The sequence below is a fragment of the Lacticaseibacillus sp. 30 genome, assembly GCF_053819265.1.
Genome location: NZ_JBSOQX010000012.1, coordinates 1 through 57671, shown reverse-complemented (window position 1 = coordinate 57671; position 57671 = coordinate 1). Strand labels below are relative to the sequence as shown.

General features: G+C 46.9%; 54 protein-coding genes and 1 pseudogene (1 of these 55 running past the window's edge). 42 read left to right on the top strand and 13 right to left on the bottom strand.

Going from position 1 to position 57671, the window contains the following annotated elements; genetic code table 11:
- The 24 genes from queA to dltD all read left to right on the top strand — a co-directional run.
- A protein-coding gene (queA, locus tag ACWPAB_RS09155) for a tRNA preQ1(34) S-adenosylmethionine ribosyltransferase-isomerase QueA (protein ID WP_003563971.1) crosses the window boundary here: on the top strand, nt 1-910 show its 3' portion. Its footprint begins 164 nt before the window's first position; 910 of the gene's 1074 nt are visible here — the last part of the coding sequence; its start codon lies beyond the left edge, outside the window; its stop codon occupies nt 908-910.
- 520 nt (nt 911-1430) lie between these two features.
- Nucleotides 1431-2573 carry a tRNA guanosine(34) transglycosylase Tgt gene (tgt, locus tag ACWPAB_RS09150; protein ID WP_003569308.1) on the top strand — a complete coding sequence of 381 codons (1143 nt, stop codon included), beginning with the start codon at nt 1431-1433 and terminating at the stop codon, nt 2571-2573.
- A gap of 70 nt (nt 2574-2643) precedes the next feature.
- Nucleotides 2644-3063 carry a preprotein translocase subunit YajC gene (gene yajC / locus ACWPAB_RS09145; protein WP_003569309.1) on the top strand — a complete coding sequence of 140 codons (420 nt, stop codon included), beginning with the start codon at nt 2644-2646 and terminating at the stop codon, nt 3061-3063.
- A gap of 365 nt (nt 3064-3428) precedes the next feature.
- Nucleotides 3429-6035: a bifunctional acetaldehyde-CoA/alcohol dehydrogenase gene (gene adhE / locus ACWPAB_RS09140; RefSeq protein ID WP_003569311.1), complete on the top strand. Its 2607-nt coding sequence runs from the start codon at nt 3429-3431 to the stop codon at nt 6033-6035.
- A gap of 162 nt (nt 6036-6197) precedes the next feature.
- Nucleotides 6198-6842, top strand: a complete 645-nt coding sequence (locus ACWPAB_RS09135) for a metal-dependent transcriptional regulator (protein WP_003563980.1) — start codon at nt 6198-6200, stop codon at nt 6840-6842.
- 29 nt (nt 6843-6871) lie between these two features.
- Nucleotides 6872-8359, top strand: coding sequence for a glucose-6-phosphate dehydrogenase (gene zwf / locus ACWPAB_RS09130; protein WP_003569313.1), 1488 nt, complete (start codon nt 6872-6874; stop codon nt 8357-8359).
- 204 nt (nt 8360-8563) lie between these two features.
- Nucleotides 8564-9667, top strand: a complete 1104-nt coding sequence (gene dinB, locus ACWPAB_RS09125) for a DNA polymerase IV (RefSeq protein ID WP_016381763.1) — start codon at nt 8564-8566, stop codon at nt 9665-9667.
- Between the two features lie 274 nt (nt 9668-9941).
- A complete protein-coding gene (locus ACWPAB_RS09120) occupies nt 9942-11255 on the top strand; it encodes a DRTGG domain-containing protein (RefSeq protein ID WP_003563989.1) in 1314 nt (437 codons plus the stop codon).
- Between the two features lie 6 nt (nt 11256-11261).
- Nucleotides 11262-12218 (top strand): DHH family phosphoesterase, encoded by a 957-nt coding sequence (locus ACWPAB_RS09115; protein ID WP_003563990.1) that lies wholly within the window; start codon nt 11262-11264, stop codon nt 12216-12218.
- 5 nt (nt 12219-12223) lie between these two features.
- On the top strand, nt 12224-13570 hold the full coding sequence (locus tag ACWPAB_RS09110; RefSeq protein ID WP_003569318.1) for a DEAD/DEAH box helicase: 1347 nt from the start codon (nt 12224-12226) through the stop codon (nt 13568-13570).
- Nucleotides 13571-13574: 4 nt separating this feature from the next.
- Nucleotides 13575-14510, top strand: coding sequence for a hypothetical protein (locus ACWPAB_RS09105; RefSeq protein WP_003569320.1), 936 nt, complete (start codon nt 13575-13577; stop codon nt 14508-14510).
- Between the two features lie 583 nt (nt 14511-15093).
- Nucleotides 15094-17739, top strand: a complete 2646-nt coding sequence (alaS, locus tag ACWPAB_RS09100; protein WP_003587396.1) for an alanine--tRNA ligase — start codon at nt 15094-15096, stop codon at nt 17737-17739.
- 463 nt (nt 17740-18202) lie between these two features.
- Nucleotides 18203-18463 carry an IreB family regulatory phosphoprotein gene (locus ACWPAB_RS09095; RefSeq protein WP_003564007.1) on the top strand — a complete coding sequence of 87 codons (261 nt, stop codon included), beginning with the start codon at nt 18203-18205 and terminating at the stop codon, nt 18461-18463.
- Nucleotides 18463-18897 carry a Holliday junction resolvase RuvX gene (gene ruvX, locus ACWPAB_RS09090; protein WP_003564009.1) on the top strand — a complete coding sequence of 145 codons (435 nt, stop codon included), beginning with the start codon at nt 18463-18465 and terminating at the stop codon, nt 18895-18897. The genes ACWPAB_RS09095 and ruvX overlap by 1 nt, the downstream gene beginning before the upstream one ends.
- A 49-nt stretch (nt 18898-18946) precedes the next feature.
- Complete coding sequence (locus ACWPAB_RS09085) at nt 18947-19267, top strand: DUF1292 domain-containing protein (RefSeq protein ID WP_003564011.1); 321 nt, start codon at nt 18947-18949, stop codon at nt 19265-19267.
- A 361-nt stretch (nt 19268-19628) separates the two neighbouring features.
- Complete coding sequence (locus ACWPAB_RS09080; RefSeq protein ID WP_003569330.1) at nt 19629-19874, top strand: cell division protein ZapA; 246 nt, start codon at nt 19629-19631, stop codon at nt 19872-19874.
- Between the two features lie 12 nt (nt 19875-19886).
- On the top strand, nt 19887-20420 hold the full coding sequence (locus tag ACWPAB_RS09075; protein ID WP_003564014.1) for a CvpA family protein: 534 nt from the start codon (nt 19887-19889) through the stop codon (nt 20418-20420).
- A gap of 68 nt (nt 20421-20488) precedes the next feature.
- Nucleotides 20489-22849, top strand: a complete 2361-nt coding sequence (locus ACWPAB_RS09070; protein ID WP_003569334.1) for an endonuclease MutS2 — start codon at nt 20489-20491, stop codon at nt 22847-22849.
- A 66-nt stretch (nt 22850-22915) separates the two neighbouring features.
- Complete coding sequence (gene trxA / locus ACWPAB_RS09065) at nt 22916-23227, top strand: thioredoxin (RefSeq protein ID WP_003564019.1); 312 nt, start codon at nt 22916-22918, stop codon at nt 23225-23227.
- A 497-nt stretch (nt 23228-23724) separates the two neighbouring features.
- Complete coding sequence (locus tag ACWPAB_RS09060; RefSeq protein WP_003564021.1) at nt 23725-23874, top strand: teichoic acid D-Ala incorporation-associated protein DltX; 150 nt, start codon at nt 23725-23727, stop codon at nt 23872-23874.
- A gap of 67 nt (nt 23875-23941) precedes the next feature.
- The gene (gene dltA, locus ACWPAB_RS09055; RefSeq protein WP_003574134.1) at nt 23942-25462 is read left to right on the top strand and encodes a D-alanine--poly(phosphoribitol) ligase subunit DltA; all 1521 of its coding nucleotides are present in this window, start codon (nt 23942-23944) and stop codon (nt 25460-25462) included.
- A complete protein-coding gene (gene dltB, locus ACWPAB_RS09050; protein ID WP_003564026.1) occupies nt 25462-26679 on the top strand; it encodes a D-alanyl-lipoteichoic acid biosynthesis protein DltB in 1218 nt (405 codons plus the stop codon). Before dltA ends, dltB begins: the two co-directional genes overlap by 1 nt.
- 68 nt (nt 26680-26747) lie before the next feature.
- A complete protein-coding gene (gene dltC / locus ACWPAB_RS09045) occupies nt 26748-26993 on the top strand; it encodes a D-alanine--poly(phosphoribitol) ligase subunit 2 (RefSeq protein WP_003564027.1) in 246 nt (81 codons plus the stop codon).
- A complete protein-coding gene (gene dltD / locus ACWPAB_RS09040; RefSeq protein WP_003569340.1) occupies nt 26990-28261 on the top strand; it encodes a D-alanyl-lipoteichoic acid biosynthesis protein DltD in 1272 nt (423 codons plus the stop codon). Before dltC ends, dltD begins: the two co-directional genes overlap by 4 nt.
- Nucleotides 28262-28402: 141 nt before the next feature.
- On the opposite strand, the gene ACWPAB_RS09035 is transcribed toward dltD, so the two are convergent.
- Nucleotides 28403-28897 (bottom strand): DUF2507 domain-containing protein, encoded by a 495-nt coding sequence (locus ACWPAB_RS09035; RefSeq protein WP_003564031.1) that lies wholly within the window; start codon nt 28895-28897, stop codon nt 28403-28405.
- 443 nt (nt 28898-29340) lie between these two features.
- Between ACWPAB_RS09035 and racE the strand changes: the two genes are divergently transcribed.
- Both racE and ACWPAB_RS09025 read left to right on the top strand, forming a co-directional pair.
- Nucleotides 29341-30795 carry a glutamate racemase gene (racE, locus tag ACWPAB_RS09030; RefSeq protein ID WP_003569342.1) on the top strand — a complete coding sequence of 485 codons (1455 nt, stop codon included), beginning with the start codon at nt 29341-29343 and terminating at the stop codon, nt 30793-30795.
- Nucleotides 30792-31316 carry a YfcE family phosphodiesterase gene (locus tag ACWPAB_RS09025; RefSeq protein WP_003569344.1) on the top strand — a complete coding sequence of 175 codons (525 nt, stop codon included), beginning with the start codon at nt 30792-30794 and terminating at the stop codon, nt 31314-31316. Before racE ends, ACWPAB_RS09025 begins: the two co-directional genes overlap by 4 nt.
- A gap of 62 nt (nt 31317-31378) precedes the next feature.
- Here the strand turns inward: ACWPAB_RS09025 and ACWPAB_RS09020 are convergent, their stop codons facing one another.
- The gene (locus ACWPAB_RS09020) at nt 31379-32116 is read right to left on the bottom strand and encodes an MIP/aquaporin family protein (RefSeq protein ID WP_003587388.1); all 738 of its coding nucleotides are present in this window, start codon (nt 32114-32116) and stop codon (nt 31379-31381) included.
- Nucleotides 32117-32439: 323 nt separating this feature from the next.
- Here ACWPAB_RS09020 and cbpB point away from each other — a divergent pair, with 323 nt between their 5' ends.
- Nucleotides 32440-32925, top strand: coding sequence for a cyclic-di-AMP-binding protein CbpB (gene cbpB, locus ACWPAB_RS09015; protein WP_003564036.1), 486 nt, complete (start codon nt 32440-32442; stop codon nt 32923-32925).
- 85 nt (nt 32926-33010) lie between these two features.
- Here the strand turns inward: cbpB and ACWPAB_RS09010 are convergent, their stop codons facing one another.
- Both ACWPAB_RS09010 and ACWPAB_RS09005 read right to left on the bottom strand, forming a co-directional pair.
- On the bottom strand, nt 33011-33913 hold the full coding sequence (locus ACWPAB_RS09010) for a DUF368 domain-containing protein (RefSeq protein ID WP_003607386.1): 903 nt from the start codon (nt 33911-33913) through the stop codon (nt 33011-33013).
- 60 nt (nt 33914-33973) lie between these two features.
- Nucleotides 33974-34849 carry a mechanosensitive ion channel family protein gene (locus ACWPAB_RS09005; RefSeq protein ID WP_011674287.1) on the bottom strand — a complete coding sequence of 292 codons (876 nt, stop codon included), beginning with the start codon at nt 34847-34849 and terminating at the stop codon, nt 33974-33976.
- Nucleotides 34850-35141: 292 nt separating this feature from the next.
- Between ACWPAB_RS09005 and ACWPAB_RS09000 the strand changes: the two genes are divergently transcribed.
- From ACWPAB_RS09000 to ACWPAB_RS08990, 3 genes are all read left to right on the top strand, one after another.
- Nucleotides 35142-35570 (top strand): DUF948 domain-containing protein, encoded by a 429-nt coding sequence (locus tag ACWPAB_RS09000; RefSeq protein ID WP_003569354.1) that lies wholly within the window; start codon nt 35142-35144, stop codon nt 35568-35570.
- Between the two features lie 14 nt (nt 35571-35584).
- Nucleotides 35585-36112: a YtxH domain-containing protein gene (locus ACWPAB_RS08995; protein WP_003564042.1), complete on the top strand. Its 528-nt coding sequence runs from the start codon at nt 35585-35587 to the stop codon at nt 36110-36112.
- A 225-nt stretch (nt 36113-36337) separates the two neighbouring features.
- Nucleotides 36338-36859, top strand: coding sequence for a transcription repressor NadR (locus ACWPAB_RS08990; protein WP_003564045.1), 522 nt, complete (start codon nt 36338-36340; stop codon nt 36857-36859).
- Nucleotides 36860-36952: 93 nt separating this feature from the next.
- On the opposite strand, the gene ACWPAB_RS08985 is transcribed toward ACWPAB_RS08990, so the two are convergent.
- Nucleotides 36953-38056, bottom strand: a complete 1104-nt coding sequence (locus tag ACWPAB_RS08985) for a M24 family metallopeptidase (protein ID WP_003569358.1) — start codon at nt 38054-38056, stop codon at nt 36953-36955.
- 307 nt (nt 38057-38363) lie between these two features.
- On the opposite strand from ACWPAB_RS08985, the gene ccpA reads away from it, so the two are divergent.
- Complete coding sequence (ccpA, locus tag ACWPAB_RS08980) at nt 38364-39365, top strand: catabolite control protein A (RefSeq protein ID WP_003564050.1); 1002 nt, start codon at nt 38364-38366, stop codon at nt 39363-39365.
- Nucleotides 39366-39488: 123 nt separating this feature from the next.
- On the opposite strand, the gene ACWPAB_RS08975 is transcribed toward ccpA, so the two are convergent.
- Complete coding sequence (locus ACWPAB_RS08975) at nt 39489-42272, bottom strand: transglycosylase domain-containing protein (RefSeq protein ID WP_016380356.1); 2784 nt, start codon at nt 42270-42272, stop codon at nt 39489-39491.
- 301 nt (nt 42273-42573) lie between these two features.
- Between ACWPAB_RS08975 and ACWPAB_RS08970 the strand changes: the two genes are divergently transcribed.
- The gene (locus ACWPAB_RS08970) at nt 42574-43257 is read left to right on the top strand and encodes a YjjG family noncanonical pyrimidine nucleotidase (RefSeq protein ID WP_003569360.1); all 684 of its coding nucleotides are present in this window, start codon (nt 42574-42576) and stop codon (nt 43255-43257) included.
- 6 nt (nt 43258-43263) lie between these two features.
- Here ACWPAB_RS08970 and ACWPAB_RS08965 read toward each other — a convergent pair whose 3' ends face one another.
- From ACWPAB_RS08965 to ACWPAB_RS08955, 3 genes are all read right to left on the bottom strand, one after another.
- A complete protein-coding gene (locus ACWPAB_RS08965; protein ID WP_003566799.1) occupies nt 43264-44016 on the bottom strand; it encodes a biotin--[acetyl-CoA-carboxylase] ligase in 753 nt (250 codons plus the stop codon).
- A 112-nt stretch (nt 44017-44128) separates the two neighbouring features.
- Nucleotides 44129-45532, bottom strand: coding sequence for a dipeptidase PepV (gene pepV / locus ACWPAB_RS08960; protein WP_003569363.1), 1404 nt, complete (start codon nt 45530-45532; stop codon nt 44129-44131).
- Between the two features lie 138 nt (nt 45533-45670).
- Nucleotides 45671-47011, bottom strand: coding sequence for a glycerophosphodiester phosphodiesterase family protein (locus ACWPAB_RS08955; protein ID WP_003569365.1), 1341 nt, complete (start codon nt 47009-47011; stop codon nt 45671-45673).
- Between the two features lie 118 nt (nt 47012-47129).
- Here ACWPAB_RS08955 and ACWPAB_RS08950 point away from each other — a divergent pair, with 118 nt between their 5' ends.
- Nucleotides 47130-47444, top strand: coding sequence for a hypothetical protein (locus ACWPAB_RS08950; RefSeq protein WP_003566802.1), 315 nt, complete (start codon nt 47130-47132; stop codon nt 47442-47444).
- Between the two features lie 65 nt (nt 47445-47509).
- On the opposite strand, the gene ACWPAB_RS08945 is transcribed toward ACWPAB_RS08950, so the two are convergent.
- Entirely contained in the window at nt 47510-47659 is a 150-nt protein-coding gene (locus ACWPAB_RS08945) for a hypothetical protein (RefSeq protein WP_016363517.1), read from the bottom strand.
- An 88-nt stretch (nt 47660-47747) separates the two neighbouring features.
- On the opposite strand from ACWPAB_RS08945, the pseudogene ACWPAB_RS08940 reads away from it, so the two are divergent.
- The 7 genes and pseudogenes from ACWPAB_RS08940 to ACWPAB_RS08910 all read left to right on the top strand — a co-directional run bounded on the left by ACWPAB_RS08940 (nt 47748) and on the right by ACWPAB_RS08910 (nt 53748).
- Nucleotides 47748-48814: pseudogene (locus ACWPAB_RS08940) on the top strand (YibE/F family protein).
- Complete coding sequence (locus ACWPAB_RS08935; protein WP_003569367.1) at nt 48811-49548, top strand: YibE/F family protein; 738 nt, start codon at nt 48811-48813, stop codon at nt 49546-49548. Before ACWPAB_RS08940 ends, ACWPAB_RS08935 begins: the two are co-directional and overlap by 4 nt.
- Nucleotide 49549: 1 nt before the next feature.
- A complete protein-coding gene (locus ACWPAB_RS08930; protein WP_003569369.1) occupies nt 49550-50152 on the top strand; it encodes a metallophosphoesterase in 603 nt (200 codons plus the stop codon).
- Between the two features lie 111 nt (nt 50153-50263).
- On the top strand, nt 50264-51640 hold the full coding sequence (locus ACWPAB_RS08925) for a bifunctional metallophosphatase/5'-nucleotidase (RefSeq protein ID WP_003574158.1): 1377 nt from the start codon (nt 50264-50266) through the stop codon (nt 51638-51640).
- A gap of 49 nt (nt 51641-51689) precedes the next feature.
- Nucleotides 51690-52334, top strand: coding sequence for a YutD family protein (locus ACWPAB_RS08920; protein ID WP_003574160.1), 645 nt, complete (start codon nt 51690-51692; stop codon nt 52332-52334).
- Between the two features lie 8 nt (nt 52335-52342).
- On the top strand, nt 52343-53119 hold the full coding sequence (locus tag ACWPAB_RS08915) for a TIGR01457 family HAD-type hydrolase (protein ID WP_003566807.1): 777 nt from the start codon (nt 52343-52345) through the stop codon (nt 53117-53119).
- 5 nt (nt 53120-53124) lie between these two features.
- Complete coding sequence (locus tag ACWPAB_RS08910; RefSeq protein ID WP_003569373.1) at nt 53125-53748, top strand: TIGR01906 family membrane protein; 624 nt, start codon at nt 53125-53127, stop codon at nt 53746-53748.
- A gap of 87 nt (nt 53749-53835) precedes the next feature.
- On the opposite strand, the gene ACWPAB_RS08905 is transcribed toward ACWPAB_RS08910, so the two are convergent.
- From ACWPAB_RS08905 to ACWPAB_RS08895, 3 genes are all read right to left on the bottom strand, one after another.
- Nucleotides 53836-54489, bottom strand: a complete 654-nt coding sequence (locus ACWPAB_RS08905; protein ID WP_003566811.1) for a VTT domain-containing protein — start codon at nt 54487-54489, stop codon at nt 53836-53838.
- 85 nt (nt 54490-54574) lie between these two features.
- On the bottom strand, nt 54575-55078 hold the full coding sequence (locus ACWPAB_RS08900) for a phosphatidylglycerophosphatase A family protein (RefSeq protein WP_003566812.1): 504 nt from the start codon (nt 55076-55078) through the stop codon (nt 54575-54577).
- Between the two features lie 38 nt (nt 55079-55116).
- The gene (locus tag ACWPAB_RS08895) at nt 55117-56103 is read right to left on the bottom strand and encodes an NAD(P)/FAD-dependent oxidoreductase (RefSeq protein ID WP_003566813.1); all 987 of its coding nucleotides are present in this window, start codon (nt 56101-56103) and stop codon (nt 55117-55119) included.
- A gap of 223 nt (nt 56104-56326) precedes the next feature.
- Here ACWPAB_RS08895 and ACWPAB_RS08890 point away from each other — a divergent pair, with 223 nt between their 5' ends.
- Complete coding sequence (locus ACWPAB_RS08890) at nt 56327-56911, top strand: peptidylprolyl isomerase (RefSeq protein ID WP_003566814.1); 585 nt, start codon at nt 56327-56329, stop codon at nt 56909-56911.
- Between the two features lie 63 nt (nt 56912-56974).
- Nucleotides 56975-57358: a CvfD/Ygs/GSP13 family RNA-binding post-transcriptional regulator gene (locus tag ACWPAB_RS08885; RefSeq protein ID WP_003566816.1), complete on the top strand. Its 384-nt coding sequence runs from the start codon at nt 56975-56977 to the stop codon at nt 57356-57358.
- Nucleotides 57359-57671: the final 313 nt, after the last annotated feature.

Genomic DNA, 57671 nt, shown 5'->3' with positions numbered 1-57671 from the left:
TAAGCATTTTTACGACATTCTTGATTATTTCAAGCCAGGTGATGCGTTGGTCATGAATGATACGCGGGTGATGCCAGCGCGATTGTATGGGGTTAAGCCAGAGACTGGTGCCCATATGGAAGTGTTATTGCTTAACAACACATCTGGTGATGATTGGGAAACCTTGATGAAGCCTGCGCGCAAGGCTCCGGTTGGCACGGTGATTGATTTTGGCGATGGCTTACTAAAGGCCACAGTTACCAAGGAACTCGAACATGGTGGTCGAATGATTCACTTTGACTATGACGGCATCTTTATGGAAATTCTTGATAAGTTAGGCGAGACGCCATTGCCGCCTTACATCAAGGAAAAGCTTGAAGATCCAGAAATGTATCAAACTGTTTATTCTAAAGAGTTAGGCTCTGCAGCGGCACCGACAGCCGGTCTTCACTGGACCAAAGACTTGCTGAAAAAAGTGCAAGAAAAGGGCGTCAAGTTGGTTTACTTGACGTTGCATGTTGGCTTGGGTACTTTCCGGCCAGTAGTTGAGGAAAACATCGAAGCACATAAAATGCACAGTGAATTTTATCGGTTGACTCCAGAAGCAGCAGCGACACTGAATGATGTTCGCGACAATGGCGGTCGAATTATTGCTACCGGTACGACATCCATTCGCACCCTCGAGGCCATCGGTACCAAATTTGATGGTGCCATCAAGGCAGATTCGGGTTGGACTGACATTTTTATCAAGCCAGGGTATCAGTGGAAGGTTGTTGATGCGTTTATCACCAACTTCCATTTGCCAAAGTCAACGTTAGTTATGCTCGTGGCAGCGTTCACCGGGCGCGATACAATTTTAAATGCGTATAAGCATGCGATCGACGAAAAATATCGCTTCTTCAGCTTTGGCGATGCGATGTTCATTTACTAATCACGAAGCTAGTTTCTGCTCACTTTAGTGTGTTTACTAGCCCGGCAACTTGTCTGTAAAGAGCTTAGCCGCTTACTTTCGGGGTGTTAACCGCTGGCTTGCGCGCAACTATCACGCGTTCGCAGTCCCAGCAACTTATTCGCGCTCACTAAAAAATCGGCTTGCTTAAATGCAAGCCGATTTTTTAACGGACGGGATCACATCAACACATACCAACAGACATGTCTCGATTTTTCTTTTAACGCATCGCTGCGTGGAACAACGTATTCATAGGCGATCACAATGGCCGGGTCAAAACCCGGGAAGTGCGAAAACTACGGTAACGGTGATCCCGTCCTTAGCTTCATTCTAACAGGGATGATGGTATGAGAAAAGCGGAAAGCTCGGACTTTCTTGAAGGGTAAGCCAATCATGATATACATGCACTCACTTTTAAATAACAAGTAACTCTGTTAAACTGACGTCACGAGAAAATCAAGCGGCGGTGCTGCGAGGGCATTGCCATGAATGAGGAGAATGTATGGAACCAGCAGTTAAGTATCGTCTGATTCATCAGGATAAGCATAGCGGTGCGCGGTTGGGCGAATTGATCACGCCGCACGGCACATTTCCCACCCCAATGTTTATGCCTGTTGGCACACAGGCGAGCGTGAAAACAATGGCGCCTGAAGAATTGGATACGATGGGGGCCACTGTTATTTTGGCGAACACGTATCATCTGTGGTTACGGCCGGGGCCAGAACTGATTGAAGAAGCGGGCGGTTTGCACAAGTTTATGAACTGGCACAAAGGTATCCTGACTGACTCAGGTGGCTTTCAAGTCTTTTCGCTAGCCGACACTAGACATATTACTGAAGAAGGTGTCACTTTCAAAAATCATTTGAATGGTGCCAAGATGTTCCTGTCCCCAGAAAAGGCGATCGCAATTGAAAACGCGTTGGGACCTGACATCATGATGAGTTTGGATGAATGTCCGCCGTTTTTTGAAAGCTATGATTATGTTAAAAAGAGTGTTGCTCGAACCAGTCGTTGGGCTGAACGTGGCTTGCAGGCTCACAAGAATCCTGATTGGCAGGCGCTTTTTGGTATTGTGCAAGGTGCCGGATTCAAAGACTTGCGCGAGCAAAGTGCTAAGGATCTCGTTAGCATGGATTTTCCTGGCTATTCGATTGGTGGCTTGTCTGTTGGTGAATCAAAAGATGAGATGAACCATGTCCTTGATTTCACTACCCCGCTGCTGCCGGAAAACAAACCGCGCTATTTGATGGGTGTCGGCTCTGCGGATGCGCTGATTGATGGCGCCTTGCGTGGCATTGATATGTTTGACTGCGTCTTACCAACTCGGATTGCCCGAAATGGTACTTGCATGACCAGCCGCGGCCGGCTCGTCATTAAAAATGCGAAATATGCGCATGACTTTGGACCGCTGGATCCTAATTGCGATTGCTACACGTGTCGTAACTATAGCCGCGCCTATATTCGCCATCTGATCCATGTTGGTGAAGCTTTCGGTATTCGGTTGACGACCTACCATAATCTCTACTTCTTACTGCACTTGATGCAGCAAGTGCGTGAAGCGATTGCCAATGATGATTTGCTGGCTTTCCGTGAAGATTTCTTTGAAGCATACGGATACAACAAGGAAAAAGCAAAGAATTTTTAGATTATTTGGAGTAGACCGCCTAATTCTGTTACACTGTTTGTTGACAAAATAAAAATAAGAGGTGCCTAAATTGAATGGTAATATGACAATGATCATTATGCTGCTGATTTTCGTGGGCTTCATGTATTTTGGCATGGTTCGTCCGCAAAAGAAACAACAGCAAAAGCGTCAAGAAATGTTGAATCAGCTTAAAAAAGGCGACCCCATCATCACGATCGGTGGGTTGCACGGTGTCATTGATTCAATCGACCAGCAAGCTGGGACGGTTGTCATTGATTCTGACGGCATCTATTTAACCTTTAACTTGAGTGCTGTTCGCGGCACAGCAACTCGTCCTGCAGCGCCTGCACCAGCCGCTACCGTGACAAAGGCTGAAGAAGCGCATAATACTGATGAACAACGCGAAGCTAAACCAGTTGAAGAGGCTTCACCAAAGGCTGACGATCAAACCGATGCCAAAAGTGATAGCAAGGCAGAAGACGACAAATAGATTCGTCATCTGATAGAGAATTCAATATAGGTGACGTAAGGGAAGGTGTTTAGCCTTCTCTTTTTTTGCGTTTTAAGAGCGGATTGGCGCCCATCACGGGGAGATGTCAAAACACCGCGTTCTTTTTTGATAAATGACTTTAAAAGACCTCTAAGTCAGAAAAAAACTGCAAATTTACCTTAATAGTTCAAAAAAATACAAAGTGAAATAAGCAATTAAAGTCAATGAACACAACAATATCAGTGAGCAAGTCGATTTTTCGTGAAAAAATTCACCAAAATTGTTTACAAAATCACAAAGACCGGTTATGATGTTCTTGTGAAATGGTTAACAAAAAATTCCGCAAAACACTTGGAGGTAAGCTCATGTTAAAGAATACTGCGAAGACTGCTACCGAAGTTGATGTAAAGAGCATGGTTGACGAACTGGTTGCGAATGCGCATGCCGCTTTGAAGATCATGAAAACTTTCGATCAAGAAAAGATCGATCACATCGTTCATCGGATGGCAATCGCTGGTTTGGATCATCATATGGAATTGGCAAAACTCGCTGTTGACGAGACGGGCCGTGGCGTGTGGGAAGATAAAGCGATCAAGAACATGTTCGCCACCGAAGAAATTTGGCACTCAATCAAGAACAACAAGACCGTTGGTGTGATCAACGAAGACAAACAACGCGGCTTGGTATCGATTGCTGAACCAATTGGTGTCATTGCTGGTGTGACGCCAGTGACGAACCCAACTTCAACGACCATGTTCAAATCCGAAATTGCCATTAAAACCCGTAATCCAATCATTTTCGCCTTCCATCCGGGTGCCCAAAAGTCTTCAGCGCGTGCGTTGGAGGTCATCCGTGATGAAGCCGAAAAAGCAGGCTTACCAAAGGGTGCTTTGCAATATATCCCTGTACCAAGTATGGATGCGACTAAAGCTTTGATGGATCACCCTGGTATCGCCACGATTTTGGCAACGGGCGGTCCTGGCATGGTTAAGTCCGCCTATTCATCAGGCAAGCCAGCACTGGGTGTTGGGGCCGGGAATGCGCCAGCTTACATTGAAGCCAGCGCTAACATCAAACAAGCTGTCAATGACTTAGTACTTTCAAAGAGTTTTGATAATGGTATGATTTGTGCTTCCGAACAAGGCGTGATTATTGATTCCAGCATTTACGATGATGTGAAGAAGGAATTTGAAGCCCAAGGTGCTTACTTCGTTAAACAGAAGGACATGAAGAAGTTCGAAAGTACCGTCATTAATCTTGAAAAGCAAAGTGTCAATCCGCGAATCGTTGGTCAAAGTCCTAAGCAGATTGCTGAATGGGCGGGGATCACGATTCCTGATAACACCACGATTCTGATTGCTGAATTGAAAGGTGTTGGCGAAAAGTATCCACTGTCTCGTGAAAAACTAAGTCCAGTACTGGCCATGGTCAAAGCAGATGGTCATGAAGATGCCTTCAAGAAATGTGAAACCATGCTTGATATCGGCGGTTTGGGTCATACGGCAGTCATTCACACGGCTGATGATGAGTTAGCTTTGAAGTATGCCGATGCTATGCAAGCTTGCCGGATTTTGATCAACACACCATCTTCTGTCGGCGGGATTGGCGATCTTTACAACGAAATGATTCCAAGTTTGACACTGGGCTGCGGCTCATACGGTGGTAACTCAATTTCGCATAACGTGGGGACGGTCGACTTGCTTAACATCAAGACAATGGCAAAACGCCGCAATAACATGCAGTGGATGAAATTGCCACCAAAGATTTATTTTGAAAAGAATTCTGTTCGTTACCTCGAACACATGGAAGGCATCAAACGGGCCTTCATCGTTGCTGATCGAAGCATGGAAAAGTTAGGCTTCGTCAAGATCGTTGAAGATGTTCTGGCTCGGCGTGAAAATCCTGTTCAAGTTCAGACTTTTGTCGATGTTGAACCTGATCCATCAACTGACACGGTCTTCAAGGGGACCGATATCATGCGCTCATTTGGACCGGATACCGTCATTGCTATCGGCGGCGGGTCTGTTATGGATGCTGCCAAAGGGATGTGCTTGTTCAACGATGCCGGGGATGCTGATTTCTTCGGCGCTAAGCAGAAATTCTTGGATATCCGGAAGCGGACTTACACCTTCCCGAATCTGAATAAGACAAAGCTTGTCTGCATTCCAACAACTTCTGGGACTGGTTCAGAAGTAACACCTTTTGCGGTTATCACCGATTCCAAGGCTGGCATCAAGTATCCATTAGCTGACTATGCATTGACGCCAGACATCGCGATTGTGGACAGTCAGTTCATCGAATCCGTACCGCCAGTGGTTGTCGCTGATTCCGGTTTGGATGTGCTCTGCCACGCAACCGAAAGTTATGTTTCAACCATGGCCACTCATTACACGAAGGGCCTGAGTCTGGAAGCAATCAAGTTGGTCTTCGAAAATCTGGAAAAGAGTTATCATGGCGACGTCGAAGCAAAGTCAAAGATGCATGATGCTTCAACCATTGCCGGGATGGCCTTTGCCAACGCACTGTTGGGCATTAACCACAGCATCGCGCATAAGATTGGGCAAGCGTTCCATCTGCCTCACGGTCGTTGCATCGCGATCACGATGCCACATGTTATTCGCTTCAATGCGAGTCAACCGAAGAAGCGCGCTATCTGGGCGAAGTATAGCTACTTCCGCGCTAACGAAGACTACGCAGAAATCGCTCGCTACCTCGGCCTTCCTGGCAAGACAACTGATGAATTGGTTGAAAGCTATGTTCAGGCCTTCATCAAGCTGGCTCACAGTGTTGGCGTCAAGCTCAGTTTGAAGGAACAAGGCGTTAAAAAGGCTGATCTCGACAAGCAAGTTGATCGTCTTGCCGAACTGGCTTATGAAGACAACTGCACCGTTACCAACCCGCAGGAACCGTTAATCGGCGACTTGAAGCATATCATCCTTGATGAATATGAAGGCACCGAATCCACTTTCTAAGATGTTTGCTGCTAATCATTTCACAATGATCGGCGCAGAGAATTCAATGGCGACATTATTTGAGCCGATCACGAAAAACACGTCAGTAAATTGGCGTGTTTTTTTGTGTGACTCATGGCATAATGGAGTACAGTGACTGCAAATTAAAAGTAAGGATGTAAAATGACACCGAATAAAGAGGATTATCTTAAATTGATTTTTGAGATTGGCGGCGATACACAGCTGGTCTCTAATAAACAAATCGTTGCCGGTATGCATGTTTCTGCTGCTTCGGTCAGTGAGATGATCAACAAACTGGGCGAAGAAAAACTGGTTGCGCACACGCCTTATCAAGGTATCCAGCTGACATCAGCTGGCCGGAAAAAGGCGGCCATTTTGGTGCGTAATCATCGGCTCTGGGAAGTATTTCTGGTTCAGTGCCTTAAATATCCAGCTGATGCGGTCCATCAAGAAGCAGAAAAACTGGAACATGCCTTAACGCCGGAAATGGCCAAACGGTTGTCAGCTATGTTGGGCGAACCTCGCTATTGTCCGCACGGCGGTGTTATTCCGGATGCCAATGGCCACTATCTCCAACAAAGTCGGGTGACATTAGGCACGTTAGATGTTGGGCAAAGTGGGCATATTGAACGCGTGATTGATGAAGTTTCGTTGATTGATTACACGGTTAAAATTGACCTGCGGCTGGATGATGAATTCACGGTGACTGCGAAAACCTTAGATGCCGTGATCATCAAGTTAGCCCGTACCGGAAAAGAATTGGCGGTCGATGCAGATCGTGCTGATCACATTTTTGTCGAATTGTAATTAAGTCTAGAGAAAGCAGGGTCGTATACATGCCAGAAGAGTCACGTGCTGTGATTATTATTTTTGGAGGTTCAGGAGATCTAGCCTCACGCAAGTTGTATCCCGCACTGTTTAATCTTTACCGTCGTGGTGTCCTCGCTGAGCATTTTGCGGTGATCGGCACAGCGCGACGTCCGTGGACTGATGATCATTATCACGAGGTTGTTGAAAACGCCGTCGCTGGCGATGATGTGGATCGTGACCAAGCAAAAGCCTTTGCCCAGCATTTCTTTTATCAGAGTCATGATGTAACCGATGCAGATCATTACATTACCTTGAAAAATCTTGCTGCAAAATTGGACGATCAGTATGTGACTGGTGGCAATCGCATCTTTTACATGGCCATGGCACCAGATTTCTTCGAAACAATTGCGAGCCATCTGAAATCGGAACATTTGCTGACGGAGCGCGGTTTCAACCGATTAATTATCGAAAAACCGTTTGGTCATGATTATGCCAGTGCTAAAGAACTAAATGATTCGTTAACTGCAACCTTCGATGATGATCAGATTTTCCGAATTGACCATTATCTTGGCAAAGAAATGATTCAGAATCTGTTGGCTTTTCGGTTTGATAATGCCATTTTTGAAGGAGTCTGGAACAAGGATTACATCGACAATATTCAAATCACACTTTCCGAGGCGGTCGGGGTTGAGGAACGCGCTGGTTATTATGAAAAGGCCGGCGCGTTGCGTGATATGGTGCAAAACCATGTGATGCAGGTGCTGTCTTATCTGACAATGCCAAAACCAAAGACTTTTACGGCTAACGACATTTTGACGGCCAAGGATCAAGTGTTTGCCGCTTTGAAGCCTTATGATCTTGCAACTGCTAAAGAAAATTTTGTGCGTGCGCAATATGCAAGCGCCGAAGTAGATGGCGACCAAGTGCTGGGTTATCGGCAAGAAGAAGGTGTGGCAGCAGATTCACAAACAGCCACTTTTGTCGCAGGCAAAATTATGTTAGATATGCCGCAATGGGAAGGTGTGCCGGTTTATATTCGCACTGGTAAACGGTTAACTCGGAAGTCAACCCAGCTGACACTGACATTTAAACCGGTCGCAAGTCCGTTATTCAACCGAGAAACCGGTAGTCAACCAGACAGCTTGACCATTTATATCGAGCCAAGTGAAGGCTATTCGTTGCAATTGAATGGTAAGGCCCTTGGCACAGGCTTTAATATTGAACCCGATGAGTTGCGGTATCGTCATGATCCGGAAGCCGCCGCTGCTGCTCCAGAAGCATATGAACGATTAATCAATAATGTGCTTGAAGGCGATCAGACAAACTTTACTCATTGGTCAGAGTTATCGGCATCTTGGCGGTTCATCGATGCGATTCAAGCAGCTTGGTCACAGGAAACAGAAATGCCGACATATCCGGCTGCCACGATGGGTCCGCAAGCAGCGTTTGATTTGTTAGCTCGTGATGGCCGCCAATGGTTCTGGCAACCACGCAGAATTAAACTGGCGGACTAGGCTTTCACAGATAAACAAAAGGGACTGTGACCCGAAAAGGCGGTCAGGGTCCTTTTTTAGTGAACGCGAGTCAGCCCGGGTTTCTGGGCTGACGAGCGCGTTATAGGTGGTCCGAGTAGAATCGGTCTTGATCGTTAAAAGCTGAACGTGAACTAGCGCGACAGAAAGAATAACAGAACAGTTGATACGAGGAAGGGGAAGCTCATGGCGTTATTTGAATTACCATTACAAAACGATACTTCCCGGAAAATCATTCATCTGGATATGGACGCCTTTTATGCTTCAATTGAGATGCGCGATAATCCGCAATTGCGTAGTAAAGCCTTGGTAATTGCCCGGGATCCGCTTACAACTGGCGGCAAAGGTGTTGTGACAACGGCCAACTATGTCGCCAGACGTTATGGCGTTCATTCGGCAATGCCGGCCAACGAAGCCTTGCAACTTGTGCCTCGCTCAAAACTGGTGTTTAAGACGCCGGATTTTCCAAAATATAAAGCAGTGTCCGCGCAAATTCACGCCTTGTTTCATCAAGTGACCGATCTAATTGAACCAGTGGCGTTCGATGAAGCTTATCTTGATGTCACGGCCAACAAGATGTTCCCGAGTACGATCGCCTTGGCATTGTGGCTGCAAGATCAAATTAGTCAGGCAACGCAGCTCACAAGTTCCATTGGCATTTCCTACAATAAATTTATCGCCAAGCAAGCTTCTGATTACAATAAACCGGTTGGTCGTACACTGGTTTTGCCAGAACAAGCCCTATTATTTTTGGATCGGCTGCCGATCAAGCAGTTTCGCGGGGTTGGTAAGAAAACGTTGCCGAAGTTAACCGACTTAGGTGTCACTGATGGCAAGTCTTTGCGGGCCTTATCGCAAGATGATTTGCTCCGGATGTTTGGCAAAATGGGATTTGTGCTTTATCAACATGCTCGTGGCGTTGACAATCGTCCTGTTGCTGTTCGGACGGCGAAGTCAATTGGTAAAGAACGAACCTATGGCACGCCTCTAACTGACGCCGAGGCGGTTCAGACACAGTTACACAATCTGGCAGGGATGGTCGTGACATCGTTGAATCAAAAAGCTATGCACGGCAAAACCGTGGTGCTTAAGGTGCGCGATGTTGACTTCATCACGCAAACAAAGCGGCTAACCCAAGATCACTACTTCGAAGGCGAACAAGCCATTTTCGATGCAGCGTGGCAACTCTGGGGCAGTGTTGCCATGTCGAACTTGGCAATCCGGTTACTTGGGATTACCGTGACCGGGTTGGATCCGAAGCAGTATGAGAATTTGGACCTGCCGTTGTGAAGACAGACAGCGAAGGGGTGCTTGCTGTAGGGGCTTTGGTAACGTCATGCGCTACTTTGTGCTAATTAATGCGGTTTAGCGCACCTTTTTCCATAACGCGCTCGCCAACCCAGAAACCTGCACGTAAGGACACTGAACGCAATGACCAAAACCCGGTCATCACGTTCAGTGCCGCTTACGCTCCGGTTTCTAACCGGGTTGGCTCGCGCTTCGTCTGTCATAGTACAGCCGTAACCTATGGTATACTAACGATAGATTGCAGTGGGGTGATGGTATGGCGACAAAGCATGAGCAGATTTTGGATTATATTGCAAACTTGGCGGTTGGCAAGAAGATTTCCGTTCGGTCGATCGCGAAGCATTTGAAAGTCAGCGAAGGAACCGCTTATCGAGCTATTAAGGAAGCCGAGAATACCGGCTTTGTCTCGACGATTGCGCGTGTCGGCACGATTCGGATTGAACAAAAACCGTTAAATCCAATTGAATCTGTGACATTCAAAACACTGGTTGATTTGATTGACGCCAAAGTTTTAGGCGGGCAGGCCGGTATGGACAAGAAATTGGACAAATTCGTGATCGGGGCGATGACACCAGCTGCCATGCGGCCTTACATCACGCGTAACTCGTTGATGATTGTCGGAAACCGTGAAGATGCACAACGGCTGGCACTAGAAGATGGTGCTGCGGTGTTGATCACCGGGGGATTCGAAACTAGCGCGGCGATTATCGCTTTGGCGGATGATCAGCAGTTGCCTGTGTTGCAAACTGCTTATGATACCTTTACAGTTGCAACCATGATCAATCGAGCTTTGTCAGATCAGGCGATCAAACAGGATATTTTGACAGTAGCTGCCATTTATACGCCGTTGGCCCAAATTCAAACCATTGGTGTTGAGGCGACGGTCGGTGATTATTTGCTGTTGCCCGATCCGCGATATCCATTGCCGGTCGTGACGCGCAATGGGCGATTGGTTGGCGTCATGCGGCCATCGCTGGTTGGCGGTAAGAAGCCGACGGTGCCGATTGAACGGTTGATGCAGAAGGATCCGCAAACTGTCAAACCTTACCTTAGCGTGACTGCTGTGGGTCATACCATGCAGGATAACGGTTTAACGGCCATGCCGGTGGTGGATGATAGCTGGAATCTGTTGGGAATTGTGACCCGCAACGCGGTTTTTTCAAGTCTCACAGGCATTGCCCACAGTCGCGAACTATCCAATACCATTGCCGATCAGGTCAGCGCTCAACTGACCGCCATCACACCGCAACCGCCTTACGTTGGCGGGTACGAGTTGAAAACCGTGCCGGCCATGACCAATTCGCTTGGCACTATGAGTTTTGGGGTGCTGGCTGAAGCCATTAACGGTTGCACTACCCGTTATTTGCATGACACGGGGCGGCGAAACGTGTTGGTCGAAGGACTGAATTTAACAACATTTCGACCCATCCAGTTAGAAAGTGTGGTCACCGTCTTGTTACGTGAACTTGAGATGACTAGGCATGATGCGACGCTGGATGTTGATGTCTTAAGCGACGGGGTTCAGGTTGCTAAAGCGATTGTGACCTGCCAGCTATTAGAAAGGAATTGATTTTTGATGATTCAAACCGATATTATTAACGCCATCAAGGCAAACGATCCAATCATTATCCATCGTCATGTGAACCCAGATCCAGATGCGTTGGGTTCCCAAGTTGGCTTAGCAGAAACCATTCGCGCTAGTTTTCCGGATAAGAAAGTGTATCAGGTTGGTAGTGACACTGGCAATTTGAGCTGGTTGGCACAGGAACAAACCATTACGGATGACGTTTACAAGGATGCTCTCGTGATTGTGACCGATACTGCCGATACGCCGCGAGTTTCTGATGAGCGCTTCAACAAGGGGAAAATGCTGATCAAAATCGATCATCATCCGAACGATGATGCGTATGGCGATCTCGTTTGGGTCGATAACAACGCTAGCTCTGCCTCTGAACTGATTTACGATTTAATCGCCGCCAGCAACGGTGTTTTGAAACTCAGTGATAAGGCTGCTCGCCTAATGTACGCTGGGATTGTTGGCGACACCGGCCGATTTTTATTTAACAATACGACCCCGCATACGTTGCAGGTGGCGGCTGAGTTGATTAAAAAGGATTTTGATCCAACAGCCATTAATAATCGGATGAACACGGTGACGTTGGCACAAGCACGGTTGCAAGGCTATGTTGTCGATCATCTGAAAATTACCCCAGCAGGTGCCGCCAGTGTGACGGTACCACGGACCGCGATCAACGAGCTGAAACTGGCTGATGATCAGGTAAGCGCTGTTGTCGGCACACCCGGCCGACTGGATACCGTCATTGCTTGGGCAGAATTTATTGAACAGGCAGAAGGCGGTTACCGCGTTCATCTGCGTTCAAAAGGTCCCATCATCAACACACTTGCCAAAGCACACAATGGCGGTGGTCATCCATTAGCAAGCGGCGCTAAGGCAGCTAATTTTGACGAACTGATTCAAATCGAGACGCAACTCGATCAACTGGTCAAAGAATATTCGACCTCAGGAAAGTAGGCATTATGGAGAATCAATTCAAACAATTTCAACTAAAACCTTTTGTTATCGATGGTCTCAATGCAATGGCCATCACCGCCCCGACACCCATTCAACAAAAAGTTATTCCGGCGCTTTTGCGTGGTGAAAACATTGTTGGACAAAGCCAGACCGGTAGCGGGAAAACTCACGCCTTTTTGGTACCCTTACTCAGTATGGTAGATCCTACCGAAGATGCGACTCAGGTCGTGATCACTGCCCCTTCACGTGAGTTAGCCAATCAAATTTATGCGGTTGCCCAGCAACTCATACAAACTGAGCCCGCGATTCGGATTAACCGTTTAGTCGGGGGAATGGACAAGCAAAAGCAGATCGACAAGTTGCAAAATCATCAACCACATGTGGCTATCGGAACGCCAGGTCGAATCTTGGACATGATCAAAGGCTATGATTTAGTGCCATCGTCTGTCCGTCATTTTGTAGTCGACGAAGCTGACATGACGCTGGATATGGGCTTCCTCGAAACGGTTGATGCGATTGCCTCGAGTTTTCCAGATCATCTGCAAATGGCTGTTTTTTCGGCGACTATTCCGCAAAAACTGGAACCATTCTTGCGCAAGTACATGGACAATCCAACGACGATTGAATTGAAACCGCAGTCGGTGATTGCTGACACGGTTGAAAACATTTTGATTGCGGCAAAAGGGCGCGATAAAAATGAGTTAATCTATCAGCTTGTCACGATGGGGCATCCCTTTTTAGTGCTGATTTTTGCTAACACCAAAACCAGCGTGGATGCTATCCATGACTTCTTGAAGCATCAAGGTTTGAAGGTGGCTAAGATTCATGGTGGCATTCAGCCGCGAGAACGTCGGCGCGTGATGAAGGATGTTGCCGACCTCAAATATCAGTATGTGGTCGCCACTGATCTTGCTGCTCGGGGTATCGATATCAAGGGGGTCTCAATGGTCATCAATGCCGAGATTCCGCGCGACAACGAGTTCTTTATTCACCGAGTGGGCCGAACCGGTCGGAATGGCATGGCTGGTACAGCGGTGACACTGTACGAACCGGGACAGGAAGATCAAATTGCCGAATTAGAGCATATGGGCATTAAGTTTGCGCCGAAAATGATCAAAAACGGTGAGCTTGTCGACACTTATGACCGCAATCGTCGAGTTCATCGCAAACCGAAGCAAGAAGACACCAGTCTTGCCATTCGCGGTTTGGTGAAAAAGGCAAAGCAAAAGCACATGCCGAATTATCGTAAAAAGATTCGAACTGCGGTGTTATTAGAACGCAAACGAAATACCAAAATTGCTCGGCGCCAAGCGCTGTTAGCAGAAAAACGCAAGAACCGCAAACGAGGGTGAGCATATGGCAGTCAACGACCTGACCCTGCCGACCTGGAACACGCTGGATGAAGCGCGGCAGAAGTTTATTTTTCAGCAACTCACACGATACTTTCTAAGTCCGTTATTGTCCGTTGACGATATTCGGCCGTTGACGGTGACTTTTTTTGGCCAAACTTTGCATACGTTCGAGGCAATGATTGGCGGGGAATGGTTACGGTTGGTCCCGGGGATGCCTAATGTTAGTTTAGGTTTTGCGGCTGATCAACAAGGGCAGTTAGCTGATTATTTGGGGCAAAGCGGACTAACCATGCAAGACCTGAGCCATCAGCTTTCGCCTGAACGACAAGTTGATATACCAGCGATGCTCGTGGCAACGAGAGCAATGCCAGCGAGCGAAGAGATTTTAGGCCGAGTCAGTTTAACGACACGTATTTTTAAGGGCAATCATATGGCCTACGCGGCTGTTCGTGCTCAAGTGCTGGCCTTGCTGGACCGCCATGGCAGTCTTGATCCGTTTTCTCAATCCGGCTGGCCAGCAACTTTGACTAGCGGATCGGTGATTCTGCGACTTGCCAGTGCGCACCATTATCAGGTCAGCATCAGCAAAAACTGGCAAAAATCTGAGCTGCAAAAAGCACTTAGTTACTTCGGCTTCCGCCTGCCAACCCAAGATCAATATGAATACTTGCAAGGCGGGGGTGTCACCAGCCTATTTTCATTCGGCAATACCCTGCCAGCCGACATGCCACGCTACCTTCCCAATCGCTTCGGCCTAACTGTTCCGGTCACGCGATCCGGCAGTGAGCTAATCCAAGAAGCGATGCAAAAAAGCACACCACTTTCCGCGCAACCAACCGCAAAAGAAGCTTTGGCACTGTCGCCGTTTTATCAGGTGGCAGGCGAAGGGAACATGGGCACGGCTTTATATCGGCGCGTGGCGACAATTACGATGGATTGAGAATCTGTACTCGTTGGCGTTTGAATGCGTGCTAAACACTCAGGATGAGACAATAATCAACAACAAGTTGACCCTTTTTTTCAGAAAAGCTATAATGAGTTTTCGTTAGGACATGCGTTGAACCCTGCACGAGACAGAAACGACCGCACAGCTGAGAACGGTCGCGTCAGGCTAAGATGTGCTCCCTGATATTAGTTAAACGACAATTAATGAAGTGGTAATGACTCGCATCATTGCAACCAAGGTGGTACCGCGTGCAAGCGCCCTTGGCAGCAATGGTGCTTTTTATTTTGTGAGCGCGAGCCAGCCCGGTTAGAAACCGGCGTGTAAGCGGCCTTGGACGTGATGGCCGGGTTTTGGTCATTGCGACCAAGGTCCTTACATGCAGGTTTCTGGGCTGGCGAGCGCGTTATAGTTGAGCGCGAGCAGGAGCGTTTAGAAGCCGGAGCATAAGCGGGCTTGACCCCAAATGGCATGGGCCTGGCCATTTGGGGTCAAGGTCCTTACATGCAGGTTTCTGGGCTGGCGAGCGCGTTATAGTTGAGCGCGTTATAACGGACACCAAACAAGGAGGAACTTTTTGATGAAAAAAATGTCCAGTGGTGAAATTCGCCAAATGTTTCTGGATTTCTTTAAGAGCAAGGGCCATGCAGTCGAACCGAGTGCATCACTTATTCCCGTTGATGATCCAACTCTGCTTTGGATTAATTCCGGCGTGGCAACCCTGAAAAAATATTTTGACGGATCAGTAGTGCCTGACAATCCCCGGATCACCAATGCCCAAAAATCAATTCGGACGAACGATATTGAAAATGTCGGCAAAACTGCTCGTCATTTGACGTTCTTTGAAATGCTTGGCAACTTTTCTGTTGGCGACTACTTCAAAAAAGAAGTCATTCCTTGGGCGTGGGAACTGCTCACGAGTCCAAAATGGTTTGGATTTGATCCTAAACGGTTATACGTCACCGTCTATCCAAAAGATAAGGTCACGAAAGAACTTTGGCAGAAAACTGGGGTGCCTGACGATCATATTGTGGAGGCGGAAGACAATTTCTGGGATATCGGTGAAGGTCCCTCTGGTCCCGATTCCGAAATTTTCTATGATCGTGGCCAACAATTCAATAATGTGGCTGAGGATGATCCAGAAAATTATCCTGGTGGCGAAAATTCGCGTTATGTCGAAATCTGGAACATCGTCTTTTCTGAGTTGAATCATTTGCCAGATGGCCGATTTGTGGAACAACCGCATAAGAACATTGATACTGGCATGGGTTTGGAGCGACTGGTGGCGGTTATTCAAGGCACACCCACGATTTTTGAAACCGATTTGTTCATGCCAATCATCAAAGCAACCGAGAAAATGAGTGCTGGCAAGCGCTATGGTGTCAGTGCACAGGATGATGTCTCTTTTAAAATCATTGCCGACCATGCGCGAACAGTGACCTTTGCGATCGGCGATGGCGCCTTACCAAGCAATGAAGGCCGCGGCTATGTTTTACGTCGATTAATTCGTCGGGCGGTTCTGAATGGTAAAAAGCTGGGCATTGATCATGATTTTCTATATCAATTAGTGCCGGTTGTTGGTGAGATCATGAAGAGTTATTACCCACAGATTCTGGCCAACCAGCAGTTTATTCAAAAGGTCATTGAATCTGAAGAAGCACGCTTCCGCCAGACTTTGGACGCCGGCGTGACCTTGCTCAATCAGATCATTGCTGACTTGAAACAAGACGGTAAGAAAGAAATTCCTGGAGCAGATGCGTTTAAACTCTTTGACACCTATGGCTTCCCAGTTGAAATGACCAACGAATATGCGCAAGATGAAGGTTTGCAAGTCGACATGGCTGGCTTCAAGAAAAACATGGCTGCGCAGCGTGATCGGGCTCGCAAAGCGCGTGGTGATCGACAGTCCATGGGCAGTCAAGATAAAGTGCTGATGAGCATCACTACGCCAAGCAAATTTACTGGCTGGACCGAATTGGATCATAAGCACGCCTCCTTGCAGACCATTGTGGTGAATGATCAACTGCAAGATAGTGTCAGTGAAGGCACCGCCCAACTGATTTTTGACGAGACCCCATTCTATGCTGAAATGGGTGGCCAAGTGGCGGACCACGGCGAAATCAAGGCCCAAGACGGCACGGTGTTAGCTGACGTGAGCGATGTGCAGCATGCGCCAAATGGCCAAAATCTGCACACCGTTACGGTGAAGGGCAAACTGGAAACAGGCCAGCAATACTGGCTAAGTGTTGATCCGCTACGCCGTAAGAAAGTATCACTCAATCACACGGCAACTCACTTGCTGGATCAAGCTTTGCGTGATGTTCTGGGTGAGCACACACATCAGGCTGGCTCTTTGGTTGAACCGGATTACTTGCGCTTCGACTTTACAAATTTTGGTCAAGTAACGCCTAAGCAACTACGCCAAGTTGAAACGATTGTGAACCAGAAAATTTGGGACGCTTTACCGATTACTTGGAAAGAAATGCCAATTGAAGAGGCCAAAAAACTTGGTGCGATTGCGATGTTTGGCGACAAATATGGTTCTGTCGTGCGGATTGTCAAGATTGGCGATTACAACACCGAATTCGATGGCGGGACTCATCCAACCAACTCCAATGCACTCGGCTTATTCAAGATTACAAGTGAGTCTGGGATTGGCGCCGGGATTCGTCGGGTCGAAGCGGTCACGTCAAAAGAAGCTTACGAATATTTGACCCAGCAACAGGATTGGTTGAGCGAAACTGCTGAGAATCTAAAGATTGACCAAGTCAAAAATGTTCCAAGCAAAGTGACCCAATTACAGGCGGATTTAAAAGCCGAACAAAAGACAGTGGCTGGCTTACAGGCCAAGTTGGCAGCCCAAGCGGCGGCAGGTATTTTTGATCATCCGGAGGAAGTCGGCGGTTTGAAACTGATTGCCAAACAGGTTCAGGTGGCAGGAATGAATGAACTCCGACAGTTGGCGGATAAATGGAAAGCCAAGCAGGCATCTGACATTTTGGTACTGGGTACCGAAGTTAGCGGCAAGGCCAACTTGTTGGTTGCTGTCAATGACACGGCTAACCAAGCAGGCTTTAAAGCGGGCGATTTGATCAAGGCCATTGCACCAAAAGTTGGCGGCGGTGGCGGTGGTCGTCCAGACATGGCGCAGGCTGGCGGCAAGAACCCAGCTGGCATTCCTGCGGCGTTGTCTGAAGCAAAGACAGTGATTAGCCAAAAGGCTTAGCTGATTAGGCCAGATGGTCACCATCGATAATGAAGCGGCAAGTTTTTGGAAATTTCGAAAACTTGCCGCTTTTACTTGACCTTTTTTCTGAGATTGGTGAAGTCAATCACGCAAAGTTGAGCGGTCATGTTAAACTTAAGAAAACGATTTCATCGAGGCGGGGAGTATGAATAGGTTGCGGTTGTCGTTGACTGGCTTTTTTGGACCAAACGAACACTATCTGGTTGCCGAACAACATGGTGGCATTAAAATCATATATTCAGTTGATCCGCGTGTTTCAACACCTATTTTTTTACGGACCATTGCACAAAATCAAATAGGCCATTAAATTAGTCGATAACGACGATTGGTAGCCGCGCAGAACAAAAATAGCATTTATTCACTTACTATTGCTCAGGAATTGTACATTTGCTTGTATTTCAAGTAAAATGGTCTGTGAAGCGGATAGAATAGAGGTGTAAGAATGAGCACATTAGATCAAACCGTTCATTTTGATTTTCGAGATAACAATCCGAAGAATGTTCACGAAACGCTGGAGACAGTTTACAAGGCTCTTGAAGAAAAGGGGTATAATCCGATCAACCAGATTGTGGGGTATCTGATTTCTGGGGACCCGGCCTATATTCCACGGTACAATGATGCGCGTAATCTAATCCGGAAACATGAGCGCGATGAGATCATTGAAGAGCTTGTTCGAAACTATCTTGGCAAGGAGCAAGCTTAATGCGCTTGATGGGGTTGGACGTCGGTTCCCGAACCGTTGGGGTCGCGGTCAGTGATCCTTTGGGCTGGACAGCTCAAGGTTTGGAAATTATTCGGATCAACGAAGACAAGGAGCAGTTCGGCATCGCCCGCCTCAAGGAGCTTGTGAAGCAATATGAGGTAACGGCGTTTGTATTGGGGTTGCCTAAAAACATGAACAACTCGATTGGACCGCGTGCGGAAAAGTCACAAGCTTACGGTGAACTGTTGAAAACAACGTTTGGGTTGCCAGTTGATTTCATTGACGAGCGACTCACAACAGTTGAGGCTTCCCGCATGTTGATTGAAGAAGCTGATGCCAGTCGCAAACGGCAAAAGCAGGTGATCGATAAATTAGCTGCTCAGATGATTCTCCAGAATTATCTGGATGCAAAAGGTCCCTTGACCAAGCAATAATCAGGGCAAGTGATGGCATGACCTCCGCCCGTGTTGAAGGAGAAACAAGATGGCAAATAATGAACATGTAACGCCCGGCGAAGACGATCAGCAGATTACGCTGATTGACGAAAAAGGCAATGAAGAATTGTATCAGGTCTTGTTCACATTTGATTCGGAAGATTATGGCAAGAGTTACGTATTGCTGTATCCGGCGAGTGAAAGTGACGATCAGGAAGTCGAAATTCAGGCTTTCTCATTTACCCCCGACGAAAATGGTGATGCCAGCTCGGGCGATCTTTTCCCGATTGAAGACGATGCTGAATGGGATATGGTTGAGGAAGTTTTGAACACTTTCTTGGCCGACGACGATTCGAATCTGAAAGATTAAGTCTTAACTCACGGCATGTAAGACCACCAGAATATTGGTGGTCTTTTTGTAGAGTGCGAGCCAGACCGGTTAGAAACCGGAGTGTAAGCGGACCTGAACGTGATGGCCGGGCTTTGGCCATTGCGCTCAGGGTCCTTACACGCAGGTTTATGGGCTGGCGAGCGCGTTTACGAGCGAAGCGTAAATTGCCAGCAGCCTAAAAAGGGAGTTAAAGCCGGCCCGGTTTTGAACTGGCGAGCATATGAACCCCACTTAATATTCGCTGGCAAAACAGATAAATTGAGCTGTGTCGCAATCAACCCCTTACCCTACTTGCCGGCTATGGTAGAATACACTTTGAGAGAGTGGAGGCATTCACGCAATGAGCGAAGAAAAGCGTCGTTTTAAAGCCGTGATCGGTGATAAAACGTACACGATTATCGGACCAGGGTCCGAACAACATTTTATAACGGTCACGAAGTTGCTGAATGAACGGCTGGCGCAAGTTAAAACACTTGCGCCAGATCTATCGGCCGAGGAACAAGCCATTTTAGTTGCCTTCAATTCTGTTTCCGATCAGGTCAAACTGTTGGCGGCGCAACAGGATGATCATGAGCAGGAAGAGTAGTGGGGGACCGTGTTGATTTCATTATCGATTATTTTAATTTTGGCTTATTTCTATTATAGCGGCGCGCGTCGTGGTGCGGCGTTGCAGTGGTTGCATGTGGCCGGTTATGGGTTGAGCTTTCTTGCTGCAACTGCACTTGCTCGGCCACTGGGGGCGCATTTTACTTTGGTAGTGCCTTACCCGTCTGCTACGAATGCCGGTCAGTTTGCATTTTATTCAGATAAAGTCGGCTTGACGCTTGATACCGCATTTTATCGCGGCTTTGCTTTTTTAGTCGTGCTGACGTTTGGCTGGTTATTAACTCGAGTAGGGGCATTGTGGTTTCACGACTTGACATATGCCGCAATGGGTCATCGACGCAGTGCCATTATTGGCGGCTGTGCTAATTTAGTGATTGGTTACATTTTTCTGTTTTTGATTTTAGCCTTGCTGGCATTGATTCCGATTGCCGGTATTCAACATGGCTTAGACCATGCCATCGTTGCCAAGGTCATGATCAAATATTCGCCAGGGCTAACACAATTTGTGAATGCTTTATGGCTATGAATGTTGACGACGCTCAGGGACGATTTATCACGTCTTTGAGCGCTTCTTGGTTATAGGAGCAATTATTTATGAATGAAAAGATTTTAAAAACCCTTGAATACGACAAGATTCAGCAAGCATTGTTGGGTCAGGTCGTGACAGCAAATGGCCGCCGGCTGGTGCAGGCCATGCAGCCGCTGACCGATCCAGTCGCCGTACAACAGGCACTAGATGAAACCGCAGACGGCGCATCGGCGTTGCGATTAAAAGGCGGTATTCCGGTGCCGCAACTCGAGAATATTGATCCGGCGCTTAAACGAGTCGACATTGGGGCCGTTTTGAATGGTCAAGAACTAGCCAGCATCAGCCGTGTCTTGCAAACGGTGAGTGCCATTGATAAATTTTTGACTGATTTACAGGATCAGATTGATTTTCGCCAGCTTTACACACTTCAAGAATCGTTAACCGTGTTACCGCAATTATCACGGCGCTTGAAGACAGCCGTTGATCCTGATGGGACATTGACCGATGAGGCTAGTCCTCAGCTGCATGGTGTTCGTGAACAGATCAAAAGTATTGAAGGCGAGATCCGCGGTAAAATGACAAATTATACTCGCGGCGCCCAATCAAAGTATTTAAGTGACCCGATTGTGACGATTCGGGATGATCGGTACGTGATTCCGGTTAAGGCTGAGTATCGCGCCAAATTTGGCGGTGTTGTCCATGATCAAAGTGCGACCGGCCAAACCTTGTTTATTGAACCGCAAGCAATTGTCGCCTTGAATAATCGACTGCGTGAGGCACAACTGGCCGAGGTAGCTGAGATTAACCGCATCTTAGCCGAATTGTCTAATGAATTAGCGCCTTATACCGGTCAAATCAAGGCGAATGCGGCGGTTCTTGGGCATTTTGACTTCATCAATGCGAAGGCGAGATTAGCCAAGGCGGAAAAAGCGACAGAGCCGTTAGTGTCGGCTGATAATGACGTATTGTTGCGTGATGCTCGGCACCCCTTGATCGATCCGCATAAGGTGGTTGGCAACGATATTCCGTTGGGCGACAAGTACCAAGCTATGGTTATCACCGGCCCGAATACCGGTGGGAAAACAATCACCCTCAAAACATTAGGACTGTTGCAGTTGATGGGGCAGTCCGGATTGTTTATTCCAGCTGATGATGAAAGTCGTATCGGCATTTTCGATGAAGTCTTTGCGGATATTGGCGATGAACAATCCATTGAGCAAAATTTGTCGACTTTTTCTGCACATATGGACAATATTGTTCATATTCTCAAACAATTGTCACAGAATAGTTTAGTGCTGTTTGATGAACTTGGCGCCGGCACTGATCCGCAAGAAGGTGCGGCGCTGGCGATCGCGATCTTGGACGCAGTGGGTGAAGTTGGCGCGTATGTGGTTGCCACGACCCATTATCCGGAATTGAAGTTGTATGGGTACAATACAGCAAAGACGATTAACGCATCGATGGAATTTGACAGCAAAACGCTGCAGCCGACTTATCGCCTTTTGGTCGGGGTACCTGGGCGCTCAAATGCGTTTGATATTTCTGCACGTTTGGGGCTGCCGAGCGTGATCGTTGAGCGTGCTAAGTCAATGATCAGCTCGGACAGCCATGAGCTGAATAATATGATCAGCGACTTGGAGAAACAGCGAAAGGCAGCGGAAACCGCTTATGAAGCCGCTCGTCGTCAGCTAGCCGATGCACAGTCTGTCCATGACGAGCTAGCGGCAGCCTACAAGAAGTTCACAACGGAACGCGATGCCCAGTTGCAGCAGGCTAAGGACAAGGCCAACACGTTGGTTGACAAGGCCCAAACGAAGGCAGATAAAATCATCAAGCAACTGCGCCAAATGCAATTGACGAATCCGGGAACCGTGAAAGAGAATCAATTGATTGCTGCCAAAACGGCGCTTAAACAATTGCATCAAGACGAGCCGCTTCAGAAAAATCGCATCTTGCGCCGTGAACGTGAGAAACAGGCATTGCATGTTGGTGATGAGGTCAAAGTGGCAAGTTACGATCAAACTGGTACCTTGCTGGAGCAATTCGATAAGAAGCATTGGCAGGTTCAACTAGGCATTTTGAAAATGAAGGTACCAACTGATGAGCTGGAAAAAATCAAGCCAAGTAAGCAATCAGCGGCGCAACGTCCGGTTGTCAAAGTAAGTGGCGGCGGGATGAGCGGCCCATCGACCACGCTGGATTTGCGCGGCGAGCGGTATGATCAGGCGATGGCGGATTTGGATCAATACATTGATGCCGCCTTATTGGCCGGTTATCCATCTGTGACGATTATTCACGGACTGGGCACTGGCGCGATTCGCAACGGGGTGACCCAGTATCTTAAACGCAATCGGCAGGTTAAAACGTATGGCTTTGCACCACAAAATGCCGGTGGTTCAGGAGCTACCATCGTAAACTTTAAGTAGCAGGTAGTTTTTTACACTTCATTGTGCTATGATTTAGTTACAAAAAGTAAGAGGAGGGATCCGTTCATGGTTCAAGCAGTAACAGATTCAAACTACAAGACGGAGACCGACACTGGCGTCACCCTAACAGATTTTTGGGCGACTTGGTGCGGCCCTTGCCGGATGCAGAGTCCGGTCATCGACAAATTGGCAGAAAGTCGCGATGACGTTAAATTCGTGAAAATGGACGTCGACGCCAATCCAGAGACACCAAAGTCTTTTGGCATTATGGCCATTCCAACCTTGGTCATCAAAAAAGATGGCGAGGTTGTTGAGAAGCTTGTTGGCTATCAAACCAAGGATCAGTTGGAGTCAACCTTGAACAAATATACGGCTTAATGAATAAGTGAACAGACACGCATCGACGCTACTGGTCGATGCGTGTTTTTTTGCACTAAAACATGTTGAATGGGATGTCACTTAAGATGAAGCTGACAGGCGTTAATTTCAAAACTTAAAATATTGAAGATTTTCTTGATGCTGATGAATTGGTCTAAAAATAACTAGGATATCAATAGTTATGTTAAAATTTTTCTAAGTCATTGTGTGGGTATTTGGGACGGTGGCAGCATAATTGTTTTACATACCAGTTTCAAAAAGGGATAGCTTAGGCTCCATAACGCGTTCGCCACCGCAGAAACCTACGCATAAGGACCTTGGACGCAATGGCCCAAGACCGGCCATCACGCCCAAGGCCGCTTATGCTTCGGTTTCTAACCGCGGTGGCTCACGCTTCTCATATTACGAAACTGTTAGCTCATTGTTACGCAATTCGTTGGCGTCATTTTTTCTGAAAACCTATAATGAATGTGTAAATAAAAACGTGGGGTGGCATCATGTTCGCAAAATTAAAAGCTATGTGGGAGAATCCCACTTTTCGATTTATTTTTTGGACCATTACGTATTTTCTTATCCTGTTGGTCTTGATTTATCTCTACGGCTACAGCGGGATTAATAACAGTAAATTCATTTATAACGAGTTCTAAAAGCGTGAACTGGCGCGACTAGAAACCGGAGCGCCAGTGAACGCGTCTAAAGAGGAGGAGAGCCAATATGATCGATAATGTGATTACTGCGATCGATCGGGTCGCCGCGGAACATCCAACGCGCGTTGCTTACGATTATGAAGGCACACAGTACACTTACGCACAATTAAAAGAAGGTAGCGATCGCTTGGCAGGCTTTTTTGCTGAAACCTTGCCTGAGCATGAGCCGATCATTGTTTACGGCGGTCAGACTTTCGATATGGTCGAGGTTTTCTTGGGCCTTTCCAAGTCTGGGCATGCATACATTCCGATTGATACCCATAGCCCCAATGAGCGGATCACGCAGGTGCAGGATGTCGCCCATACACCGGCTATCATCGAAGTAGCGCCTTTGCCGATTGCGGTTCCGGATGTTCAGATTATTCGCGCACCAGAGTTGCATGAAGCTGAGAAGACGCATGCACCCATTAGTTCATTGCAACATGCGGTCGTTGGCGATGACAATTATTATATTATTTTCACAAGCGGCACAACCGGCAAACCTAAAGGTGTTCAGATCAGTCATGATAACTTGTTGAGTTACGTGAACTGGAACATTTCCGATTTTGGTCTCAAGGAAGGCGTTGTGGCCATGTCACAGCCACCCTATTCTTTTGACTTGAGTGTCATGGATTTGTACCCGACATTGGTTTTGGGCGGTACGCTTAAGGCATTGCCAAAGGAAGTAACGGACAATTTCAAAACGTTGTTCGCAACCTTACCTAAGCTAGGTTTGAATGAGTGGGTATCAACCCCGTCGTTTGCCGAAATTGCCTTGCTTGATCCTAATTTCAATCAAGATAATTACCCTGATTTGACACATTTCCTGTTCTGTGGTGAAGAATTGGTCAATAAAACGGCGCAGGAGTTGATCACCCGTTTTCCAAAGGCAACCGTGTATAACACATATGGCCCAACCGAAACGACTGTGGCGGTCACAGGAATGGCAATTACGCAGGACATTGTGGATCAATATCCGCGTTTGCCAATTGGTTTTGCTAAACCGGATACGGAAATTTTCGTTGTCGATGAGCAAGGCAATCAAGTGTCAGCGGGTACCGAAGGCGAATTGATGATTGTTGGACCAAGTGTTTCAAAGGGGTATCTTAACAATCCTGAGAAAACGGCCAAAGCTTTCTTCAATGTTGGCAGTCAACGCGGCTATCGGTCAGGCGATTTAGCCACGATGACTGAGGATGGCATGATTTTCTATCGTGGCCGAACTGACTTTCAGGTTAAGCTGCATGGCTATCGAATCGAGCTTGAAGATGTTGATCATAACTTGAATCAGGTTTCCTACATCAAACAAGCTTCAACGGTACCGCGCTACAACAAGGATCATAAGGTTGCTCAACTGATTGCTTTTGCAGTGGCGAAGCCCAATGACTTCGAAAGCGATATGAAGCTCACTCAGGCAGTGAAAGCTGAGCTAGGCAAAATGGTGATGGAATATATGATCCCGCAGCGCATTATCTATCGTGACAAATTACCGCTGACAGCCAACGGCAAAGTCGATCGGAAAGCGCTGATTGCAGAGGTAAATCATTAATGCTGAACTTACAACCATATGAGAATCCGCAATACTTTGTTTATCTCATCATTGCTTTACTGCCAGTTATCATTGGCATGTTCAAGGGTTTCCGGATGCACTGGTACGAGAGTCTTTTCTCAATCGTTTTTCTGGTGATGATCTTTGATGCCGATAAGTGGCCGCAAGGTAAAGCACTGTTGGGATATGTTGTTTTCAATCTGCTCTTGGTCTATGCCTACTTCAAGTATCGTACGCGAGAAGGATCAAAAAACTCAACGGCAGTCTTTTATCTCAGCGTCATTTTGGGCATTGCCCAATTAGTCGTAGTCAAATTTACACCGTTGTTCCAACATCATGGGTCCATTCTTGGATTTTTGGGCATCAGTTATCTGACATTTCGGGTTGTCGGTACCATCATGGAAATTCGGGATGGGTCAATCAAAGATTTGAACATGTGGAAATTCATTCAGTTTCTACTGTTCTTCCCAACAATTTCCAGTGGTCCAATTGACCGGTATCGCCGGTTTATCAAAGACTATGATCGTGTCCCTGATCCAGAGCATTATGCCCAGTTAGTTACTAAGGCAATGCATTATTTGATGCTTGGATTTTTGTACAAGTTCATTCTTGGGTACATTTTTGGAACTTTATGGCTCCCATCGGTTGAACATATGGCCATGGTCAGTCGTACCGGCGCATTTCTAGGCTTAAGCTGGCCGGTCGTAGGTGTGATGTATGCTTACTCCTTCTATCTGTTCTTTGACTTTGCTGGTTATAGTTTATTCGCCGTTGCGATCTCGTATTTGATGGGGATCGAAACGCCAATGAACTTCAATAAACCGTGGATGTCATACAACATTAAGGATTTTTGGAATCGTTGGCATATGAGCCTAAGTTTCTGGTTCCGGGATTATATCTACATGCGTTTTGTCTTCTTTATGATGAAGCATAAGTTGATTAAATCACGGATCTGGACAGCCTTTGTCGGCTATCTGGTGTTGTTCCTGATTATGGGTATCTGGCATGGGGAAACTTGGTATTACATCACGTATGGGCTATTCCATGCGATGTTGATCAACTTGACAGACGCTTGGCTGCGGTTCAAGAAGAAGCACAAAGACTTCTTCCCGCACAACAAAGCAACGCATTACTTTGCGATCTTCATGACCGCTAATGCTGTCTGCTTCTCATTCCTGATTTTCTCAGGATTCCTAGACACACTCTGGTTCCATTAAGGTAACGTTGGTACAGGCTTGTCGCTGTGACGACAAGTCGCGGATTAAAAAGAAAGAGGTACTTAATAATGGCTGACGAAGCAATTAAAAATGGTGTTTTAGATATTTTGGCAGATTTAACCGGTTCTGATGATGTGAAGACAAATTTGGATCTGAATCTGTTTGAAACCGGCTTGTTAGATTCAATGGGGACGGTACAACTGTTGTTGGAACTGCAAAGCCAGTTCGGCGTAGAAGCACCTGTTTCTGAATTTGATCGTAGTCAATGGGATACCCCTAACAAAATCATCGCAAAGGTCGAACAAGCACAATGAAAAAACCGATCGGGAAGATCCTTTGGCGCGGACTTGGCCCGCTGCTGATCGCTGTGATCCTGGTCGCTGCGTTGATGCTCGTGCCATTTAAGTTTGGCCGCAGCAGCCAAGCAACGATTAGACAAGCGGCCAGCTCTATGTCGGCCAACGTGCTTAAAGGCGAGAATATCAAAAATGAAGCCATGGCCGAAAACTATGTTCCGTTTATCGGGTCATCCGAGCTGTCGCGGATGGATGCCTTTCATCCTTCTGTCCTGGCACAAAAGTATCATCGCAACTATCGGCCATTCTTGATGGGGATGGCTGGCACGCAGGATCTCACGCACTTCTTGTCGATCAATGCGTTACAACATGTGAATGGGAAAAAGGCAGTCATGGTGTTGTCACCGCAATGGTTTGTTCCTGGCGGGGTTCGCAAGGCGCAGTTTGATTACTTCTTTTCGCCTGCACAAATGACAACCTTCTTGTTATCAGCGAATCCTAACTCAGAGGCTGATCGTTATGCTGCTAGTCGATTGTTGCAATTTCCATCCGCTGACTCTGATCGCATCGCCAATGATGCTTTGAAGAATATTGCGGCAGGGCAGAAGTTATCTGACAGTCAGTACTGGTATTTGAAAAAAATCAAGGAACCCATGTCTGACCATCAGGATATTTTATTCTCTCAGCTGTTCTTGGATAATAATCAACCTAAGTTAACCAAAGCAGCCAAGACGCTACCAGGTACTTACGATGCTGATGTATTGGATGGTCTGGCAACACAGGATGGGATGAAGGAAACGACGAACAACGCGTTTGAGTTGAAAAATGATTTCTACACCAAACGGGTTAAGCGTAATTTGCCTAAATTAAAAGGCTCTCAGGCAACATGGAGCTATGTGAAATCACCTGAGTATTCAGATCTACAGTTGGTATTGAACACGTATGCAAAAAAGCACATGGAGGTACTGTTCGTCATTCCGCCGATCAATGCCAAGTGGGCCGCTTATACTGGTCTGGATCTCGGGATGATTCAAAACACGGTTACCAAGTTAAAGTATCAACTGAAGTCCCAAGGTTTTAATCACGTTCTTGATTTGAGTCAAGATGGTGCTCAGCCATACTTCATGGAAGACACGATTCACATTGGCTGGCGTGGCTGGCTGAAGATGGATCAAACTGTCCGGCCATTTCTCAAAACCACCAAGGCTGCACCCGTGCACTACAAGCTGAATGATGACTTTTACACAACGCGGTGGCAGCAGCGTAGTGCTAATGGCTTGAACTAAAACTTGTCGAGATTCAAAAAGCATCATACTCAAAAAGGAGTCTAAACGTAAGCAACTGCTTGCGTTTAGACTCCTTTTGATTGAGCAGTAAGCATGCAAACCCAAAAATAGGACAGTCAATTATGATACGAGTCTTTTAGCCTATTTTTTGGTTGGTTGGTGATCAGTTTCCAAGTTAATCAGATGCTCGGCTCGCGGTTGGGTATCTTGATTATCCATCACAACGGTCAGAACAACGTTTTGCTCGCGACGTTGAATCGCACTGCCGCCTTCGACTGCAAAACCTAAAACTTGTTGCAGTGCTTGCGCCAAGAACCCTGCTTCTAATTGAAAATCAGGATCTTCATATGTACGAATTCGCGTTGCCACAACGTCACCAGCGAGTAAATATTGCCGTTCCTGCCGCTTTTGTTTGAGCGGGGTGAGCGCGCCAAAGCCAACCTGCGTGAACAGTTGCGGAATGGCTGTCTCATCGACAGGCAACTTAGCAGCCAAATCGCGCCCAGCCCAATAAAGGATGTTGTGCTGTTCCTCGCCAAGCATATTCGGCAGCATGAGATCACGCATTGCTGTCAACGCAAAGAACGAAACCGAGCCTGGAAGGTTCAGCAGGGTGGTATAGTCAGATTTTGCCATGTTGTGCCTCCTGTTTCTATTCGTCTAGTATAGCGGAAAATCCAAAGCAAAGCATGATTTTCTCAACGCTTGCAATTTTTAACAAGAAAACTCACAATAAAGTTTCAGAGAGCGTGAGCAGGCGCGGTTAGAAACTGGAGCATAAGCGGCCTTGAAGCTAAATGGCTGGGCTTTGGCCATTTAGCTTCAAGGTCCTTATGTGCAGGTTTCTGCGCCTGCGAACGCGTTTTAGCGGATCCGAGGGCCATTTTGCGACCAAGGTCCTTACACGCAAACTCTCGGGCCTAGAAATGCGGCTAAAAACGATCTGTCTCACACTTCTACAGCTTCACCCAAAGCCCGTGAGGCAGAACATTTTAAAAAGAATCCTATGCAGACATTTTGGCAACATGAACTACTTTGCTTGCCATCCCTGCAAACCTGTTTCAAAAGGAGAATATTTCATGAACAAGCAACCAATCGGCTTTATTGATTCTGGTGTCGGCGGGCTGACAGTCGTTAAAGAGGCGTTGCATCAGCTGCCAGCTGAAAGCAGTGTTTATCTGGGCGATCAGGCTCGTTTGCCATATGGCCCGCGACCTGCCGAACAAGTACAGGCGTTTACTTGGCAGATGGTCAATTTCTTGCTTAAAAAGCATATTAAAATGCTCGTCATTGCCTGCAACACTGCCACCGCAGCGGCATTACCCTTAATTAAGGCTAACTTAGACATACCAGTCATCGGGGTGATCAAACCCGGCAGTCGAGCGGCACTGAAGGCGACGCAAACTGGTCACATCGGGATTATCGCCACAGAAGGCACCGTTAAAAGCGGTGCTTATGTGAAGGCTTTACGCGCAAAGGCGCCGAAGATTCGCCTAACTAGTCTGGCGGCCCCTAAATTTGTCTCATTGGTGGAAAGTAACGAAGCCCACTCACCCATTGCTAAACGGGTGGTGGCTAACACCTTGCAACCATTGCTGCATGAAGACATTGACACGTTAATTTTAGGTTGTACACATTACCCGATTCTGCGCCCGTTGATTCAAAATGTGATGGGTGATCAAGTGACCTTAATTGATTCCGGCGCCGAGACTGTGAATGATGTTTCCATGCTACTTGATTATTTTGATCTAGCAAACAACAGCGGCGACACCCCAACTCACGAATATTACACAACCGGGGCACCATCAATGTTTGACGAACTTGGCGAAGCTTGGCTTGAACTGACGGCGCCGATGCACGCCAAACATGTCAACATTGAGGCTGAGGCAGACCACGCTATGGCTACAGTGCCTGAAGCAAAGGGTAAAACGATTGTCGTTGCCAGCAAAAATCAAGGAAAGATTAAAGAATTTAAAACAATGTTTGAACCTGCTGGCATCACGGTGAAGAGTCTAGCCGACTTTTCAAGCGTGCCAACAGTTGACGAAACTGGCACAACATTTGAGGAGAACGCCCGACAAAAAGCCGATCAGTATGCCAAAGATTTGCAGTTGCCGGTGATTGCAGATGATTCTGGGTTGATGGTCGATGCTTTAGACGGGCAACCTGGTATTCGCTCAGCCCGTTATGCAGGCGATGGTCACAACGATGCAGCTAACAATGCCAAACTATTGGCAGCCTTGGCAGATGTCCCGGAAGATGATCGAACAGCGACTTTTCATACTACCTTGGTGCTTGCTAAACCGGATCATCCGGAAGCAGACTTGGTGGTACATGGTGATGTGAGCGGACTAATCACTGCGATCCCACGTGGCACAGATGGTTTTGGCTATGATCCATTCTTTTTTGTTCCAGCGTTAGGGAAGACAATGGCGGAAATGACCGCTGAAGAAAAAAATCAAATTAGTCATCGCGGGAACGCAATGAGGGCACTTGAAGATGTTTGGCAAACATGGTTGGAGGCAAACGGATGAAAATTTTAGCAGTTAGCGATACCCACGGTGATCGAGAGATTCTCACAGCTTTGTTGAAACAACAGCCGCATCTTGATGGTTATTTCTATGCCGGTGACTCAGAATTAGCCGCTGATGATGGCCTTTTTCAGCAGTACGAGGCAGTTGAAGGCAACATGGACTATGATCCTAATTTTCCCATGCAAATCACGACCACCATTCAAGGTGTGACAGTCTTCATGGCCCATGGACATCGTTTTGGGGTTAATTTTGGCCTAGATAAACTCATCGCTGCGGGCGAAGGGGTTCATGCTGATCTGATCATTTTCGGGCATACCCATCAGTTAGGTGTGGAGGAACATGCGGGGATTGTGATTCTTAATCCTGGTTCTATCAGCCAGCCGCGTGGCCAGTTTGCCAACCTTGGCGGAACTTATGCCACTGTTGAATTTACTGTGGATAACGTTCATGTTGATTTTTTGAAGCGTGATGGGGCAATCGTGCCAGAATTAAGTCGTGATTTTTCAAGGAAGCACGATTAAAAAAAGATCTCACTAGCAGGACGCTGTCAATTGACAGTGATCTGCAGGTGAGATCTTTTTGGCTAGCCTTTGATGAATAGAACTTTGTAGGTGAAGACGGCTAGGATGGCTGCTAAAATCGGAGCAACAACCGGTACCCATGAGTATCCCCAGTCGGAGCTACCTTTATGTTTAAGCGGCAGCAGTGCATGGAGAATGCGGGGACCGAGGTCACGGGCCGGGTTCAAGGCTGGCCCAGTTGGTCCACCTAGCGAGGCAACCAAGGTCGCGACCAGAAAACCCAGTCCCATGTGGGCAGTACCCAGATTATTTTGAAAAAAAGGAGCCTTGGTAATTCCGAGGGCACCGATAAAAAGAATATAGGACCCGATGAACTCGTTGACGAAACCGTTAAGCCTGCTCTTGGTGGCGCTGATCGTGCTGAAGGTGCCTAAAACATGCTGTGTATTGGTTGTGAGATCATAATGCGGTTTGTAGGCCGCAACCACCAATAACTGACCGAACATGGCACCAGCCATCTGTACCGCAATATATGGCAAGACTTCTGACCATGGGAACATGCCAGATGCAGCGAGTCCAAGGGTAAAGGCGGGATTGATGTGATTGCCTGAAATCGCGCCAAACATCATCGCAGGAATCATCACCCCAGCACCGTAGCCCACGGCAATGAGCAACCAGTCAGAGCCGTTACCTTTTGTCCCTTTTAAATCAACGTTGGCTACAGAGCCATTTCCCAGTAGCACCATAATCGCGGTGCCAATAAATTCGGCGGCTAAACGCACGCCTAGATCGTATGTCATTTGTTTCCTCCAAGTAGTTAAAATAATACCCAAAAGCTTATGAAAGTATAAATATAGCTGAAAATAGTGTACCAACTTTTTGGGGAACCGTCCATTTAAACGACTAGTAAGCGTGGGCAGGTTTCTGTGCCTGCGAATGCGCTGCTTTACGCATTATCGGACGAATTCGCTCGAAAGGTGGTTGAATCAATTAACCAATTGTCCCTCTTTTGACGGATGGCAGCGAGTAACGTAAGCGTTAAGATGAAATAAAGAAGTTGCCTGAAGCTGAATTTTTAGGCGTACTCAGGTAAAATAGGACTGTCAATAAAGGAGTTGCTCATATGTTAAATCCAGTCATTGCCAATATGCTGATCGAAAATCGGCATCACTTCATGATTTCAGCCGACATGGTTGCAACTGTGTCTGAAAACAATCCTTTGAGTCATGCCTTTTTGGTATTGACCAAGGTGCGGTATGCGAAAATTCCCGTCCTCGATCATGATTCAAAATTCAAAGGGCTCATCTCACTGCCAATGATTACCGAGACCATGCTTGGCCTTGATCACATGAGTTTTAATTCACTAGATACAATGACAGTCAAAGATGTGATGCAGACAGAGGTCGCGACCATTGATGATCCCTACGACTTGGAAAATGTCCTACATTTGCTCGTCGACAACCCATTCATTCCGGTTGTTCAAGATGGTTACTTTACTGGCATCGTCACCCGTCGTGAAGTTATGAAGGGGATCAATAATATTGGTCACAACATAGATAAGAATTTTCAATTAGAACCCTTAACAGTTACGGTACCTAAAGAATCTTAACTTAGAAAAAACGTCGCATTGCTAAAAGCAGGGCGACGCTTTTTTATATCAGCGAGCACATTCAGTGACAGTCGTGATGCCAAACTTATTTTTTCTCGTCAGCATCTGGTTTGTCTAAGAAAATGGTGGCGAGCACGCCGATGACGAGGCTAATGACAACCATGGCGATGGCGCCGAGGTGACCAGTGGCTGGCCAATAAGGGGCGATACCAGCCTCGATAAGAATCACGACTGCTGCCAAGACAATGCCGCAAACGGCGTAGTAGACTTGTGCTTCAAAATGGGCCAATAAGTAGGCCATCAATTTAGCTACTGCTATCAGACCTGCTGCAGCCCCAATCATGAACGGGAGCAACAAGGCAACTGATCCCATCGCCGTATGAAAAGCGGCCCAATTGCCGGATGCGGCAGCACGAGCCGCATCACCTAACTGACCCACAGCATTGTAAACCGTACCGTATTGATCAATCACCATCAACATGACTGAACCAGAAATACCGGGAATTGCCATCAATGAAACTGCAAAAACGCCGGCAAAGGCCATGACGCCAGCATCACTAACACTTGTCAAACGTTTAATGGCAATCAGATTCTCAGGGTCAGTACCACCAAGCTTAGCCAGCCCGTATATGGCAACGAAGCCAAAGACCACTAGTAGTAAGTACCACCATGAAAACTTTTTGGTTGTCAGTTTACGGTAAATGAACGGACCGATACCCAGCACTAAACCAATAAAGAAGCCATAGCTTGGCAGCGGCCAGCGGGTGGTGACGACCAGAACCGCCTTAGTGGAAAGCAGGATGCCGATCACAGCACCCAACCCGATCGGTGTCAAAAACCGCATATTTTTTTTGGGATCATCGCGAAAATGGTTGACCGCATTTAACAATCGGTCATAGAGGCCGACGACCACAGCAAAAATACTGCCAGAAAGTCCTGGAATGACAAGTGCGATGCCAATAATGGCACCTTTAACGAAATTTAGCATAACATCTCCTTTTGAATTGGGTTAAGCCGCTTGATGATAACGTGACAATGGCACGGTGGTTCATGAACCACTTTGCAAGTTTAACGGCGGTGTGACAACTTTTATGCCTGCAGAATTCAAGGCAGCAACGTAGGCGCCTAAGAAAGTGCGTTGCAGGCTCACTTGTTCGCCATTTTCGGCGTAAAAAAGAACCTGATAGGTGAAAGCACCATTCTTTTCTTCAGTTAGCCCAAGAATGTCAGGCTCCTCGGTAATGGTTGTAAATTTCGGTACCAAATCTTGATTCACACGTTCAATGGTTTTCCGAACTAGATCGAGATCAGCACTTGGGGCAAGCGGCAATTTAATCAGCACCTGCATATTGCTTCGCGAAAGGTTGCTGACGATGGTGATGTTGCGATTGGGAATGAAATTGACAGTCCCATCGGAACTCTTCACCACCGTCGTCCGCAAACCGACATTGGTCACGGTACCAGAGATGGTGCCGAGTTTGACGACATCCCCGACATCAAATTGTGCTTCTAAAAGGATGAAGAAGCCGGTCACGACGTCGTTTACAAATCCCTGTGCCCCAAAACCAACTGCCAAACCCACAACTCCAGCACCGGCTAACAGTGTCCCCACTGGTACGCCGAGAATCGATAAGATGGCGTAAAGGTAGAAGAAGAGCACCAGATAGAAAAAAACATTCACCGATAACGCATGAATTGTTTTGACCCGGGTGCCTGTCAGATGTGCCCGTCGTTGATAGCTTTTAAAGGTGCGATTGAGCGCAAAGCGGCCGAGCCGGTACAGAATTAAAAATAAGACGGTGAAAAACAGCAACGACAGCACTTTGTCGATAAAAGTGCCTACGATTTTATCCCAATCGATGGTTGTAAAATATTTCAGCCAAACGTTGGTTTGCTCGTTGACGGTTGTTGCTGTGACGATCATGTGTATCACGTGACTGCCTCCTTTACATTGGCACTATTTTACCAGAATCGGTGGGTGTGTGCTGGGAGATTTGGTTTGAGTGGGCGGTAAGATTCTCCGAAACGCGCAAACCGGCGCAGAAACTTTCACGTAAGGATCTTGGATGCAATGACCCCAAACCGGTCATCACGCCCAAGGCCACTTACGTTCCAGTTTCTAAGCGCGCCGGTTTGCGGTCTTAATTTTTTTGCACCGTTCTTGTCACGATGTTATGATTGTTTTAATCAACTGGTTTGAAATAGGAGGGTGTTGGATGTCAGGTGGAGAGATTGCTTGGATTATCGCGGCTGTTGCGTTTCTGATTATTGCACTTGCAATTGCGATTATTGCGGTTCGTGTTTCTGGTGTGACGAAAGAAGTTAAGGGCACGGTTGCCGAGACGAATAAGACGTTGAACACGATCAACGGAGAGCTTGGCATTTTGACGAAGGAAGTTGAAGGTCTTTTGGCTAAGAGCAACACCCTGCTTGAGGACGTGAACGGTAAGGTGGCGGCAATTGACCCCGTCTTTACTGCGATCGGCGAACTTGGTGAGAGTGTCTCCGATTTGAATCAATCAACGCGCAATTTAACTGAGCGTGTTGCGCATGGTGCCAAGAACGGAGCCAAGGCGACCGTTGCGGCTCGTATGAGTGCCAAGGCGTTTTCAATGTTGACGAAGAAAAAACATAACGATCAATAGCAGGGGGAAGAATCATGGCTAAAAAAGGACATTTTTTGCTTGGATTTGTATTCGGTGCCGCTAGTGCCTTAGCCACCACTTATTTATTAACACCACAAACAAGCGATGAATTGAAGCGGCGTGTGAAGCATGCTTCTGAAGACTTGGCAGATCGGGCAGTTGATTATTTCGATTATGCCAAGGAAGCTAGCGCTGACTGGAAACAAAGTGCCACAGATTTTGTTGATGAATTGAAGCGTAAAGGCGACGATGCTGATGGTTCTAAAGCATTGGCAAACTATGATGCTGCCACCGAGCAATTGCGTGATCAACTGAATACGGCAACAGATACGGACTCATCAGCAGACTTTGATGACATTGTTCTTGACGGTAAAAGTGCTTTTGCGCAAGCTAAAGATGACGACGAGGGCAGTGATACCCGCACCGATGAAGTGCCAGAACCAGTAGAACCAGAAGCAGTTGCACCAGCGTCAACTGATACCGCACCGGCTAGCAGTGTTGCACCTGATGAACCGCAAGCATCTGCAACAAATGATAAGTAACAGACATGCATCACTTAGTCACAATTGATGCAAAAAAGGCGACAAACGGATTGTTCCTATGATTGGAGCAAGACGTTTGTCGCTTTTCGCATCAGTTATTGTCAATTTGCCATAATCGGTGGTACTTCATAGATCAGGCAGGTTGGGGCCTTTTGCAGCAACCAAACGACGACTTGGTTGCCAAGGTCGCAGCACCGTCTATAGATCTTTTTTAAAGGAGAGAATATGCTGAACAGTGAACGTCAAGCGCAGATCAAGGCTGCTTTAAGTACAGCCGCTGAGCCGCTTAGTGCCTCAAGTTTTGCCCGGCAGTTTGCCGTGAGCCGCCAGACAATTGTTGGCGACATTGCGTTGTTGCGCGCACAAGGTGAGCCGATTATTGCAACGCCACGAGGGTATATGTTTTCTCGACCGGCCGCCCATGAGTTTTTGTTGCCTTGCAAACATACGCCAGCACAAACTGCCGAAGAGTTACAGTTGATTCTTGAAAATGGCGGATGGATCGAGGATGTTTTGGTTGAGCATCCGCTTTATGGACAATTGCGCGGCCAGTTAAACATCCGGACAGTGGCTGACATGAAACTGTTTATGAGTCGGTTGTCGCGCTATCATGGCCGACTGTTGTCAGAATTGACCGGCGGCATTCATTTGCACACGATTAGCGTTAAAAATGAGCGCGATATGCCCAAAATCAAAGCAGCTTTGCGGCAGGCGGGGATGCTATATGAACAAGTGGAGCAGAGGTAGTCTGATGCCGCTAAAAAAGCCGTCCGGAATCTTTCCGGGCAGCTTTTTTTGTGGCATATGAATACGACTATATTGCAGTTTTTTAGACCTGTCCTAGCCGTTAATGACCGTGAATTCCTTTGAGGTGTGGGTAAATGGTTCGCAGCCGGTTTCGGTGACGTGGACACAGTCCTCAATCCGAACGCCAGCAACACCAGGTACATAGATGCCCGGTTCGATTGAGAAACACATTCCTGGCTGCAACAGCATATCGTTTCCTTCCATGATTGATGGAAATTCATGTGTCGACATGCCAATCCCATGACCAAGCCGATGGTTAAAGTAATCGCCATAACCAGCCTTAGTAATGATGTCGCGGGCAATCTTATCGAGCTCGGATGCTTTCAAACCAGGCTTGACAGCCGCCATTGCGGTTAAATTGGCCTCTAAACAGACATCGAAAATTTCCCGCGGCTTGCCGGTGACCTGACCAAATGCAACAGTACGGGTGGCATCTGACATATAGCCATGGTTGTCAGTCCCAAGGTCGAACAAAACCAACTCGTTTGGTTGAAGCTTGGTGCCCATTGGTTCACCATGCGGATTGGCAGCGTCGACGCCGGCCTGCACAATGGTACCAAAGCTCATGTGCATGACGCCTTCCTTCATCATGGCATAATCGATTTCAGCTGCCACTTCTTGTTCTGTCGCGCCAGCTTTGATCGCGTTAAAGCCGGCCTGAAAGGCGCGATCTGCCTGGGCACCAGCTGCTTCCATCTGTTTGATTTCTGCCGGTGTCTTAATGAGTCGCTGGTTCTCAATGAACCGGGATGCGTCAACCGGAAAGGTAGCATCCGGAAATTGTTTCATGAGAGCTTCAAATTTGAAGACAGCTAGATTATCTTTTTCAATTGCCCATTTTGTCGGGTTCGCTGTCACCGCTTTGATGTGATTAGCCATGATGGCAAATGGATCTTCGTGATCAAGATAACCGAAGACTTGGTACGGCCAGCCAGCTTTTTTGACCTCTTCAATCGTCAGCTGAGGGGTGAAGAGGAAAGGATCGTTGTCAGGGGTGACAATCAACGCTGTGATGCGTTCCTCAGGATCTTGAAAAAAGCCTGTGTAGTAGTTGATATTGATTGGGTCGCTAATATAGGCCAGGTCCAACCCTTCTTTTGCAACCCAAGCTTGCAAAGCGGCTAAATGTTCATTCATATTTTTTCCTCCTCAACGTGTTCACTGGCGCAGTACCATGCAGGTGCGGTGCACTTTTTAACCGGACTAGCTCGCGATCTGGCTTAAAAGTCATGCGCCAATCAAGCATCGTGGTAAAATAGCACAACTTAAAACTTTAACTTTTAGTATATCACGTGACTAGCTTGATGGGCTTTCTGAAAAAGGCGGTTGTGAAAATTTCATGTAAAATTCAGTAAAACGCTTGCATTGCTATTTCTATTCTGTTACTTTGGAATGTAAATAGAACTTCGTGATTTCATCTTTTCACGACTAAGGAGAAAATCAATTGGAAAAGCAAACAATTACAATTTATGATGTCGCACGCGAGGCGAATGTCTCAATGGCGACAGTGTCTCGAGTCGTTAATGGTAACCCAAATGTGAAACCAGCTACTCGCAAGAAGGTTTTGGAAGTGATCGAACGGCTTGATTATCGGCCGAATGCAGTTGCTCGTGGTCTGGCAAGCAAGAAGACGACAACTGTCGGGGTAATTATCCCAGATGTCACGAACATGTTCTTCTCAAGCTTGGCACGTGGGATTGATGATGTTGCCACGATGTACAAGTACAATATCATCTTGGCGAACTCTGATGAAAACAATCAAAAAGAAGTCACGGTGTTAAACACATTGTTGGCTAAACAAGTGGATGGTTTGATTTTCATGGGCCATGAATTGACTGACTCAATTCGTGCTGAATTCTCACGCAGTAAGACCCCTGTTGTGCTTGCTGGCTCAATCGATCCTGACGAACAGGTTGGCAGTGTCAACATCGATTACGTGGCTGCTGTCGAAGAAGCCACGCGTCAGTTATTGGAAAGCGGCAACAAGCGGGTTGCTCTGGCGACCGGTTCATTGACGCATCCGATCAATGGGCAGTTCCGGCTCAAGGGTTACAAACAGGCTCTGGAAAAGGCCGGTGTTGCTTATGACGAAAGCCTGATTTTTGAAAATGAGCCAAGCTACCAAGCTGGTTTAGCCTTGTTTGATAAGTTGCAGAAAGTTGGGGCAACGGCGGTTATTGCAGGTGATGACGAGTTAGCAGTTGGCCTTTTGGATGGCGCAATTGATAAGGGCGTTAAGGTGCCGGACGACTTTGAAATTATCACCAGCAATAACACCAAACTGACGGAAATGACTCGGCCACAACTTACTTCGATTGATCAGCCATTGTATGATATTGGTGCGGTTGCTATGCGCTTGCTGACCAAGATGATGAATAAAGAAGAGATCGAGGAAAAGACCGTTATGCTTGGCTTCGATATTTTGAAGCGTGGTTCAACGAAATAAAGCCAGCTTTTGTGAGCTGCTTAGCAGACATGTAAAGTCATTAGGGTAAAGAAAAAGGCTTCCAAGCAAATTACTTGGAGGCCTTTTTTCTTTGCGTTGAAATGAAAACTCGTGATCGTGTTGTTACTGACCGCCGCCAGTCGTTGTTGCAGGTGGGGTCTGTTGTTGATTGGTATTATTAGTGCCACCAGTATTCGTACCGCCACCAGTCGTTGTACCTGTGCCGGTTGTCGTGCCAGTTTCTGTGGTCGTCCCAGTACCGCCAGTCCCACCAGTGCCGGTGGCGCCATTCGTGCCGCCAGTCCCTGTGGTTTGTGGTTCGCTTGGCTGGTTTTCAGATGTCCCTTGTTGGTTTTGCTGACTTGATGGCACTGTCACGCTAGGAGCACTGCTAGGTGTCGTCTGAGTATCTTCAGTTGGCGTGATCGGGGTTTCTTGATGTTCTTTTTTGGCTTCAGTTGAATTGCCGTTGGCATCGGAAACCTGACCATAGCCATTTTGTTTGCCATCAAGATGGTCGAAGAACAACTGATAATTAGCTTTACTGCCACCGATGGCAAAATCATTTTTCGTGGTTGGCTGCCAATCATTGTAAAGGCTGGTGACGGTTGAGCCGCCAGTTCGGTAGGTGTTTCCGTCAAAAGTCAAGGTGCCGGCGGGTTGCCCAGTTTGTTTATCGACAGTCACTGATTTAACCGTATCCGGGCGTGCCAGTTTCTGATTAACCTTAAATTGTTTAGGAATCGTCTGGTAAACTGCGTTGGTTAATTTAGCCCAATAGGCTTCATTGGTCATGGAGCCAGTCTCATCTAGTGAATAAGTTGTGCCATCATTATTGTCATAGCCCATCCAACTGGCGATTGTTACCCCAGGTGTCGAGCCAATAAACCAGATGTCCCGGAAATCATTGCTCGTCCCTGTTTTCCCGATCAGGTTATCAGTGTTGAAGTGGAGTTGATAATTGAGGCTTTCCGCAGTTCCGGAATCAATCACGTTTTTCAACATTTGATTCATGATGTAGGTCGTGCCCTTAGAGAAGACTTTAGTTTTCTTAACCTTATGTTGATAGATTGGATGACCAGACGGATCGACAATCTCCGAAATCACGTAGGCTGGTACGTGCTCACCTTGGTTGGCAAAGGTTGAAAATGCGCTGGCTTGTTCTTTGACATCAACCCCGTAATCAGTCCCGCCCAAAGCGAGTCCAAGCTGACTATAGTCATTTTTGGTGAGGGTATCGATGCCCATTTTATCCATATAGTCCTTAACATTAACAGTCGGCTTGATGTGTTTATATAAGTTGACTGCTGGGATGTTGTAGGATTGGGCAAGCGCTTCGGTGGCAGGAATAAAGCGATTCTGAATCTGACCGCCGTAGTCTGTCACGCTGTAATTGTTGCCGAGATCGGTTTTAAAATCAGCCAACGCTGTTTGCGAGCCGATGATTTTTTGGTCAACGGCCGGCGCGTAAACTAGCAAAGGCTTAATCGTTGATCCTGGCGAACGTAATGTATAGATGTGATTGAGTTCACCAGAGACTCCGCCAACGAAGCCTAAAACAGCCCCAGTTTGATTGTCCAAGACGACCGAACCATTTTGGACTGGATGTTTAATGGTTTCGGTTTCGCCAGTCTTCGGATTAATTTGTGTGCTGGTATAAGTCTGACCAAATGTGCTGCGTGTTGCCTTCATCACAAATTGCATCCGGTCGTAAACATCTTTGTTAATCGTGCTTTTAATCTGATAATTTTTCGATGAAAAAAGATTAGCAGCTTGCCGCAGATAGTCGTTGTTTAAGGCGTTGTCTTTCGCCAATTCGGCGGCGGAATGGCCATCGTTTTTAGCCAACTGCTCAGCAAGTAATGATTCGGCTTCGCTTAATACCATGTTGTACACGTAGCCATATTGATTGTCGTCTTCTTCAGCATTCTCATGCTGGAGAAAAGCACCTTTGATATCAAATGCCTTGGCGTCGACATATTGTTTATGACTAATGACCCCAGCTCGATACATCCGGAATAGAACGGTCTGCTGACGATCCACACCATCTTTGAGATTGCTTTTAAGGGCGCCAGAAGCGGTATACGGGGTGTAAATAAACGGACTTTGTGGCAGGCCGGCAATAAACGCTGCTTCTGGCAGGTTGATGTCCTTCGCCGAGACGCCGAATAGGCCTTGGGCAGCTGCCTCAACCCCAGCTATGTTTTGACCTTTATTGTTACGACCAAGTGTGGCCACATTCAAATACGTGGCTAGAATTTGATCCTTGCTAAAATGATTATTTAAACGTCGGGCCAGCATAATTTCTGCCGCTTTACGTTTAAAGGTCGTTTCTGAGCTTAGAAACATCATTTTGACCACTTGTTGTGTCAATGTTGAGCCACCGGTTTGATTGCCCATGCCAGTTAAATCAGAGAAAAAAGCACGAATGACCGCTTTGGGTACAACGCCATCATGCCGATAGAAGTCTTCATCTTCAGTGGCGACAATGGCTTTTGTCAGCCAAGGCGACATTTCATTCAAATCAACCTTGGTTGAGACCAAATCGCTTTTAACATTGCTGAGTTTGACGTTGTGAGCAAAATACATGCTGGAAGTGCGGCTTGTATTGGAAAGGGTGGCCTTCATGGCAGCTTCGGTCGGAATCGGGGTGGCATCGATAATTGAAACGAAATAGCCGCCGAATAAACCGAGGCCAAAGACAGTCGCAATACCGAGCACGCCGAGTAAGTAATAAACAATGGTTTTAATACTTTGTAAGGTGACGTTGCGGTAAAAGACAACGGCCTCCTTGCCAGTTAAGTTTGTTGTCTCTGCTTCGGAATCAGGACGCCGGGTCACAAACGCAGTGAACCAGTGGCGAAATCGAGTCCCGAGCGTTTTGACTCGATCAAAGAACTTCTTCAAATGCTTGTCCCACCTTAAATTATGGTCTAGTACGCCTTAGTATACCTTAAATATTAAGCGGATTCTAACCGGGGATTTGTTGAGGCGTGTGAACCGACCTAGCCTAAAACCGGGGTGTAAGCTGCTTAAGGCGTGATGACCGGTTTTTGGCGGGGTCGTTGTCTGCAGATTCCAAGGCTAGTGAGCACATCTTTGACGCAGTGGCGAAGCTTAAGCGCTGACTTCGCAAACAGCTTGTCACGTCTCATCAGGTGTGTAAAACTGATAGCATGTAGCTTTAAGACGAGAATAGGAGCTTAGTATGTATCGGATAATTTTGTTTGATGTTGATGACACGTTACTGGATTTTAAAGCAGGTGAACTAAAAAGTCTGGCAAAGATGTTTGCCAGACTCAATTTGACTTACTCGCCGCGGATTGAGGCAAGTTATCTGAAAATTAATGCCAGTCTATGGCGTGACTACGAAGCGGGGCGCATCACGCGGCCGGAATTGTTTGATGTGCGGTTTGCCAAACTCTTTCGCCATCATCACATTGAGGCTGATCCGCATTTGGCAGAACGCACCTATCATCATTTTTTGGATCAAGAGGCCATTTTGCTGCCGCGAGTTCTGGACACCTTGGATGCGTTGCAGGATTATCGGCTGTTTATTGTCAGCAACGGTATCGAGCCTGTGCAACGTGAACGCTTGGCATCGAGCGGTCTGATTGATTACTTTGAAGATATTTTTGTTTCTGATATCGTGGGCAGCCCGAAGCCGACCGTGGCCTTTTTTGACTATGTTGCCAAACGCATCCCGCGGTTTGACCGGCGTGAGACATTGATCATGGGCGACTCGCTGACCTCAGACATTCAAGGTGGGATCAATGGCAAAATTGATTCGATTTGGTTTAATCCACATTTTCAGCCAAATCGCGATCACATCACACCGACTTATCAACTCAACGAATTTAGCGATTTGACGAAGCTATTGGCGCTTAACTGAAGTGACTTAGACTGTTTCAACGAGTCGGATGGTGCCGCTTGAGACCACCAATGTACCAAGATCTGTTTTTAATAGTAAAGCGCCGTTATCATCGAATCCGCTGATCGTCCCGGTCAGCGGATTTTGTGTGCCGCTGACCGTGATGCGGCGACCAACCCACGCTGCTCGTTTGCGGTACGCTGGCATGATGGTCTCGGGATTGGCAAAAAGCCGCATCAAGTGGGTCAAATAACGACCAGCAAGCTCGGGACGCGGATCATTTGCAGGGACCTCGCGCAAAATGGTTGTCATCGGCTGATCATTTGGCAAAGGACCGCTGGCAGCAGGGAAAAGATCGACGCCGGTTCCCAAAATGACAGCATTTTGTTCCAACAACGCTTCGGCTAAAATACCCGCGACTTTCTTACCAGCTTTCTGTAGATCGTTTACCCACTTAATCTGAGTGCTGATGCCAAACTGATCGGCGATTGCTTGTTGAAGCGCAACACCAGCAGCAGGTGTGATTAGGGCGCGGTTAATTTGTGGATGAAACGCATAGCTGATGTAAAGTCCAGCATCAGCTGGGCTTGCAAAATGTTTACCATGTCGTCCAACGCCAGCGGTTTGCTGGTCGGCAATTAAAATCTGTGGCAAAGGGCCGCCGTTTTGAACGGACTTTTTTAAAATGACATTTGTGGATGTGACGGTGCCTGCTGTGGTGACAGCGGCACGCAAACGGGGATCATCTAACCATGGGTTTAAAGCATCAGGTTCAAACATAAATTGCTTCCTTTCAGACGTTTTGATAACGGTTAACGCCAACAAGGCCGACCTAGTTTAAAACTAAGACGGCCTTGCATGAACTGAATGTCGATAAAATGACGCCCAGAGATTACTTGACCAGGCGACTGATGGCATCGGCATAAATGGCAACAGCCGTGATGATATCCTTAATCGGCATGTATTCGTTAGCTTGATGCATCACATTTTCTTGACCTGGCATTTGGGCACCGAATGCAACGCCGCGCTTAATGATACGACCATAAGTTCCGCCTCCGATCACTTGCTCATGTCCTGGGATCCCGGTGTGATCAGTGAATGTTTGGAGAAGTGTTTTCACCAATGGATCATCCCCTGGCACATAGTGAGGGCCTTGGGCATGACCACTGATGCTTACGGTGACCTTGTCGGCGCCTAATGTCGTCTCAATCTGATCACGAATGGTGTCAGCATCTGTCCCTTGCGGATAACGGACATTCACAAGCACACTTTGTTCGCCATCTTGAGTAAAGGTGAAGATGTCTGGGCTGGCGGTCAATTCGCCCATCAGCTTGTCGGTATAATTGATGCCTAACAGCTTGCCTCGTGAGTCGTTGTGCAAGTATTTAGCGACCATCAGGAGATAAGCTTTACCGGCTGGATCAAATGGCAAGTCTGCCAGTAGATTGGCCAAGTAAGTGCCAGCATTTTTGCCATCTTTTGGCTCCTGTGCATGTGCACCTTTGCCGACAACTTCAATGGTTGTTGGATTACCCAAAGTAAGGGTAAGTTTGACGCCAGCCTCATCCGCCCAAGCGGTTGCTTGTGTGGCAAAAGTTTCTGGTAAATCGCCGGTGATGGTCGCAGTTGCGACTTGCGGCACCATGTTTGGCCGAATCCCGGCCGAGAAGTTGGTGAGCGTTAACTCAGCTGGTGCAGCGGCAATTGGCTTTTGATCGATTTTGAAACTGGCAATGCCTTTTTCACCGTTGATGATTGGAAATTCAGCATCTGGTGAGAAGCCAAAATCCGGTGCCGGCTGGGTTTCCAGATAGCGATGAATCCCGACCCATTCGGATTCTTCATCGGTGCCGATGATAAAGTGGATCTTTTTATTGATTGGCAGGCCAAGATCACGAATCAACTTTAAGGCATAATAAGCTGCGATGCTTGGTCCTTTATCATCGCTAGTGCCACGCCCATAAATTTTACCGTCCTTGATAACGGGCACGAATGGATCAGTTTGCCAACCTGGACCTGCTGGCACAACATCCACATGGCCAAACAAACCAAAGATCTCGTCACCGCTGCCAAGCTCAATGCGACCGGCAACGTTATCAACATTAAGTGTTTTGAAACCATCGCGTTCGGCAATGGTCAAAAAGGCTTCCAGTGCTTTGGCCGGTCCCGGGCCAAGTGGGTACGCCTTTGTTTGATGGTCCGTATCGCGCTCAGAGTTGATTTTCAAAAGGGTTGTCAAGTCTGAAAGGAGTTGCGGTTCTAACTTCTCTGCTTCTTGCTGCCAATTAATCGTCATGAGGTTAACCTACTTTCTTACTGTCATTGTCTTTAGGATAGCATGTTTAATCATGGGAAACTAATAAGCCGTTCATCAAATTGTGAGGGTTGATAGTCACAATTGATGAACGGCTTATGATTGAGCGTGGTTCGGCGATTAACCGATGCCAACGACGCTAGCATTCAACAGTGGTGTGTCAAAGGCCGTGTCGCCTAATGCCCAGTGGACAAGTGGCTTTTGTGCAGCAGGAATACTGCGATATTGACTCATCCAGGTAGTCATATTTTCAGCATCTGGCAACAGTTGCAAATCTTGGGCGTTTAGCCAACCGGTTTTGATCTTTACATAGAGGTGATTGCCTTCATACCGTGCCGCTGTGATGTGATGGCGCGTATGGTTAGCGATGTGAGCAATGACATCTTGTTGATGCAACGGATCAGCGTATACTGGCACGCGAAATTTTTTTCCGGTGACAACAACATTTTGATTAATGAAGAGGCTAGCCCATCCGGCTTGCGGCGCAAGATTGACAGTTGTCGCTGGAACGAAAGCATTGTCGCCAATTTGATAATAGGTGTTGCCAGCAATCGTGACCATGCTGGAAATCATCACAGGGGTTTCAGGCGCTAATTGTTCATGGCGCAACGTCGGCTGATATGGATTTTCGTAAATGGGTAAGGGCGTGGTACTGGAGTTGGCGCCAAGATCGTTAATATCGGTTGTCACTGCAGCGGCCTTCAATGCCTGAAATTCATGCCCTAGAGCCGTATAGTTGGTGACGATACCGTCAATGTTGAGATTCACCAGCCAAGTCCATAATGAGCGATTTTCGTTCATCTCGTCCCAGATGTAGACTTTTTTGCCAAGATCGTGAAGTTGGGTCACAAGTTGCGGTGTCACTAAGTCCGAACTCAGGTTGATACCATCTACGTAGGTTAAGACATCAAAATTGATTCGTTTAAGTGAGCCAACAATAAGGATACGGGGCACATTGGGCAAAACGGCTTGAAGCCTTTTTAAGCTTGCAGCGGAAAATGAGTGAAACATCACACGATTTTCCATGTGATACTTTTGGATTAATGCCGCTATTTTGTCTTCGAGATGGGGATGAGGTTCTCCCTTTACGATTTTGGTCTCAATTAGAAATTTATGGTTGGTTTGTTGCTCATGAATGAAGAGATCTTCCAAGCTGTGAATCGGCTCGCCATTTTTGGTATGATATTGCTGAAGCTGAGCAAAGTTCGTTGTGGCAATTGCCAAATTAGCGCCGGTCATTCGTTGAATCGTTGAGTCGTGTTGAATCACCACGACACCGTCAGCACTTTCATGTACATCCAGTTCGACATAGTCGGCGCCATTATTAAAAGCACTGTCAAAACTTTGGTAAGTCTCTTCCGGATAATTCAACGGATCGCCGCGATGGCCGATCAGCGTGAAACCCGAAAGCAGAAGGAATAAAGGCAGCAATAGCACTGCCAGCGTGAGTCGCTTGCCCATACAGGCTGCTCCTTTCCAGAAAAAAACATCATACCATAAACATAGCACCGCAAAGTAGCCGGGACAATTTTTAGAACACGACATGCAGTGGCTAAATTGATAAAGGAGTATGAAGAACATGGCTGATAAATTTCAAGTTTTCGATTTAATTCAAGAAATCACACGGAATGACGGTAGTCGCTATTTTGAACTAGGTAACGTCATGATGAACGGTCGGGCAGAAAAGGCGGCTATGAAGGGACTTATTAAACGTGTGCGGATCGTTCAACTAAACATTCCCCATTCAACTGCTGTGACAGCTTACGAACAGTACATCAACGATCATTATGAATTCCCGTCAGCTGATTTGACGAGCTGGGAAGAGTGGGACAAACCAGAAGGGCCAGTACGTCAGGCTTACCACGAGATTCTAAAGCAGAACCATGTTGGATGAGTGGTGATATCGCTGGATCGTCAGCGACAGTAACAATTTAAACAAAACCTAACAAACACTGGCATTCACACTGGTAACGTTGGCTTGGGTGATGCTAGCAGCGGTGCGGTGGCTTTAGTCTCACCCACTGCGCTAACTAGGTGAGCACCATCGCGAATCGTCAGGTAGTTGGCTTGATTTTCGGTTAGTTTGATACACGCCGCATTTTGCGTCACGTTGACGCCACTTATATAATGTAGGGCATATGAAAGTAGGGCATTCACTAGGCAAATTTTGGCCGGGTGAATGTGAGGAGGCGTCAGCGTGAAGTATTTTGGTAGATGGCTTATTCCGTTCGTTGCGGCAATTGCGGTTTTTATTGGCATGCAGTTTGATAGCAGTCTTTACACCAAACCAGTCGGTCGTGTCGAATCAGTTCAAGTCATTAAAACGACCAGTCATGATGATGAGGATCAGAATCATGATCGGCTAACCAAGCAACAGGTTAAAGTGCGTTTACTGAACACAGCAAAACGCGGGCAAAGCGTCACCATTCATAATACGTACTCGTTCAGCGGCGGTTTAGACAATCAGTTGCGGCCAGGTGAACAAATCTTTTTAGATGTCGATAAGGGCGTCTATACGCTCAACAACATCAAACGCGATGCCATCCTTGCGGCGTTGCTTGTTTTGACATTTGGCCTAATTTTTTTGGTTATGGGGCGTCGCGCTTGGTTAACAAGTATTAGTATTCTTTTGAACACAGTGATCTTTTTTATCGCGGTAACGTGGGAAATTGGCAGTAAGCAATGGCAGGCGTGGTGGTTGTTTGTTGGTCTAGCAGTCGTATTTACAATTCTGACTGCGGTTTTCATTGTTGGTTTTAAGCCGATTGCCGTCACAATTTCACTGGGATCGTTACTGCAACTGGCCTTGCTGTGGCGCTAGGCTATGGTGTACTGACGTTGACAAATTATAACGGTGTGCATCTGGAAGAAGTGAAATATGCGACGCAAATGCCGCAATTGCTGTTCTTCGCTCAGATTGTTATTGGTTCATTAGGCGCTGTTCTTGATGAAGCGAGTGACATTTCAGTGGCAATTTTTCAGTTGCATGACAGCGCCAAAGAACGGTTTCAGGCAGGTATGGCAATCGGCCGGAATGTCATGGGACCGCTAATTTCAGTGCTCTTTATGATCTTTATTGCTGATACTTTTGTGGAATCAGTGCTATGGATTCGTAATAATAACTCGATTGCACAAACAGTCATTTGGGTGATGGGGCTTGGTTTTGCCCAAAGTTTAATTAGTGCCTTCGGAATTGTCCTAGCGGTGCCAATGACGAGCGGTTTAGCCGCGTTTATGGCTAAAATAAAGAAGGTGGCAGCATGAATGCAATTCTTGCCTTGGCACTATTGCTACTAGTCATGATGCTCTTGATTGGGGGCAAACAAGGCCTAGCCAATTTCTTTGCGCTGACGGTCAATGCTTTGCTTATGATTTTAGTCGTGATCTTGATGGCGAGTGGGTTCAATCCAATTATTCTCGCTGTGGTATTCGGATTGATTATTTTAGCCAGCACCATTTTCTTGAGCACGAGTCATGTAGCGGTTGCGGGTCCAGCGTTTGTTTCCGCGTTGCTAATCATGACGTTGCTTGTGGGGCTCATTATTTTGACTATGACGCTCAGTCAGACAGCTGGCTTTGGACCAGAAGATTCAGAAAGTCTTGAAGGCTTCTCTGTTTACATCGGGGTTAGTTTTCCGCATATTTTGATTGCAACAACCTTATTAGGCACGCTGGGAGCCATCGCGGAGGCGGCCATTGCCGTAGCGGCGGGGATGGATGAAATCAAGGATCAAGCAAGTGATGCCGGCATCAAGCAGATGGGGCATGAGATTATTGGCACGGCGTTAAATACATTGTTCTTTGGATTTTTTGGCGGGTTTTCATCATTGTTCATTTGGTTTGCATCTTTGCGCTATCCGTTCAGCCAAATCATCAATAATAAAATCTTTGTTGGGGAGTTGTTGCAAGTCTTGATTTCGGTCATTGCCGTTGTTTTGACGGTACCGATGACAACTTGGGTTGTGACAACTCGTCATGCGCATCGCAGAAAGGAATAATATGCAGTATTTCATTGCAGACACTCATTTTTTTCACGCCGATCTATTAGGCCAAAACGATTTTGCACCGCGACTTTTCCCCTCTGTTGAGGCTATGGACACGGCAATGATCAATGCTTGGAATGCTCGCGTGGGGGATCGGGATATTGTCTATCATTTAGGCGATATCGCGATGAATCCTGAGCATTTTCCGCAACCACCAGAAGTGCTTGGTATATTAAAACAGCTGAACGGTCGAATTGTCTTCATTAAAGGGAACCATGATTATGAGTCACTGTTCAAGTTTCTTCATCGAAATGATCCTGGTGTGAATGGACAGCCAAAATTCACGTTTCATGATGTTGGCACCATTATTAAGGACGACCATACACAATTCATTATGACGCACTACCCGTTGATGATGGGGATTGTCAAACAAACACTGAATTTACATGGTCATATTCATCACAACAGCGTCAATCTCGCGGAGAATATTAATGTCGGGGTAGATGCACCGGAACGCGATTTGTTGATGCCACACCTGCCATTTGGGACACCGCTGTCCGCTGCTGAAGTGCATGAAATTTATCGGCTTAAGGCCCAGGCGTTAGCCCAAAATCGATGAACAACCGTTTGTTTGACCGCCCGCTTATCAGAGCATAGGATAAAAATAAGAAAGCGCGCCGGTGATTCACCAGTTAGAGTATTTATTTTTGCCGGCACAGGGAGGTTTCTCGTGGAAAAGTTAGTGATCCTGCATACCAATGATCTGCATTCTCATTTTGAAAATTGGCCGAAGATTCGGCGGTTTATGTTGGGAACACGCGCTGCAGAACAAGCAGAAGGCGCGAGTGTGTTGGCATTTGATGACGGGGATGCGATGGATCGCTCAGCGCCCTTAACGGAGGCTACGCAAGGTCAGATCAATGTGCAATTGCTGAATGAAATTGGTTACGATGCAGCAACCATCGGCAATAATGAAGGTGTCGGTAACCCGCATGATGTGCTGGAACATTTATACGATCATGCGAACTTTCCAGTGGCACTGGCTAATTTATTCGAGGTTGACGGCAGCCGACCGACATGGGCTAAACCGTTTGTGCGAACGCAAACGCGTGCTGGTACACGCATTGCGATTGTCGGATTCACGGCGCCATTTTTTCTGACATATCGACCAAATGGCTGGCAAGTTAAAACCGTGGCGGATGTATTTCCGGATATTTTGAAGCAATTATCTGGTACCTATGACGTGTTAATTGTGCTGTCACATTTAGGAATTGAGGCTGATCGGCACTTAGCAAAACAGTATCCAGAGATTGATGTCGTGATTGGTGGTCATACGCATCATTTATTGGCAGACGGCGAGTTACATGGCACCACCTTATTAACAGCTGCAGAAAAGTATGGCCATTATGTCGGCAAAGTGACGCTGACGCTGGATGATCAGCATCAAATTATCACCCGTCAGGCCGAGACATTTAAAACTGAGCTCATGCAAGCGGCAGCTGCTGACCCGCGTGAGATACAGGGCTATGAGAGCAAAGGAATTGCTTTGCTCAAGCAGCATCAGGTGGCGCGGTTGCCCAAACAGCTATCGATCAAATATGATGGGCCTTCACCATTACTGGATTTAGGTTTAGAAGCATTGGCTGATGGCGCTCAGGTGGACGCGGCGATTTTAAATGCCGGACTTTTCCTTATGCCGCTGGGTCCGGGTGTTGTCACCCAAGCGGATTTATTAACCTGTTTGCCGCATCCCATGCATCTGTTAAAAGTAACGCTGAGTGGTAAGGAACTGTGGCGCTTAATCATGGAAATGGAAAAGAATCGGATGTTCCTGCGACATTTTCATATGATCGGCATGAGTTTTCGTGGAAAGATTTTTGGTGACATTGGTTACCGGGGTATTAGCGTTAATCGTGAAAAACGGGTTGTTCTATGGCACGGGAAACCGTTGGTGCCAGAACAACAATATACGTTTGTGACGGTGGACAATTTTCTGTTCATTCCATTCTTTCCAACCATTGAGATTATGGGCAGCAATGAATTGCTTTTTCCTAAGCTATTACGGAATGTGGTGGGCGAGTACTTAGCTCAAAAATATCCATTATGATTTCGTGATATACTTTGCGAAGCATCAGCACACATAAGGAGGTGAGCACATGGGCGAACATGAACCGCTTATACAACAAATTGATGCCGCATTGACCCCAGAAGCTGATAAAGATTCGCGGGTGGTCATTGTTAACGGTGATTTACTAACGATTGATGGTCGCCGCTATCGCCTTGTTAAGGATCACCGAAATGCTTTTGATGTTGCGCGTTTGAACGAACGCTACAACGAAATTCTTGATAAGTATGATTATATCGTTGGTGATTGGGGCTATGATCAGCTGCGTTTACGCGGATTCTATAAAGATGATCGACGCGGTGTCAGCAAAGACCAGCTCATCGGCACACTTGAAGATTATTTGTATGAATATTGTAATTTTGGCTGTGCTTACTTTGTTTTGGCGTGTTTAGACAAGTCAGTGACAAAAGGGCAGCCGCATCGTCGTCAGGGACATCGTGAGGCGGGGCAGAGATCAGAGACGATCAAACCAGTGCATCGCCAGACACCCCCAACAAATCGGCGCAACAGCCAAAACAATAAGCATAAGCCACGGTCAGCAAAAGCGGAAAAACCGTATACGGAAAAAACAACCCGACCAACCAAAATTCGCGGCGATCAGGCTAAAACTATCAATCAGACACAACCACGCAAGCGACATTTTACGATTCGGCGGCGTGAGACTAATAAGAAGTAGGGACGAACTTGAAGTATAAAGGCTATATGATCGATCTTGATGGCACTATCTATCGCGGTAAGGAGCGGATTCCCGCTGCAAAGGATTTCGTTGAACGACTACAGGCGGCACAAATCCCGTTTTTATTTTTAACTAACAACACGACCAAAAGTCCAGAAGATGTGGTCAAAAACTTAGCAGAGAATCATGATATTCATGTCCAACCGGCGCAGGTATACACCCCGGCACTAGCAACTGCAGCGTATCTGACCGACCTTAATCATGGCGATGTGACGGGTAAGTCCATTTATATCATTGGCGAGTTAGGCCTCAAGCAGGCGTTGCTGGATACTGGATTACGATTAAATGAAGTTGATCCGGATTATGTGGTCGTCGGCCTTGACTATGATGTGACTTATCATAAGTTTGAACTGGCAACACTGGCGATTAAACGCGGGGCAAAGTTTATTGGGACGAATGCTGACACCAATCTTCCGAATGAGCGCGGTTTGGTTCCAGGCGCGGGCTCATTGATCGCGCTAGTGGAGCGCAGCACACAGCAGCGGGCTTTTTACATTGGCAAACCCGAACCAACGATTATGGAGAAAGCCTTGAAAAAAATGGGCTTACCTAAAGAAGCGGTTGCCATGGTTGGCGATAATTACAACACGGACATTAAGGCAGGGCTGAATGCTGGTATTGATACGATTTTAGTGTATACCGGCGTTTCTACCCGTGATTATGTTTCCAAGCAAGTCCATCAGCCCACACATCAGATTGATGCCTTGACGGATTGGGAGGTCTAACCTCCATGAAGCGTATTGCCCAATGGGTAGCATTGTGGCTAGCCATCATTAGTGTCCTTGTGTTCATGACGATTTTAAGTACGCTGATCACTTTTCCAGTTTATGCACACATGGATGACCTACCGCAGATTGCCGTGATGTCCCTTGGCCGGCTTTATCAGAATTATTTGCAGCTGATGGCTTACTTAAATTTACCGTGGGTTGGTACTCTGCATATGAATGATTTCCCCACAAGCGTACATGGCGCCATTCATTTTGCGGATGTTCGCCACCTCTTTCTCTTCGATATAGGGGTTGCTGTGGTCACGGTCCCATTTGCGGTACGCTGGTTGCATCAACTTCGCATTACCAGAAAAAGATATTTGTTGGTTCGTCCGTTTATGATCGGGGCCGTGGTACCTGTTGTGTTGACGGCTATACTAGCGGTGAACTTCGACCAATTTTTCATCACGTTTCATGAAGTCCTTTTTCGCAATAGCGACTGGCTGTTTGACCCAGCAACTGATCCGATCATCAACGTTTTGCCTGAAGGATTCTTCATGTTGTGTTTTCTGACAGCATTTGCTTTGTTTGAAGCTGTCATGATCTGGGGCATTTGGCGCGGGCGTCAAGATGCGAAGGTGGCATGATTGGCAGCGCAAGCAAAAACGCATCGCTTGTCACGTGGAATTTACCACATGACAGGCGATGCGTTTTTTTGATGCAAATCATTTTGCTCAGCGTTCAGTAGCTTTAGCTGTCCGGGTTTTAATGGCAGCAATGACCATCGGCAGAAGGGAAATGATCACGATACCGATGGCAACCAACGAAAAGTGTTCTTTCACGAAGGTGACATTGCCGAAGTAGAAACCGCCGAAAACGCACATGGTGACCCAGAGGAAACCGCCTAACAGGTTGTAATGGATAAACTTGCCGTAATGCATTCGGGAGCCGCCGGAAACAAACGGCGCAAATGTCCGAATCAGCGGCATAAAGCGGGCGATGGCAATCGTCTTACCGCCGTGCTTGTCGAAGAAAGCCTCCGCCTGCTTCAGTTTGTCGCGATTGATCAGCCGTCCAAACCAGCCATTGCCAGTGGATGCTGCCGAACCAACGCGTTTGCCAATTTCATAATTGACGGTGTCGCCAATAACCGCAGCAGCCAGAAAGACGGCGAAGAGAATCCACACATTCAGGTTATACGCGGCATTTGCAGCCAACGCGCTTGCAGCAAATAGCAATGAATCACCAGGCAGGAAGGGGAAAATAACGACACCTGTTTCGATGAAGACCATCGCAAAAAGGATGGCGTAGGTCCAAGGGCCGAAGCTATTAACGATGGTAATCAGATGCTCATCAATATGCATGATGAAGTCGAACAGTTGGGTCATCTTGTGAACTCCTTTAATGAATTACAGCTTATTATACGGATTGATGTGAAAATTTCATGAATCCTGACAGAATTTTACCAAAACATCAATAAATGTCGTCTTCAATTTCTGGATGTGAATGAGCAAGTCGACTTGCTGCAGCAGCAGCAGTGGCTCCCACGATATCATCTAAAAAGGTGTGGATAATGCCAGGCTCATGGGCGTTCAGCTTAGCTAAGATCCCTGGCTTGATGCGATCAATATAACCGTAATTGGTAAAACCAATCGAACCATATACATTGACAATCGAGAAGGCAAGCACCTCGTCAACACCATATAAACCTTCATCTTCAGCGATGATTTTTTGCAACGGTTCTTCCAAACTGTTAGCTTCTGCTGCCTTGTCCAAAGCAATACCAGTCATCACAGCATTTTGAACTTCACGTTTGCGTAGAACAATGCGCACATTTTGTGTGGCTTCTTCAAGTGTCAGCTTGGGGATGAAGCGTTCTTGCAGGAACATTACAAGTTCGCCAATATCGGATATCCGAACCCCGCGTTCATGTAACAGTTGAATCGTGCGGTCATACAATTTTTCTTCATTCGTCATGTTTTTGCTCCTTGATGGGTAAATTGCGCAGATGAGCGTTAATGATACAGCTGAGTACTGTGCAAGGCCTGACGTCGATCTGGATACAAGCGGCTTAAGGCCTCATTGATAGCGGTTGGCGCTTCTCCAAAACCGCTGGCAATCAGCGGCAACTTGCCAGCATAGCTGACAGCATCGCCAATTGCAAAAATGCCGGGACGACTCGTCTGCATTTGTGTGTCCACCAGTATACCATTACGATCCGTGTCAAGTTGCCAAGCCTGTAGGTGGTGTTTATCGGTGACAAATCCATAGTTGATCAACAGCTTGTCGACGGTGAGCGTTGGCTGTGCCTCGCCGCGAACTTCCTTCAATTGAATCGCTAACTGATCATCTTGAGGGGTGACTGATTCGATCAGGTAAGGCGTCTGGATTGTCACACTGCTTTTTTCAAGTGCAGCAACACTGGCTTCCAAGCCGCGAAATTTGGCACGACGGTGAATCAGACTGACATGTTTGGCAACCGGTTCAAGTGCCAGTGCCCAATCAATTGCAGAATCACCACCACCAGCCACGGCCACTTCCTGATCTCGAAAAGTTTCCAAATCCTGCACGAAGTAGAACAGTTTTTTGCCTTCCAATGCCGGATCATAGTCAACAGCTAACTTGCGCGGCGTAAAAGCACCACCACCGGTTGCCACGATCACAGTTTTACTGCGGAAATCGCCTTGACTTGTATGCAATGTGAAAAAGCCATCTGGATCTTGATCGATCGTCTGTACTTCCGTAGCGGTCTTGACTTCAGGATGAAAATGCACGAGCTGAGTTTTGAGCTGCGTGACAAGGTCTTTGCCACTAACATGCGGGAATCCGCCAATATCATAGAGAATTTTGGCAGGGTATAAGTTGCCTGTTTGGCCGCCAAGCTCGTCAAGACTCTCCAATAACAAAACGTCTGCCTGGCGCAAACCCGCATAAAAAGCGGCGAACATCCCAACCGGGCCGCCGCCGATTACCGTGATTTCATATACATGCTGCACTGACATTTGCAATGCTCCGTTTCTATATAGTATGACGTCCATACACTACCATATTTTCACGATAAGTACCAAAATAGGCCGAACACCGGTCTGTCAAGTGTGATGAGCCCGTAAGCAGCCTTTTTAATAGACGATCGTTGCATCAGCAAACCTGTGTAGTTTGCGCTCAGGGGCTGGGCTGGTATACTACGCCTAGTACAAGAACGTTAACTTGTAAAGGAGATTGATCATGGATTACCCACAATTAGAACTCAAAGACTTTAAGGGACCAAAAGCGATTTTTGAAACAAGCGAAGGTCGCTTTGAAATCGCACTTTTCCCTGAACAGGCGCCAAAGACAGTTGAAAACTTTGTAGGCCTTGCCAAAAAACATTATTACGACGGTTTGATCTTTCACCGGATTATTGATGATTTCATGATTCAAGGCGGCGACCCCACCGGTACCGGCATGGGCGGTGAAAGTCTCTGGGGGAAGCCCTTTAATGATGAGTTTTCAAATCAGCTATTCAATTTGAAAGGTGCACTTTCAATGGCCAATGCTGGTCCAAATACGAATGGCAGCCAATTCTTCATTGTGACTAATGCGCATTTAGACCCGAGCATGCAGGCGCAACTAAGTGAGGCTGGATTCCCAGAACCCATCATTGAAGCGTATAAACAAGGCGGTACACCGTGGCTCGATCATCGCCACACAGTCTTTGGCCAAGTCCTAAGTGGCCTGTCCGTGGTTGAGAAGATTAGTAAAGTCAAAACAGGTGCTAATGATAAGCCGGTTGAACCGGTCACGATTGATCAGGTTACGATTGAAGACTAATATTGGTCGGCAATGATTTTTAGGGTATACTCAAAGAGAAATCCAATGAAATGAAGTGTCAGAATGGAATATCGCATAGGAGATATCTTGACTGGCAAAGTGACAGGCGTTCAACCTTATGGCGCGTTTGTCATGCTTGATGAGCACACGCAAGGTTTAGTGCACATCTCAGAATGCCAGCATGGTTATGTCAAGGACACCAGCGATATTTTTACCGTCGGCCAGCGAGTTGAAGTTGTGATTTTGGACATCGACGAATATACCCAAAAAATCAGTTTATCCTTACGTGCCTTACAAGCGTCGCCTAGAATGAGTAAAAAGCGTCGCCGCAAGCATTATTGGACCAGTCGTAAATTTCACACAGGCTTTGCACCGATTGCCGCTCGGTTAGACGGGTGGGTCGCTGAAGCACTTGATCATTTAGACGAAGAACCGGCTCACAAATGAGTCGGTTCTTTTTTTCTGAACTTTTGTCACGATGAATAGAATAATGTTCGCAGAAATGCTGAATTTTTATGCAATTTTGGAGAAAACGTTCGCGATCTTTCGGTATTTTAAAATGTTTCAATTTGCATGAATTTTTTATTGACTACATCGTTAAAGTGCTGGTATGATACTTGTTGTTGTCAAAACAAAAGGCGCTGATCTTTAGCGGATATACTTAATTAGATCAAGTTGATGGCTTGCACAATGTGCGACGTCGAGAACAGATGAATAAATATTCAATGTTTAAAAAAACGTTGACATGTAACGCTGGTCA

Coding starts and splice junctions, on each gene's coding strand:
- ACWPAB_RS08885 (WP_003566816.1), top strand. CDS start 56,975: ATGGAATATCGCATAGGAGATATCTTGACTGGCAAAGTGACAGGCGTT.
- ACWPAB_RS09070 (WP_003569334.1), top strand. CDS start 20,489: ATGAATGAAAAGATTTTAAAAACCCTTGAATACGACAAGATTCAGCAA.
- dltD (WP_003569340.1), top strand. CDS start 26,990: ATGAAAAAACCGATCGGGAAGATCCTTTGGCGCGGACTTGGCCCGCTG.
- alaS (WP_003587396.1), top strand. CDS start 15,094: ATGAAAAAAATGTCCAGTGGTGAAATTCGCCAAATGTTTCTGGATTTC.
- pepV (WP_003569363.1), bottom strand. CDS start 45,532: ATGACGATTAATTGGCAGCAAGAAGCAGAGAAGTTAGAACCGCAACTC.
- ACWPAB_RS09005 (WP_011674287.1), bottom strand. CDS start 34,849: ATGATCGTCACAGCAACAACCGTCAACGAGCAAACCAACGTTTGGCTG.
- ACWPAB_RS08950 (WP_003566802.1), top strand. CDS start 47,130: ATGGCTGATAAATTTCAAGTTTTCGATTTAATTCAAGAAATCACACGG.
- ACWPAB_RS09115 (WP_003563990.1), top strand. CDS start 11,262: ATGATTCAAACCGATATTATTAACGCCATCAAGGCAAACGATCCAATC.
- ACWPAB_RS09085 (WP_003564011.1), top strand. CDS start 18,947: ATGGCAAATAATGAACATGTAACGCCCGGCGAAGACGATCAGCAGATT.
- ACWPAB_RS08955 (WP_003569365.1), bottom strand. CDS start 47,011: ATGGGCAAGCGACTCACGCTGGCAGTGCTATTGCTGCCTTTATTCCTT.
- tgt (WP_003569308.1), top strand. CDS start 1,431: ATGGAACCAGCAGTTAAGTATCGTCTGATTCATCAGGATAAGCATAGC.
- ACWPAB_RS08965 (WP_003566799.1), bottom strand. CDS start 44,016: ATGTTTGAACCTGATGCTTTAAACCCATGGTTAGATGATCCCCGTTTG.
- dltB (WP_003564026.1), top strand. CDS start 25,462: ATGCTGAACTTACAACCATATGAGAATCCGCAATACTTTGTTTATCTC.
- dltC (WP_003564027.1), top strand. CDS start 26,748: ATGGCTGACGAAGCAATTAAAAATGGTGTTTTAGATATTTTGGCAGAT.
- ACWPAB_RS08910 (WP_003569373.1), top strand. CDS start 53,125: ATGAAGCGTATTGCCCAATGGGTAGCATTGTGGCTAGCCATCATTAGT.
- ACWPAB_RS09110 (WP_003569318.1), top strand. CDS start 12,224: ATGGAGAATCAATTCAAACAATTTCAACTAAAACCTTTTGTTATCGAT.
- ACWPAB_RS09020 (WP_003587388.1), bottom strand. CDS start 32,116: ATGACATACGATCTAGGCGTGCGTTTAGCCGCCGAATTTATTGGCACC.
- ACWPAB_RS08985 (WP_003569358.1), bottom strand. CDS start 38,056: ATGAATGAACATTTAGCCGCTTTGCAAGCTTGGGTTGCAAAAGAAGGG.
- ACWPAB_RS09095 (WP_003564007.1), top strand. CDS start 18,203: ATGAGCACATTAGATCAAACCGTTCATTTTGATTTTCGAGATAACAAT.
- zwf (WP_003569313.1), top strand. CDS start 6,872: ATGCCAGAAGAGTCACGTGCTGTGATTATTATTTTTGGAGGTTCAGGA.
- trxA (WP_003564019.1), top strand. CDS start 22,916: ATGGTTCAAGCAGTAACAGATTCAAACTACAAGACGGAGACCGACACT.
- adhE (WP_003569311.1), top strand. CDS start 3,429: ATGTTAAAGAATACTGCGAAGACTGCTACCGAAGTTGATGTAAAGAGC.
- racE (WP_003569342.1), top strand. CDS start 29,341: ATGAACAAGCAACCAATCGGCTTTATTGATTCTGGTGTCGGCGGGCTG.
- ACWPAB_RS08895 (WP_003566813.1), bottom strand. CDS start 56,103: ATGTCAGTGCAGCATGTATATGAAATCACGGTAATCGGCGGCGGCCCG.
- ACWPAB_RS09060 (WP_003564021.1), top strand. CDS start 23,725: ATGTTCGCAAAATTAAAAGCTATGTGGGAGAATCCCACTTTTCGATTT.
- dinB (WP_016381763.1), top strand. CDS start 8,564: ATGGCGTTATTTGAATTACCATTACAAAACGATACTTCCCGGAAAATC.
- ACWPAB_RS08920 (WP_003574160.1), top strand. CDS start 51,690: ATGGGCGAACATGAACCGCTTATACAACAAATTGATGCCGCATTGACC.
- ACWPAB_RS09035 (WP_003564031.1), bottom strand. CDS start 28,897: ATGGCAAAATCTGACTATACCACCCTGCTGAACCTTCCAGGCTCGGTT.
- ruvX (WP_003564009.1), top strand. CDS start 18,463: ATGCGCTTGATGGGGTTGGACGTCGGTTCCCGAACCGTTGGGGTCGCG.
- ACWPAB_RS08990 (WP_003564045.1), top strand. CDS start 36,338: ATGCTGAACAGTGAACGTCAAGCGCAGATCAAGGCTGCTTTAAGTACA.
- ACWPAB_RS08905 (WP_003566811.1), bottom strand. CDS start 54,489: ATGACCCAACTGTTCGACTTCATCATGCATATTGATGAGCATCTGATT.
- cbpB (WP_003564036.1), top strand. CDS start 32,440: ATGTTAAATCCAGTCATTGCCAATATGCTGATCGAAAATCGGCATCAC.
- ACWPAB_RS09120 (WP_003563989.1), top strand. CDS start 9,942: ATGGCGACAAAGCATGAGCAGATTTTGGATTATATTGCAAACTTGGCG.
- ACWPAB_RS08890 (WP_003566814.1), top strand. CDS start 56,327: ATGGATTACCCACAATTAGAACTCAAAGACTTTAAGGGACCAAAAGCG.
- ACWPAB_RS09135 (WP_003563980.1), top strand. CDS start 6,198: ATGACACCGAATAAAGAGGATTATCTTAAATTGATTTTTGAGATTGGC.
- ACWPAB_RS09010 (WP_003607386.1), bottom strand. CDS start 33,913: ATGCTAAATTTCGTTAAAGGTGCCATTATTGGCATCGCACTTGTCATT.
- ACWPAB_RS09025 (WP_003569344.1), top strand. CDS start 30,792: ATGAAAATTTTAGCAGTTAGCGATACCCACGGTGATCGAGAGATTCTC.
- ACWPAB_RS09105 (WP_003569320.1), top strand. CDS start 13,575: ATGGCAGTCAACGACCTGACCCTGCCGACCTGGAACACGCTGGATGAA.
- ACWPAB_RS09000 (WP_003569354.1), top strand. CDS start 35,142: ATGTCAGGTGGAGAGATTGCTTGGATTATCGCGGCTGTTGCGTTTCTG.
- ACWPAB_RS09080 (WP_003569330.1), top strand. CDS start 19,629: ATGAGCGAAGAAAAGCGTCGTTTTAAAGCCGTGATCGGTGATAAAACG.
- ACWPAB_RS08970 (WP_003569360.1), top strand. CDS start 42,574: ATGTATCGGATAATTTTGTTTGATGTTGATGACACGTTACTGGATTTT.
- ACWPAB_RS08930 (WP_003569369.1), top strand. CDS start 49,550: ATGCAGTATTTCATTGCAGACACTCATTTTTTTCACGCCGATCTATTA.
- ACWPAB_RS08995 (WP_003564042.1), top strand. CDS start 35,585: ATGGCTAAAAAAGGACATTTTTTGCTTGGATTTGTATTCGGTGCCGCT.
- ACWPAB_RS08900 (WP_003566812.1), bottom strand. CDS start 55,078: ATGACGAATGAAGAAAAATTGTATGACCGCACGATTCAACTGTTACAT.
- dltA (WP_003574134.1), top strand. CDS start 23,942: ATGATCGATAATGTGATTACTGCGATCGATCGGGTCGCCGCGGAACAT.
- ACWPAB_RS08935 (WP_003569367.1), top strand. CDS start 48,811: ATGAATGCAATTCTTGCCTTGGCACTATTGCTACTAGTCATGATGCTC.